This window comes from Lentzea sp. NPDC060358 (genome assembly GCF_042725365.1).
In the GTDB taxonomy this organism is placed as follows: domain Bacteria; phylum Actinomycetota; class Actinomycetes; order Mycobacteriales; family Pseudonocardiaceae; genus Lentzea.
The window spans coordinates 54923-109177 of sequence record NZ_JBHXCW010000003.1 but is presented as its reverse complement, the minus strand read 5'-3'; the positions used below and the strand labels follow the sequence as shown (position 1 = coordinate 109177).

The following is a 54255-nucleotide window of genomic DNA, read 5'->3' as shown; positions in this document are numbered from 1 at the left end:
CGTCCCGCACGTGCGGGACGGGGCCGATCGCGTTCGCTCAGGCGGTGCGGAAGTACTCCACGGTCCGCTCCGCGCCGGTCTTGATGTCGACCTCGGGCACCCAGCCGAGGTCGCGGGCGGCCTTCGACGCGTCGAGCGCGGAGGCCCGCAGGTCGCCGAGGCGCGCCGGGGCGTACTCCGGGGCGTCGGGAGCGCCGGCCGCCGCGGCGACCAGGCTGTGCAGGTCCTTGTCCGACACCTGCTGACCGGTGCCGATGTTGTAGCGCTCGCCGCCGCCGTTCTCACCCGACGCCGCCACGAACGCCGCCACGACGTCCTCGACGAAGACGTAGTCGCGCGTGTTGCCGCCGTCGCCGAAGAGCTTCGTCGGCTTCCCGGCCAGCAGGGCGTTCGCGAAGATCGCCACCACGCCGGCCTCGCCGTGCGGGTCCTGCCGCGGGCCGTAGACGTTGGCCAGCGCGAGGTGCGTGCACTCCAGGCCGTAGAGCTGGCGGTAGGTGTTGAGGTACACCTCGCCGGAGACCTTGCTCGCCGCGTACGGCGACTTCGGGTTGATCGGCACGGCCTCGGAGACCGGCAGCTGCTCCGGCGTGCCGTAGATCGAACCGCCGGAGGAGGCGAAGCAGACCTTGCGGGCGCCGGCCTTGCGGGCGGCCTCGGCGACGTTGATCGTGCCGATGACGTTCTGCTGCGCGTCGAGGATCGGGTCCGCCACGCTGACCCGCACGTCGATCTGCGCGGCGAGGTGGAAGAGGACCTCGGGGCCGAACCCGGCGACGACGTCGGCGAGCTCCGGGCTCGCGATGTCGAGCTGCGTGAAGGAGTACCGGTCGGCGCAGGCCGGGTCCGCGGGCGCCGTGCGCGTGCCGCGGCGCAGGTCGTCGACGACGTGGACCTCGTGCCCGTCGCGCAGCAGGCGGTCGACCAGGGTGGAGCCGATGAAACCGGCGCCGCCGGTCACGAGTGCACGCACGGGAACCTCTTCGAGTCGGGATCTGCCGGAAGTGCGCACAGGGTATCCAGCGCTCAGAACCACCGTTCCAGCACCATGGCGACGCCGTCCTCGGAGTTCGGGCCGGTGACCTCGTCCGCCGCGGCCTTCGCGGCCTCGTGGCCGTTGGCCATCGCCACGCCGTGCCCGGCCCACCGCAGCATCTCGACGTCGTTCGGCATGTCCCCGAACGCGATCACGTGCTCGGGCTCGACGCCGAACCGCTCCGCCACGTCGGCGAGCCCCGACGCCTTCGTGACGCCGTGCACCGCGATCTCGACCAGGCCGTGGTCGGTGGAGTAGGTGAGGTCGACCTCGCCGTGCAGCACCTCGTTGATCGCCCCGGCCATCTCGCCGCTGGTCATGGCGCTGTTGCGGACCAGCAGCTTGACCGCGGGGCGGCCGAGCGTCTCGGCGCGGGACAGTCCGCTGTGCGGCCCCTCCGGCCACGGGTGGGTGTAGCTGAGCTCGGCGACGAAGGTCAGTTCGTCGTCGGGCCCGCCGACCAGCTCGACGGCGTAGGTGCAGTCGTCGAGCACGCTGTCGACCGCAGCCGCGACGTCGTGCAGTTGCACGGGGCTGAGCGTGCGCGCCCAGACGATCTCGTCCTTGCCGATGTCGTAGAGCACCGCGCCGTTCGCGCACACGGCGAACCCGTCGAGCCCGGCCTCGGCGGCGATGCGCGGGACCCAGCGCGGCGGCCGCCCGGTGGCCAGGACGAAGGGCACGCCTGCCGCGAGCACGCGGGCGACGACCGCGGTCGTGCGCGGGCTCACCGACTCCAGCGTGCTGAGGAGGGTTCCATCGACATCGGAGGCGACCAGGCGCGGTTGTTCCACGCAGAACATCTTGCCCTGTCGATTGCATGAGCCAAGTTCGTCCGCCGCTGAACAGCTGGTTACCGTACGACCCGTGCGCGCTGGAATCGTGATTCTCCCGGAACACCGTTGGTGGATCGCCGAACCCAAGTGGCGCGCGGCCGAGGAGTACGGGTTCCACCACGCGTGGACCTACGACCACCTCGGCTGGCGCACGCTGGTGGACGGCCCGTGGTTCGGCGCGGTCCCGACCCTGACAGCCGCGGCGCTGGTCACGTCGCGGATCAGGCTGGGGACGTTCGTGGCGAGCCCGAACTTCCGCCACCCCGTGCCGTTCGCGCGGGAGCTGATGGCGGTCGACGACGTGTCCGACGGCCGGTTCACGCTCGGCGTCGGCGCAGGTGGGCCCGGGTACGACACGATCGTGACCGGCGCCAAGCCGTTGCTGCCGGGCGACCGGACGGCCCGATTCGGCGAGTTCGTCGAGCTGCTCGACCGGCTGCTGGTGCAGGACCGCACGACGTGGAGCGGCCGGTTCTACTCGGCGGAGGAGGCCCGCAGCGCACCCGGCTGCGTGCAGCGGCCGCGGCTGCCGTTCGTGATCGCCGCCAACGGCCCGAAGGCCATGGCCGTCGCCGCGCGGCACGGCCAGGGCTGGGTCACCACCGGCCCGGAGACCGAGGACCACGAGACGTGGTGGCGCGGCGTGGCCGAGATGTCCGAGCGCTTCACTGAGACGTTGGCCACGCAGGGCCGCACGTCGCGGGTGACCCGCTACCTCAACCTCGACTCGGCGCCGGTGTACTCGCTGTCGAGCGTCGAGTGCTTCGTCGACGCCGTGGGCAGGGCCGCTGAGCTGGGCTTCACCGACGTGGTGGCGCACTGGCCGCGGCACGACGGCGTCTACGCGGGCAGCGAGCAGGTGCTGGAGAACGTGGCGGCGGACGTCCTGCCGACGCTGGCGCGGCACCTGTAACGGCACGACGCCGATTCAGATTCCGTCATCGTGCGCTCTGTTGTGGTGATCGGTGGCGGGATCGTCGGACTGGCGGTGGCCGCCGAGCTGGCCGCGCGCGGTGACCGCGTGACGGTGCTGGAGAAGGAGGGGCGCTGGGGCGCCCACCAGACCGGCCACAACTCGAACGTCGTGCACGCGGGCCTCTACTACCGGCCGGGGTCGCTCAAGGCGCGGATGTCGGTGGCCGGCAACGCGTCGATGATCGCCTTCGCCCGTGAGCACGGCGTGCCGGTCGAGGTGTGCGGCAAGCTCGTCGTGGCGACCTCCGACGACGAGCTGCCGCGGCTGCACGACCTGGCCGCCCGCGCGGAGGCGAACGGCGTGCCCGCGAAGCTGATCTCCGCAGCGGAGGCGCTGGAGCACGAGCCCGAGGTCGCCTGCGTGGCCGCGTTGCGCGTGGAGAGCACCGGGATCATCGACTACCCGGCGGTGTGCGCGGCCCTGGTGCGCTCGCTCGACGGCCACGACCTGCGGTTGCACTCACCCGCGCTGGCGATCAGGACGACCGGTGCCGCGGTGGAGGTGGCGACGCCGCAGGGGGTCGTCCGCGCCGACGTGCTGGTGAACTGCGCGGGCCTGCACAGCGACCGGATCGCGCGGCTCGCGGGCCTGTCCCCCGCGGCGAGGATCGTCCCGTTCCGCGGGGAGTACTACGAGCTGCGGCGCACCGATCTCGTGCGCGGCCTGATCTACCCGGTGCCGGACCCGACGCTGCCGTTCCTCGGCGTGCACCTCACCCGGATGCTCGACGGCTCGGTGCACTGCGGCCCGAACGCCGTGCTCGCGCTGCGGCGCGAGGGCTACCGGTGGCGGGACGTGTCGCTGACCGACGTGGCCGACGTGGCCCGCTTCCCCGGCGCGTGGCGGCTGGCCCGCAGGTACGCGCGGACCGGCGTGGAGGAGGTGCTGCGGTCGGTGTCGCGCAAGCGCTTCGCCGCCTCGCTCGCCCGGCTCGTGCCCGCCGTGCGGGAGGACGACCTGGTGCGCGCGGAGAGCGGCGTGCGGGCGCAGGCGATGCTGCCGGACGGGTCGCTCGTCGACGACTTCCTCATCGAGACCGCGGACCGCCAGGTGCACGTGCTGAACGCGCCCTCACCGGCGGCGACGGGCTCGCTGGAGATCGCGAAGCACGTCGCCGACCGGCTGGGGTGACTACCGGGGCTTGAGGACGTCCGTGCCCATGAACGGCCGCAGGGCCTCGGGAACGGTGACCGAGCCGTCGGCGTTCTGGTGGTTCTCGAGGATCGCGACGATCCACCGCGTGGTGGCCAGCGTGCCGTTGAGCGTGGCCGCGATCTGCGACTTGCCGTTGTCGTCCCGGTAGCGCACGTTGAGGCGGCGCGCCTGGAACGTGGTGCAGTTCGACGTCGAGGTCAGCTCGCGGTACTTCTGCTGGGTCGGCACCCACGCCTCGCAGTCGAACTTGCGGTGCGCGGACGTGCCGAGGTCGCCCGTCGCCGTGTCGATGACGCGGTAGGGCACCTCGATCTTGGCGAGCATCTCCTCCTCGTACCCGAGCAGCCGGGCGTGCTCCGCCTCGGCGTCCTCGGGCTTGACGTAGGAGAACATCTCGACCTTGTTGAACTGGTGCACGCGGATGATGCCGCGGGTGTCCTTGCCGTACGACCCGGCCTCGCGGCGGTAGCACGACGACCAGCCCGCGTACCGGCGTTCCCCGTCGAGGATCTCGTCGGCGTGGTAGCCGGCGAGCGGCACCTCCGACGTGCCGACGAGGTACAGGTCGTCGTTGGGCAGGTGGTAGATCTCGCTCGAGTGGGCGCCCAGGAAGCCGGTGCCCGCCATGATCTCCGGCCGCACCAGCGTGGGCGTGATCATGAGCTCGAACCCGTTGGCCGTGGCCTGCGCCGCCGCCATGTTGAGCAGCGCCAGCTCGAGCTGCGCGCCCACGCCCTTGAGGAAGTAGAACCGCGAGCCGCTGACCTTGGCGCCGCGCTCCATGTCGAGCGCGCCGAGCCTGGTGCCCAGGTCGAGGTGGTCCTGGGGCTCGAAGTCGAACACGCGCGGCTCGCCGACGGTCTTGACGACGCGGAAGTCGTCCTCGCCGCCGACCGGGGCGTCCGGGTGCACCAGGTTCGGGATCTTCGCCAGCAGCTCGTCGACCTCGGCGGCCGTGGCGTTCTGCTCGGCCTCGGCGGCCTTGACCTCGCCGGCCAGGTCCTTCGCCTTGGTGAGCAGGGCGGCGCGCTCGTCGCCCTTGGCCCTGCCGACCTCCTTGCCGAGCACCTTCTGCTCGGCGCGCAGGGTGTCCGCGCGGGAGATGGCGCTGCGCCTGCGCTCGTCAGCGGACAGCAGGGAGTCGACGACGCCCTCGTCCTCGCCACGGGCGCGCTGCGAAGCGCGCACGATCTCCGGGTTCTCGCGCAACACCTTGAGGTCGATCACCTGCGAAAGGGTAGTCGCCACCCGATCCGCGCTTCATCCGGATATCCGGTTGCGGTGGTCGCGGACCCGGGTGGCGAGGGTGGTGGCGACGGCGCGGGCTTCTGCGACCAGGCTCACCCGACGGGCGGGTTCCGCCGGTTCACGGGCGTCTCCCCCGCCGCGGGGAGCTGCCCGCACCCACCCCGTGCGACGCGAAGGGACCCGGCGCCTGAGCACCGGGTCCCTTCGAAGTCGTGCGACCTAGTAGATCGCGAACGCGACCACGAGGCCGAGGGCGAAGTGCGCCGCGGCGACGACGACGGACGCCGGCGCGAACCGGTCCGACTCGATGATCGAGCCGATGTCCAGCCTGGTCACCCACTCCAGCAGGCGCACGGCCGCGACCTGCACGACGATGCCGACGATGCCGTAGATCAGCGAGGTGAGCAGGCCCTCGTCGAGCTTGCCGACGGCGCTGAGGATGGCGACGACCACGATGAACGCCATCGAGATGAGGCCTGAGGCCGTCACGATCACGGCGTTCGGGGCACCGTTGCGGACGAGGATCGACAGCTTGCCCGGCGTCGTCCAGTCGATCGCGTAGAAGCCGAACACCATGAGGACCAGACCGACGACGGCGTACAGCGCGATGGCGCCGATGCCCCGGCCGATCGCCGAGCCGAAGCCGGGGTCCAACGCGAGCTCGTACATGTGCTGTTCCCTTTCGGAGTCTTACTCAACAATTCGATGCGGCACGAACGCCGCGCCATCGTCGGTCACGAGACCGACCGTTTCCCGGATGCCGAGGCCTGCCGACGTGTCGCCGACGACCCAGGCTCCCAACGCGGGGCGGTAGCCGTCGAAGTCCGGAAGCGGATCGAACAGCTGGTAAACGAAACCCTCTTTGCCGTACACGCCGCCGGTCTGCGTCTCGTAACCGGGGGCGACGATCTGGATGTTCGACCCCTCGCGGCCGAGCAGCGGCTTGCGCACGTACTCGGTGAGCATTCCGGGGTCGTTCAGGTAGGCCGGGAGCAGGTTGGGGTGGCCCGGGTACATCTCCCACAGGATCGCGAGCAGCGCCTTGTTGGAGAGCAGCATCTTCCACAGCGGCTCGAGCCACAGCGTGCCGGGCAGCGACTCGACGGCGTGGCGGCCGAACTGGTCCTCGACCACCCACTCCCACGGGTAGAGCTTGAACACCGTGCCCATCGGGGCCTCTTCGAGGTCGACGAACCGGTTGAGCAGCGAGTCCCAGCCGATGTCCTCCATCGCGATGCCGACCGTGTTCAGGCCGGCCTCGGCGGCCGTCTCCTGCAGCCCGGCGATCGTGAGGTGGTCCTCACCGGACGGGTCGGCGCTCGACCAGCTGAAGTGCAGCTCGCCGGAGGGGAGCTTGGCACCGATCTCGCCCCAGCGCTCGACCAGGCGCTCGTGCAGCGAGTTCCACTGGTCGTCGTCCGGGAAGACGTCGGTCTTCCAGTACCACTGGATGTAGGCGGCCTCCAGCAGCGACGTGGGGGTGTCCGCGTTGTACTCGAGCATCTTGGCCGGGCCGGACCCGTCGTAGCGCAGGTCGAAGCGCCCGTAGACGTGCGGGTCGCGCCGCCGCCACGACTCGGCGATGTGCGGCCACACCCACTCCGGGATGCCGAAGTCCCGGTAGCGCTCGGTGAGCACCACGTTGTCCACCGCGTCGAGGCACATGGAGTGGAGCAGCTCGACGTCGGCTTCGAGCGACAGGATCTCGCTCATGTCGAACACGTAGTGCACGGACTCGTCCCAGTACGGGCGCTCGGAGCCGTTCGCGTACCGCGCGGGCAGGCCGAACACGAGCCCCTGGTCGGAGACCGTCCGCTGCCAGTTCGGCCGCGGCTGTGAACTTTCACGACGCAACTGTGCTCAGCCTCCGCTGCTCTTCGAGCCGCTGCTGATGCCGAAGCCGCCGCGCTGCACCGACGTGCCCGACTTGGTCGAGACGTTCGCACCCTTGGGGATCGTGTAACTGCCGCCGACGGCCTTCTGGCCGATCGAGCCGGACCCTCCGTAGTTGTAGCGGTACGAAGAGCCACCGATGTAGATGAAACCACCGCTCGAGTACCCGCCGTGGCTGCGGTAGTAGCTGTCCGAGCAGTAGTCGTCGTCGACGATGACGTTGTTCTGGTCGGTGCACTGCGCGGTCACGTTCTTCGGGCTCGCAGCCGCGTACCAGATCGCGACCAGCGCGACCACGCCGACGGTGACACCACCACCGATGAGCAGGCGTTTCCGCGTCTTCCGCTTCTTCTCGAAGGCGGCGGACTCGGCGGCGAACCGCTCCTGCTGCGCCTTCTGCGCGGCGGCACGAGCGCGCTGCTCGGCCACCGTCGGCTGGCGCGGTTTGGTCACGCCGGCCTGCTGCTGCCGCACCTGGCCCTTGGTGGGCTTCTGCGACGCAGGCTCGTTCGGCGCCGGCTGGTAAGGCGGCGGTTGCTGCGGTTGTCCGGGCGGTCCCGACTGCGGCGTCGGCTGGCCAGGCTCTGGCAAGTTGTTGTCAGTCATCACCACTCCCGCGGGCAAGGTACCTAGCGAGACGGAAAAAACACGGCCGATTCAGTGACGAGTGTCCTAAAAGCAACACTCGACCCAACCCCGGCGCACAGCCGCCTCACACGGCACGGGCATCATGGATGAGATGTCTCCGAGCGCCGGTTGGTTGAGTCGATCTGGTCACATCCGCGACACGCGGGTCGTGATGGTCGGTGCTTTCGTGGGCGCGTTCGCCCTCCTGATGGTGTCGGCGTTCACGTCGATGCTGTCCGGCGGACCGCTCGGAACGAAGCGCGAACTGGTCAACGCCGCCTACCAGGCCGCCGCCGGCGAGTGCCTGAACTGGGAAAAGGCCGACCTGTCCGACGCGCAGAAGGTTGACTGCTCGGCCGCGCACAAGTTCGAGGTGACCGGCACGGCGGACATCACCGCCGCCTACCCGAAGGAAGCGCCGTTCCCGAACGCGGAGGCCTGGGAGAAGATCGCGCAGGACAACTGCACCCAGGCCGCGGCCACCTACATGGCCGGCAAGCTCGACCCGAAGGGCAAGTACGGCATCAGCACGCTGAACCCGGACGAGCACCGGTGGTCGGGCGGTTACCGGCAGTTGCGGTGCGGCCTCCAGGTCGCCGCGCCGTCCGGCGCCGCCCTGCCGTCGTACGGCAGCGCGAAGACGCAGGACCAGTCGAACGTGTACGACCCCGGCGTGTGCCTCGCGCTCGGTGAGAACAACACGGTCGGTGACCCGATCGAGTGCGCGAAGCCGCACGCGTTCGAGATCGTCGGCGTCGTGCAGCACCCGGAGGGCCCGTTCCTGCCGCTGGAGCAGCAGACCGCCGTGATGTCGGAGAAGTGCGCCGCGATCGCCACCGAGTACACCGGCGGCGCCGACCTGAAGGCCAAGGGCCTGCTCTACACGTGGGACACCCGCGCGGAGGAGAGCTGGGCCGTCGGCTCCCGCAAGGCCAACTGCAAGATCGGCGCCTTCCCCCAGGGCGACACCCTGGTCGCGTGGAAGGACAGCGTCCGCAACCCCAACGGCGCCCCGCTGACCACGGCGAACCCGCCGCAGACCACCTCGGTGCGGCCGCAGGACGAGCCGACCGGCGCCCCGCTGCACTCGGAGTCGGGCCAGCCGTCCTCGGAGTCGAACAAGCCCTCGGACTCGAACAAGCCGGACAAGCCGTCCTCGAGCGGCGCCCCCACGACGACCTCCGAGAACCGATGACCGTCGAGATGACCAGGGCCCGCTTCGAGGAACTGGTCGAAGAGGCCCTCGACCTGGTCCCGCCGGAGTTCACGCACGCGATGAACAACGTCGTGGTGCTGGTGGAGGACCGCAACCCCGACGAGCCGTCGCTGCTGGGCCTCTACCAGGGCATCGCGCTGACCGAGCGCTCCACGGACTACGGCGGCGCGCTGCCGGACCACATCTTCATCTACCGCGAGGCGATCCTCGACGTGTGCCACACGGAGGACGACGTGGTGGAGGAGGTCACCATCACCGTCGTGCACGAGATCGCGCACCACTTCGGGGTGGACGACGCGCGGCTGCACGAGCTGGGCTGGGGTTAGGTCGGGGCTCTGGGGTTAGGTCGGGGCTGGGGTTAGGTCAGGGCTGCGGTCAGTCGGCGCTGGGGTTCGGCCTGGGGGCTGGGGTTCGGCCTGGGGGCTGGGGTTCGGCCTGGGGTCGGGGCGGGGGCTGAGGTTCGGCCTGGGGCTGGGAGCGCCGGGGGTTGAGTCGCGCCTGGTCAGGGGCCTGGCTTTCGGTGTGGCGGCGGCCCGTGTGGCGGCGACTCGTGTGGCGAGGGCAAGCGTGGTGCCCAGCGGCGGCGGATGAGTGAACGACAGCTGCGCCCGCACGTGGCGAGGAGTGGTGGTGGCCGCACCGATAACCCCCTCGGCCCGCACGGCCAACCGCCTCACGCCACCGAGAGTGGTGGTGGCCGCACCGATAACCCCCTCCGGCACGCACCGCCAACCACCCCACACCACCGAGAGTGGTGGTGGCCGCGCCGATAACCCCCTCCGGCCCGCACCACCAACCACCCCACACCACCGAGAGTGGTGGTGGCCGGGCCGATAGCCACATGCCCCACCCCGCTCACGCCACAAGACCCGCCCGCACCCGCGGCTAGCCCTGCTCCAGCGCCCGTTCGACCGCCCGCCGGGCCCGTCCCACCGCCGCCGGGTCGTGCTGCAGCTGCATTGCCGCGTTCAGCGCCAACCCGGCCGCCACGATCTCGAACAGCGCCTGCTCCACGTCGAACGACCCCGGCAGCTCCCCGCCCTCCACCGCCGTGACCAGGTCCGACCGCAGCTGTCCCTGCCACCGCGACCACACCTCGGCCACCGCGTCGCGCACCGCGCCGGGCCGCCCGTCGAACTCCGACAGGGCGGCGGTCATCAGGCACCCGCCGGGCAGCAGGGGCTCGGCCAGGTACGAGACCGAGTTCGCGCACACCACGCGCAGCCGGCGCAGGCCGGGCGGTGACGGCAGGGCCGGTTCGACCACGCGGTGCCAGAAGTCGACGAACGCCTTGTCCAGCGTCGAGATCTGCAGGGTCTCCTTCGTGCCGAAGTGCTTGTGCACCCCGGACTTGCTCATCTCCAGCTCCTCGGCGAGCCGGCCGATGGTGATGCCTTCCAGGCCTTCCGCCGAGGCGATCTCGGCGGCCCGGCTCAGGATGCGGCCCCGAGTCTGCTGCGCCTCGGCCGCGGAACGTCGCGGTGACATGCGACCAAAGATAGCGTACGCGCGTTCGCTATTGATTAGAGGACGGTCGTACGCTAATTTCCGGGACCATGCGAGTGAGACGACTGGGATGGGCCGGGGTCGAGGTCGAGGCGGGCGGCGAGCGGCTGGTGATCGACTACGTGCAGGACCTGACGCCGCTGTTCACCGGCTGGCAGCCGGGCACGGGGCTGACCAGCGCGACCGGGCAGGCCTCCGGGGCGCTGGTCACGCACCTGCACCGCGATCACACCGACGCGAAGGCGCTCGCCTCCGTCCTCGCCGGGAACGCGCCGGTGCTGCGGCCGGCACGCGGGTACGGCGACGACGTGGACAACGTGGCGACGTTGCTGGGCGAGAGCGAGCTACGGCAGTACGGCCTCAACGCGCGCGTTGTGGACACGTGGAGCGTGAGCGAGATCGGGCCGTTCACGGTCACGGCCGTGCCGTCGATCGACGGGCTGGGCGACCCGCAGGTCAACTGGGTCGTCGAGGCCGACGGGCAGCGGGTCTTCCACGGCGGCGACACGATGTTCCACGGCTGGTGGTGGCTGGTCGCGCGGCGGTTCGGGCCGGTCGACGCGGCGTTCCTGCCCGCCAACGGGGCCGTGGTCGACGCGCCGCACCTGCAACCGCCCAGTCCGGTCACCGCGGCGATGGACCCGTTCCAGGCCGCGGCGGCGGCGGAGATCCTCGGGGCGCGGTACGCGGTGCCGGTGCACTACGAGACCGGGCAGCCGGTGAAGCTGCCCGGTTACGTCGAGGTCGAGGACCCGGAGACCGAGTTCGAGAAGCACGCCGGAGCACGCGCGCACGTGCTGCGGCTCGGCGAGTGGCTGGACCTCAGCGCCTAGACCTCGGCACCTGAAACCCCAGCGCCTGGGTCCCAGCGCCTAGATCTCGACGCCGGCCCACGACCGGCAGACCCAGCCGTCGCCGTCGGACTCCAGCACGACGACGCCGGTGTTCGGCAGCAGGTTCTCCGCCAGTTCGACCGGGATGTTCGACGCCAGCGCCAGCGCGCCCATGCGGCCCGCGCCGCCGTGGGTCACGATCACGACCGTGCCCTCGTCGCGGCGGATCGACTCGACGGCGCCGAGGAACCGGTCGAGGACCTGCTGCCCGCTCTCGCCGTCGCCGGGGAACGACACGTCCAGCGCGCCTTCGGCCCACTTGATCACGGTCTCGAGGTAGGTGCGGTACGCCTCGGTGTCGTTGCGGCCCTCCAGGTCACCGACCTGGATCTCGTGGACGCCCTCCAGGACCTGCACCGGCAGGCCGAAGCGCTCGGCGGTCGGCGCGGCGGTCTGCTGGGCGCGCAGGCCGATGCTCGCGTAGACCGCGGTCACCGACTCCGCCGCGAGCAGGTCGGCGAGCTCGCGCGCCTGCTTCTGCCCCAGGTCCGTCAGCGGGGGGCCGGGCATCAGCGTGTCCAGCTTCCGCTCGATGTTCGACGCCGTCTCACCGTGCCTGACCAGCAGCAACCTCACCCGCGCTCGCCCTTTCTGACAGCATCGACCCAGGAGGCGGCTGCGGCGAACTCGTCGGTGCGAGCCTCGGAGGGCTCGTGATCGGCCTTCGGGAAGGACCCGAGGAACCGGATCTCGTGCGAGTGACGGTGCAGCGCGGCCAGCGCGTCACCGATCCTCGGCTCTGCGATGTGCCCCTCGACGTCGATGTAGAAGCGGTACGTCCCCAGTTTGCCCTTCGTGGGTCTCGATTCGAGACCGGTGAGATTGATGCCACGCAGCGCGAGCTCGGTGAGCAGTTCCGACAGCACACCGACGCGGTTCGGGGTGGTCACGACGACGCTCGTGCGGTCGGCCCCGGTCGGCTCCGGCAGCGACCCCGGCCGGCGCAGCAGCAGGAACCGCGTCCGCGCGTCCGGCACGTCGAGGACGTCGGTCGCGTACTCGTCGAGCCGGTAGTGCTGCACGGCCACGGGCGCGGTCACGGCGGCGTCGAACTCGCCCTGTTCCACGGCGGCGGCGGCCGCGGCGGTCGACGAGGTGGCGATCGAGGTCACGCCCGGCAGCGACGCCGCGATCCACTCCCGGACCTGGGCCAACGCGTGCGGGTGCGAGGCGATGGTGCGGATCTCGGAGGTGCCGGGGCGGACCAGGACGCTGAACCGGACGTCGAGCACGGTCTCGGCCACGGCGACGACCGGTTCGTCGCGCACGAGGGCGTCGAGGGTGGCCGGCACGGCGCCCTCGACGGAGTTCTCGATGGGCACGCACGCGAACTCCGTCTCCCCGGCGCGCAGCGCGGCGATGGCGAGCGGGATGGTCTCGACCGGCACCAGCTCACCGTCGAACCGCAGCGCGGCCTGCTCGGTGAAGGTCCCCTGTGGTCCGAAGTACGCAATGCGAGGCACGCCGTGAAGAGTAGAGGCGGGAATCACGCCCGTGTCGGCGGCCGAACCTGGGTTCCGCCGGGACCGTTCGAACTGGAATGCTTGGGGCGTGCCCGCTCTAGCGCCTGAACTCGTGTTGTGCGCGGTCGACGAACCGATGGCGAACGCCTGGCTCGCCGTCGCCGACGGCCGGACAGGGGTGCGGGTGCACCGGGGCTCCGTGCTGGACATCCACGCGCAGGCGATAGTCAGCCCCGCGAACTCGCAGGGCTGGATGCGCGGCGGCATCGACGCCGTCTACGCCACGGCGTTCCCCGAGGTCGAGAACAACGTCCGCAGCGCGGTCCTCACGCTGCACGGCGGCGAGCTGCCGGTGGGCGAGGCGCAGATCGTGGCGACGGGCGAGACCGAGCCCGCGTGGCTGATCAGCGCGCCGACCATGCGCCTGCCCGGCGAACGGCTGCCGGTCGACACCGTCCACCCGTACCTGGCCGCCCGCGCCGTCCTGCGGCTCTGGCTCGACGGGCGCCTGGAGGACGGCACGCCGGTGCGCGACGCCGTCCGCACCATCGCGATGCCGGGGCTCGGCACCGGGGTGGGCGGCGTCGCGCCGTCCACGTGCGCCCACCAGGTCGCCGCCGCGTGGGACGAGTCGTTCAACCCGCTCCACGTCTAGCCACAGGGTTGTGCACAACCCTGTGGACAGAGCTGTGGACAGCTGTGGACTACTGCCTCGGCGCGACCCATCGTTCGAGGTCGAGCTCATCTGTGATGGGGATGCCGAAATCCCCCACGGCGGGGATCTCGGGCTTGAGCTTGCGCGCCTCCCGCACGGCGTCGGGTCTGAGCGCGGCCAGCTTGAACCCGCGGCGCTGGTAGAAGCGGATCGCGTCCAGGTTGTCGTTCGTGGTCGTCAGGCGCACTCGGGAGCAGCCGAGCGTGCGCGCCTGGCGGACCGCGGCGTCGACCAGCGCGGTGCCGACACCGCGGCCCCGGCGCAACGCGTCGATCGTGACGATTTCGAGCTGGTGGTTCGCCACGGCGTAGGTGAGCAGACCCAGCACGTGACCCTGCTTTTCCACGAGGAAGCCGGGCAGGCTCGCGGGGAAGAACACCTCGCCGTGCGCGACGGACGTGTGTGCGCCCCACAGCTCGAGGACCAAACGAGCGACAACTATGCGATCTGCTTCCTCGATCGGCCTTACCGAGCCTTCTGCCATGCCAAGAACTGTCTCAATCCGAGTCTCACTCAGGAACAGCCATTCGACGTACGGTGGATTCGTGCCAGTGCGCGTTTTGTTGGTTGACGATCACGAAGTGGTGCGCAGAGGACTGCGTGAGATGCTCGACGACGAGGAGGACATCTCGGTCATCGCCGAAGCCGGTTCTGTGGACGAGGCGATTGCCCGGGCCGGGAAGACGACGCCGGACGTGGCCGTCGTGGACGTCCAGCTGCCCGACGGCAGCGGCGTCGACCTGTGCCGCACCCTGCGCGACCTGGGCATCCGCTGCCTGGTCCTGACCGCCTTCGACGACGAGGAGGCATTGGTCGGGGCCATCATGGCCGGTGCTTCGGGCTATCTGCTCAAACAGGTCCGCGGCCAGGACGTCGTCACGGCGGTGCGCGAAGTCGCGGCGGGACGGTCCCTTCTGGACCCCGCCACCACAAGCCGGGTACTCGAACGGATGCGCAATCCGGCCCCGGTTGGCCTCACCGACCAGGAACAGCGCGTGCTGGAACTCATCGGCGAAGGCCTGACAAACCGCCAAATCGGTGAACGGTTGTTCCTCGCGGAGAAGACCGTGAAGAACTACGTGACGTCCGTGCTCTCCAAACTCGGCATGGAACGGCGAACGCAAGCCGCCGCATGGGTGGCTAAACGGGGACGGACCAGGTGAGCGTCGTCCCGTTCGGCGAACTCGCGACGCGGAAATCGCCACTCGCCGCCTTCGCCCGTTCCGCGAGGTGCCGCAATCCGCGTTGAGTCACGCCGGACGGGATGCCGCAGCCGTTGTCCGCGACTCGCAGCAGCAGGTGCTTCTCGTCGCGCCGCACGTCGATCTGGACGTTCGTGGCGCCCGAGTGCCGCACGACGTTCGACAGCGCCTCGCGCAACGCCGCGCGGGCGTCGTCGGCGTGCTTGCGCGGCACGTTCGCCAGGTCGCCCGCCACGTGCAGGCGCGGCGCGAACCCGAGCAGCTCGCCGGCGGTGCGGACCTCGGCCTTGATGGAGTCGTGCAGGTCGGCCGAGTCGGCGGGGTCGGTGTTGCGCAGCTTGCGGACGGTCCCGCGGACCTCGGCGATCGTCTCGTCGACCAGGTCGACGGCCTCGTTGATCCGGGTGCGGTCGGTGTGGTCGAGCTTCTTGCCCAGGCGCCGTTCCAGCAGGCTGAGCTGCACGCCGGCGCCGTAGAGGCGTTGGATGATCACGTCGTGCAGGTCGCGGGCGATGCGTTCGCGCTCCTCGTAGACCGCGACGCGCTGCCGTGCGGTGAAGCCCTCCGCGAGCACCACGGCGAGCCCTGCCTGGGCCGCGAACGACGACAGCACGTCCACCGTCTCCTGCGTGAACGCCGGCTTGTCCCGACGCCGGTAGACCGCGAGCGCGCCGATCTTGCGGTCGGAGGTGCCGAACGGGGCCACGGCGAACGGCCCGTAGGTCCGCAGCGCGTGCGGCACGTACGGGGCCGTGCGCGGGTCGTTCGTCACGTCGTCGGCCATCACCGGCACGCCGGTCCGGGCGGCCTTGGCGGCGGCGCTGCGCGGGCTCAGCGTGGCGACGACCGGCTCGCCGCTGGACGCCTCGACGGTGAGCGTGCCGTCGTCCTCGTCCGTGGCGAGCATGGCGAGGCCCAGGTCGGCGTCCGCGATCTCCGCGGCCGCCTCGACCACGAGCCGCAGCACGTTCTCCGGGTCTTCCAGCGCCGCCGACGTGATCTCGGTCGACGCGACGAGCACGCGCCGCGCCAGGGAGGGGTCCATGGTCCTCAACGGTAGGCGGGCGTGCCGAGGTCCAGCACGAGGTCTGCCCGTGCCGCCTCATCGGGGCGGTGGGTGATGTGCAAGATCGTCCGGCCGTCGCGGCGGAGCTCGTCCAGGAGCGTGCGCGCGGTCGGTTCGTCGAGGTGCGCGGTGGGCTCGTCGAGCAGCACCACGTCGGCGTCGTGCAGCAACGCCCGCGCGAGGGCCAGCCGTTGCGCCTCGCCGCCCGAGACCTGGTCGGGCCGGATCACCGTGTCGAGCCGGTCCACCCATTCGGGCAGGCAGGCCCTGCGCAACGCCTCCTCCAGCTGCTCGTCGTCGTGCTGGCCCGACATCCGCAGGTTCTCCCGCACGGTCGTGCTGACCAGCATCGGCTCCTGCGGGCACCAGGTGGCGCGCGGCAGCTCGACGATCCCCCGCTCCGGCGGCAGGAAGCCCAGGAGCAGCGCGAACAGCGTCGACTTGCCGCTGCCCGACGGCCCGACGATCGCGACGTGCGTGCCGGGTTCGACGTGGAGGTGCAGGTCGCGCAACGTCGGCTCGGTCGCTCCGGGCCAGCGCACGTCGACGTTCTCCAGCCGGATGCGCTTGCCGCGGGTGGGCTCGGGCCGTTCCGGGGCGTCGAACTGGAGCCGGGCGCTCGCCTCCCGCAACGCCCGGCGCTGCTGGGCGGCCAGCGGCAGCGCGGCCAGCGGTTCGGCGAGCGCCAGCGGGACCAGGCCGAGCACCGGGTTGCCGGTCGTGGCGCAGACCAGCGCGGCCGCACCGGTCGCGAGCAACACGATCGCCGTGGCGGCGCCCGTGCCAAACGCTTGCCTTCGGGTCTGGGCGGCGAGTTCGACGTCCTGGGCGTGCAGCTCGGCCAGCACGCGGTGGTGGGCGTCGTGCGCGATGAGGTCCGGTGCCGCGGCGAGCGCGTTGATCGTGTCCCGCGCGACGGCGCGGCGGCCCCTGGCGAGCTTCGTGCTGGCCCGGCGCTCGGTCCAGACGGCCACGGCCGGGGCACCGAGGCCGGCCGCGAGCAGCAGACCGCCCAACACCAGCGCGGCCGCCGGGTCGATGAACGCGAACAGGATCGTGGTCGCGACACCCGCACCGATGGCGATGACCGGCGGCACGAGCACGCGTGGCACGAGATCGCGCACGGTGTCCGTGTCCTCGACGAGCCGTTGGAGGCCGTCACGCCGTTGGGTGCGCACGAGCCGCAGCCACAACTCGGCACGGAGGTCGGTCGCGAGCTTGAACGCCTCGTGGTGCGTGACCAGCCGTTCGACGTACCGGAGCACGCCCTTGCTGAGCGCGAACGTCCGCACGCCCACGACCAGCACCGACAGCGTCAGGATTGGCGGCATCTCGGCGGCACGGGCGATCAGGTGGGCCGCCAAAGCGGTCAGCGCGATCCCGGCGACGGCCGCCAGCACGCCCAGCCCGGCGCCCTTCCACGGCACCGGCAGGCGCTTCGGCCGCTCGGCCTGCGTCTCCTCGGTGACGACCCGCGCGACCGTCTCGTCCTCGGTCGCCTCCTTCTCGCGGTGCGAGGCGAGGACGACGGCCGCCGTGTCGCTTGCTCTCTTGATCGCTTTGTCGACTTTTCGACTTGTCACCGGGTCGAGGTGCGCGGTCGGTTCGTCGAGCAGCAGCACCGTCGCGCCGTGGCGGACCTTCAGCAGGGCGCGCGCGACTGCGACGCGCTGGCGTTCACCGGTCGAGAGGTCCGTGATGCGCCGGTCGAGGAGGTGCTCCGCCGCGACCTCGCGGGCGACCTGCTCGACGTCCTCGGCGTCCGGGACCGTCAGCTCCAGCTCGGCCCGCGGGGTCAGGGCGGCGAACGCGGGCTTCTGCGGCACGTACGCGATGTCGCCGGCGACGAACGCGGTGCCGTCGGTCGGCTCCAGGAAGCCGAGCAGCACCTGGAACGTCGTCGACTTCCCCTCGCCGCTCGCGCCTTCGAGCCGGTGGATCTCCCCCGGCCGCACGTCGAAGCTGACGCCGTCGGGCGCGAACTTGCCGCGGCGCAGCACGCGCAGGTTGTCGACGTGGACCGAGCCACCGGGCAGTCGCGGCCGCCGCGTGTCCTCGTGCTCGACGACCTCGGCGACCCGCCGGACCGCCTCCAGCCCGTCCTCGCTGGCGTGGTGGGCGGCGCCGGCCGCGCGCAGCGGCAGGTAGCACTCGGGCGCCAGGATCAGCACGACCAGCGCGGTCATCAGCGTCATGTCGCCGTGCACGAGCCGGATGCCGATGCCGACCGCGATCAGCGCGACGCTCAGCGACGCCGCGATCTCCAGCACCAGCGCGCTCAGGAACGCGATCTTGAGCGTGCCCATCGTCGCTTTGCGGTGCTGGTCGCCGATCTGGCGCACGGCCGCGGCCTGCTGCTTCGCGCGCCCGAACACGGTGAGCACCGGCAGCGCCCGCAGCAGCTCCAGCAGCTGCGCCGACAGCAGTTCGGTGACGTCGGCGGCCTTCTGCACGCGCTTCTCGGTGTACCAGCCGATCAACGCGGCGAAGACCGGGATCAGCGGCACGGTCACCGCGATCAGGACCGCCGACGGCCAGTCCGTGAAGAGGATCCACGCGCCCACGAGCGGCGGCACGACCACGGCGGTGACCAGTGCGGGCAGGTAGCGGGTGAAGTAGGCGTCGAGCGCGTCGAGGCCCTTGGTCGCGAGCACCGACAGCTCGGCCGTGCCGCGGTCGGCGATCCAGCCGGGACCGCGGTCGAACGACTTCGCGAGCAGCTGGGTCCGCAGCTCCTCCTTCGCGCCGGCGGCGGCACGGGCGGCGGCGCTCTCCGTCGCCCACGACAGTCCGGCGCGCGCGAGGATCGCCACGGCGAGCAGCGGCAGGCCTTCGCGGGTCGTGATCACCGACGCCAGCGCGACGGCCTGGGCCACGAGCGCCAAGGCGTTGAGGAACGCCAGCACGCCCACCCCGGCGAGGGCGCGCCGGGCGTTCTTCGAGAGCTGGGGCAGAGCACCCAGCGGGCCGCGCTTCATCAATGGCCCGCTGGGATGTGCTGGACACCGATCCGCTTGCGGAACACCCAGTACGTCCAGGCCTGGTAGACGAGCACGGCGGGGGTGCCGAACCCGGCGACCCAGGTCATGACCGTCAGCGTGTACGGGCTCGAAGCCGTGTTCGCGACCGTGAGCGACCACGCGTCGTTGAGCGTCGACGGCAGGACGTTCGGGTAGAGCGAGCCGAACAGGACCACGACGGTCGCCGCGATCGCGAGCCCCATGAGCGCGAACGACTGGCCGTCGCGGTTCGCGAGCAGCCGCCACATCGCGGCGGCGAGCACCACCACGACCACACCGGCCCAGAGCCCGGCGACGATCGCGAGCAGCGCGATGAGCGGCAGCAACGCCACCGGTGCCAGCGTCAGCGCGACGCGGCGGGCCCGGTCGCGGATCTCGCCGTCGGTCTTCAGCGCGGTGAACACCGCGCCGTGCACGAGCGCGTAGCCCGCGAAGGCCAGTGCGCCGACGACCGTGTCGAGGCGGATCGCCGCGAAGGCCGAGCCCACCCGGTCGCCGTTCGCGTCGATCGGCAGGCCCAGCACCGTCGTCGAGATCAGCAGGCCGACGCACAGCGTCGCGACCCACGAGCCGGCGATGATCGCGAAGTCCCACGCCTTGCGCCAGCGCGGGTTGTCGACCTTGCCGCGGTAGTCGAAGGCGACGCCGCGGGCGATCAGCGCGACCAGGAACAGCGTCAGCGGGAGGTACGCGGCGCTGAGCAGCGCCGCGTACCACCCCGGGAAGGCCGCGAACGTGGCACCGATCGCGACGATGAGCCACACCTCGTTGCCGTCCCAGACCGGCCCGATGGTGTTGATCATGACCCGGCGTTCCTCGTTGCTGCGCCCGAGGACCGGCAGCAGCATGCCGACGCCGAAGTCGAACCCTTCGAGGAACAGGTAGCCGAGCCACAGCACGGCGATGAGCACGAACCAGAGCGTTTCCACGTCGTCTCTCCCCTAGTACGCGAACGCCAGGGCGCCGTCGTCGGACTTCTGGGGCAGTACGCCGGGAATCCCGTCTCGGACGTACTTGCGGATCAGGTAGAACTCCACGACCGCGAGCACCGTGTAGACCGCGGTGAGCAGGACCAGCGAGGTGAGGATCTCGCCGGGGGTGGTGTTCGAGACCGCCTGCGCGGTGAACATCCACACACCGTCCACACCGGACGGGTTCGGCACCACCACGAACGGTTGCCGACCCATCTCGGTGAAGATCCAGCCGAAGCTGTTGGCCAGGAACGGGGTTGCGATGCCGGCGAGGCCGAGAGCCGGGAACCACCATCCGGTGGGCGTCCGGTTCTTCCGCGTCAACCAGAGCATGAACACACCCAGGCCGGCCGAGATCGCCCCGAACCCGATCATCAACCGGAAACCCCAGTAGGTGACGGGAAGCGCGGGCACGTAGTCGATCGGCTTGCCGCTGAGCTCGCCCAGCCGGTCGTCGACGGGGTAGAACTCACCGTATTTCTCCTGGTACAACGGCACCAGGTCCTGGATGCCCTTGACCTCGCTGCTGAAGTCGTTGTGCGCCAAGAAGCTCAGCAGTGCGGGGACCGTGATGCTCTTGACGTTCTCGCAGTCGGGCCTGGTGACGTCACCGTACGCGAAAACGCTGAACGCCGCGGGCTGTTCGGTGTGGCACAAGGCTTCCGCGGCGGCCATCTTCATCGGCTGCTGCTCGAACATGAGCTTGCCCTGCAGGTCACCGCTGATGCTCAGCGCCGCGAACGCGACGACGCCGACCCACGTGCCGAGCTTGAGCGAACCGCGCCAGACGCTCTCGTCCTGCGACCTGCGGTGCAGGTGCCAGGCGGCGATGCCGACGAGGAACGCGCCGGCGACCGCGAACGCGCCCGCGATGGTGTGCGGGAAGGCGGCGAGCACGGTGTTGTTGGTCAGCACGGCCCAGATCGAGGTGAGGCGCGGGCGGCCGTCGTCCATCACGATGCCGACGGGGTGCTGCATCCACGAGTTGGCGGCGAGGATGAAGTACGCGCTCGCGATGGTGGCGAGGCTGAACGCCCAGGCGCAGGCGAGGTGGACCTTCTTCGGCAGCTTGTCCCAGCCGAAGATCCACAGGCCGAGGAACGTCGACTCGACGAAGAAGGCGACGATCCCCTCCATCGCGAGCGGAGCGCCGAAAACGTCACCGACGAACCGCGAGTAGGCGCTCCAGGCCATGCCGAACTGGAACTCCTGCACGATGCCCGTCACGACGCCGGCGGCGAAGTTGATCAGGAGGAGCTTCCCCCAGAACTTCGTCATCTTGTAGTAGCGCTCGTCGCCCGTGCGCACCCACGCGGTCTGCATCCCCGCGACCAGCAGGGACAGGCCGATCGTCAACGGCACCATCAGAAAGTGGTAGACGGTGGTGATGCCGAACTGCCACCGCGCGAGTTCGAGTACTTCCACGTCTTCGAGCGTAGGTCTGGACCAAGGCCGTCATCAGGTACGACGGTCCCGTCCCCGGTCGGGACCAAGGTCCCGTGCGCGACGTCACCCGGGACCCGTGACCTGCGTCGGTTACGATGGGTGCGCCAGAGGGGAGTAGTTCCCACCGGAGCAGTCGGCCGGTGGCGTGGTGGTCGACATGCTGATCCGCCTTCGAGCGGATCCGGCGCCACACCCGTCTTGTACGGGCGAACGAGACCTCCGGCCGGGCTTTGCACCATGCCCGGTCGGGGTCTGTTGCGCCTCCGTCCGGGTTCGTACTCGGACGTGGAGGACCTCGTGGCCACATCGCTGCTCGCGTTCATCACCGCTTTCGCGGTGGTGTTCCTCGTCGAGCTCCCCGACAAGACCATGGTCGCGACCCTGGTCCTGACCACGCGCTACCGCGCCTGGCCGGTGTTCGTCGGCGTCGTCGCGGCCTTCGCCGTGCAGACCGTCGTCGGCGCGGCGTTCGGCACCGCCATCACCCTGCTCCCCGACCGCCTGGTCGCCGGCGTGGTCGCGGCGCTGTTCCTGATCGGCGCCTTCCTGCTGCTCAAGGAGGGGTTCTCGAAGGAGGAGGACTCCTCCGACGAGGCGGGCGTGCGCACCGCCGTGCCGTTCTGGCGGGCGGCGCTGACGTCGTTCGGCGTGCTGTTCGCGGCCGAGTGGGGCGACGCCTCGCAGCTCGCGACCGCCGGCATCACCGCCCGCTACGGGGAGCCGTTGGCGGTCGGGCTCGGCGCCTGGCTGGCGCTGGTCGCCGTGGCCGGACTCGCGGTGCTGGTGGGGCGCAAGCTCGCCGGGCGGCTGCCGACGCACTGGATCCAGCGGGTCGCCGGCGTCGTGTTCGCGGTGTTCGGCGTGATCGCGCTGACGCAGGTGTTCTAGCGCCCGGTCACCAGACCGGCCGGAGCCCCGGCTGGTCCTCGCCGTGGACGTGCCGCAGGTACCCGGCGAGGCCGTGCCGGATGGCGTCGAGCGTGTCCTCCCCGACCGCGTCGGCCATCTCGGTCTCGAGGTCCGCCCACAGGCTGTCGGCGAGCCGCAGGTAGTCGCGGCCCTTCGTCGTCAGCGCGACGTACTGGGCGCGCTTGTCGGTGGGGTGCGGCTCGCGCAGGACGTACCCCCACTCGTCGAGCTCGGTGACGATCTTCGCCGCCGCCTGCTTGGTAACGCCGAGGTGCTGTCCGATGTCGACGGTGGTGGCGCGCCTGTCCTTGAGGAACCGGAAGACGTAGCCGTGGGCGGGCCGCAGCGGCTCGAGCCCGATCTGCCGCAGGCGGTCGTGGAACTGGTCGCCCAGGGCGCGATAGGTCATCGCGAGCAGCACGGCCACCGGTTCCATGCTCACCCCTTCCGATGTAGACAACTCAGTTGACTTTATTCTAAGGTTAGACAACTTGGTTGACTACTTTGGAGGTCGTCTTGCTGATCACCGGGGATTCCGCTGCCGTGCACTCGTTCGGCGGGTTCGAGTTCAGGTCGCTGGCCGTGCCGTCGCGCGGCAGTTCCGAGATCGCGCTGTGGACGGTCGACGTGCCGGAGGGAGGCGACGGGACGCCGCACCGCGCCTCGAAGGAGGAGGTGTTCTACGTGCTGTCCGGGTCGGTGACGATCCAGGGGCAGACCGCCGGCGTCGGCGACGCGATCATCGTGCCGCCGCACACCGAGCTGTCGCTGACCGGCGGGCCCGCGCGGGTGCTGGTCGCGACGTCGGTCGGGATCGAGGGCACGCTGGCGGACGGGACGACGGTCAGGGGCCCCTGGTCGCTCTGAGTTCCGGCTCGGCACCGGCTGGTCGGGCGCCGAGCCGGTTGGGCGCCGAACCGGTCGGGCGCCGGCCGATGTGGGGCGCCGGCTAGTTCGCCGGGGAGTCCTCCGGCGGTTCCGGCGTGGTGTCCGGGACCTCTTCGCGCAGGTCGTGGGCGATCTTCTTGGCCTCGTCGATGAGCTTCTGGGACTCGTCGAGGCGGCTCTCGTCCGGCGGGGTGAGGTGGACCTCGTCGGACGTGGTGCGGCGGGGCTCGTCCGCGGCGGGCAGGCCGTCGGCTTCCGGCGTGGCGGAGCGGGGCTCGTCCGCGGCGGGGAGACTGCCGACTTCCGGCGTGGCGGAGAGGCCGTCGGCTTCGGGCGTGGCGAGGCGGTCTTCTTCCGGTGCGGTCACGGCGGGAGGATCACCGGATCCGCCCGTCGCCAAACTCAGGCCAGCAGGCTCCGGACGTGGGCGGCGAGCCTGGTCGCGATCTCCAGGTCCCACTCGTCGTCCTGGGCCGGCGCCGGGGTCTGGCCGGCCACCACGCGTTCGCCGAGCAGGCGCCGCTCGGCGGGGGTGAAGTCGGTGACGGCACGGCGCAGCAGCGGCAACGCGTCGTCGAACGCCTCGCCGCGCAGGCCCGTCAGCCACTCGTCGATGAGGCCGAACAGGCGCGGGTCGGCCGCGAGCAGCGTGGCCGAGCCGCGCAGGAAGCCCGCGACGAACGCCGTCGCCACCGAGCGGTGCAGGCTCGCGGCCACGTCGTCGCTGGTCAGCTCCCCTGCTTCCCACAGCAGGCGGGTGGCCCTGCCCGTCGGGAGGCCGTGGGCCTCGGCCTTCACCAGCGCGTGCAGGGCTCGCCACCAGGTCTTCTGGTGGTCGTCGTCGGCGGCCAGGCGGGTGGCCTCGTGGGCGCCGTCGAGCGTGACCAGCGCGTTCTCGGCCGTCTCGTCGTCGATGCCCCGGCACGCGATCGGGAGGCCGACCGCGCCGCGGGTGAGCAGGCCGTGCAGGGCGACGCGCAGCAGTTCCGGGTCGGTGCCGCGGACCGAGCCGTAGCGGACGGTGCGGGCCAGGTCCGGGAGGGCGGCGAGCAGTTCGAGGGCGTCGGTCGCCATGGCGGCGCAGCGGTCGAGGGCGTTGCGGGCCTCGGTGACGGCCTTGGGCAGTTCGCAGCCGACGGACCTCGTGAGCGTCGAGGCGGCGTCGGCCACCCGTGTCGCGTCCTTCGCGGCCTGGGTCAGGACGTTCTCGGCGGCCGTGTGGACCGTCGTGCCGTGGCGCGCGGCGACCGCGACGGACACCGCGAAGACCGGGTCCCAGCGCAGCTGCCAGGTCTCGGCGAACGTGCCGAGCGAGTTCGAGCGGTCCTGCTTGCCCCACGGGACGCCGAGCACCTCCAGGCGCTGCAGGAGTTTCGAGCGTTCGCGGTCGGTGTCCTTGCGCAGGTCGAGCTTGAGCTGCTTGGGCTGGACGTCCGCCGGCAACCGCAGACGTCGTTGCAGGCGTTGGAGATCGGCCGCCAGCGGCGAACGCGGGACGGCCTCGCCGACCTCGCCGAGGCGTTCGCCGACGACGAGCTTGCGGTGCACCAGCCGGAGGTGGATCTCCTCGCCGCCGCAGAGCACGGCGAGCGCGGCCTCGTTGACCTCGCTCAGCCCCGCGCTCGGCCGTTCCCTCAGCGCCGCAAGGGTTTCCGCGAGCCGGACGGCCTCCACGGCGCTCGCGGTCGAGGCCGGCAGGTCCTCCTCGCGCAGCACGGCGGCGGCCTTGGCGAACCAGCGCGGCACCACGTCGTCCCGGTGCTGCCACAGGTGCGCGTACCAGCCGGGCGAGTCGACGCCCGCGCCGTAACCGGACTCCGCGGCGAGCTGGCCGTGGCTCCACGGGACCCAGGTGCCCGAGATCCTGCGGCGCCGCAAGCCCTTCAGCAGCGCCGTGTCTGCGGCGACCGTCGGTTTCGTCATCAGCGCGGGCACGTGCCAGGCGCCGCACACGACCGCGATCGGGCCGTCTGTCTCCTTGCGCGCCTTGCGGATCGTCTGCCGCATGAACGCTTCCCGCTTGAGCGTGCGTTCGCCGACCTCGTGCTCGAACTCGGTGCGCACCGCCACCATCGCCTCCGCGATGGCGTCCGCGAGGTCGAGCGGGTCGGACGCGCTGTGCTCGACCACGTCCTCCCACCAGCGCTCCGGGTCGTCGAACCCGGCCGCCTCGGCGAGCAGGCCGATGGGGTCGACGTTCCCGCTCGGGCCGTCGTCGCCGATCGACGCCGCCGCGGGCAGGTCGAAGAACCGGGCGGTGACGCCGTGCTCGTCGGCGTGGCGCAACGCCTGCCACTCCGGCGAGAACTCCGCGAACGGCCAGAAGGCGGCGTTCTCCGGATCGGTCTCGTCGTGCAGCAGGATCGCGACCGGCGGCGTGAGGGCGTGGACGTGCTCCAGCAGCCCGTCGGCCTCCGGCGGGCCCTCGATCAGCACCAGCGCGGGCCTCACCTGCTCCAGCGCGCGGCGCACCATCCTGGCCGAGCCCGGCCCGTGGTGCCGGATGCCGAGCAGGACCAGGTCGGGCGCTGGCCCGGCACCCGCCTCAGTCACCGCTGACGTCCAGGCAGGCCCGGTAGAGGTCGCGCCACTCCGCGCGCTCCTTCAGCACCGTCTCCACGTACTCCTGCCACACCGTCGCGTCCGACACCCGGTCCTTGATCACCGACCCGATGAGCCCGCTCGCGAGCTCGTCCGCGCCGAGCGTGCCGTCGCCGAAGTGCCCGGCGAGCGCCATGCCGTTGGCGACGACCGAGATGGCCTCGGCCGTGGACAGGCTGCCGCTGGGCTTCTTCAGCTGGGTGCGACCGTCCACGGTGGATCCGCCGCGCAGCTCCCGGAAGATCCGCACGACCCGGCGCACCTCGTCGAGGGCGGGCGGTTCGGCGGGCAGCTGCAGCGCCTTGCCGAGCTGCTGCGCGCGCGTGACGACGATCTCGACCTCGGCGTCCTCGGTCGCGGGCGGCGGCAGCACGACGGTGTTGAAGCGCCGGGCGAGCGCCGACGACATCTGGTTGACGCCGCGGTCGCGGTCGTTGGCCGTGGCGATGACCGTGAAGCCCGGCACGGCCTGGACCTGCGAGTTGAGCTCCGGCACCGGCAGCGACTTCTCGCTCAGCACCGTGATGAACGAGTCCTGCACCTCCGACGGCATGCGGGTCAGCTCCTCGACCCTGACCACGGCCCCCTGCTGCATGCCCTTCATGACCGGGCTCGGCACCAGCGCGTTCTCGCTGGGCCCCTCGGCGATGAGGCGGGCGTAGTTCCAGCCGTAGCGAACCTGGTCCTCGCTCGTGCCGGCGGTGCCCTGCACCACCAGCGTCGAGTCGCCGCTGATCGCCGCGGCGAGGTGCTCGGACAGCCACGACTTGGCCGTGCCGGGGACGCCCACGAGCAGCAGCGCCCTGTCCGTGACGAGCGTGCCGACCGCGACCTCGACGAGCCGGCGCGAGCCGACGTACTTCGGCGTGATCACCGTGCCGTCCGCCAGCGTGCCGCCGAGCACGTAGGTGACCACGGCCTGTGGCGACAGGCGCCAGCTGGGCGGCCGCTGCCGGTCGTCCTGCGCCGCGACGGCCTCCAGCTCGGCGGCGTACTGCTGTTCGGCCGTCGGCCTGAGCACGGCGGTCACGAGACCTCCTGGGTCGGTGGTGCGAACGATTCGCGCAGGCGGATCCGGAGCCGGAGGACCTCCAGCTCCAACGAGTTCTCCGGCCAGCGCCGGGTCAGAGCCTCCCAGCCGGCGCCGAGCAGGTCGGCGTCGCCCCGCGCCAGCAGCACGTTGGGAGGCCGGCCGGTCCGCCAGCGCGGATCGGGCAGCGCGGCGTAGCGGTGCATCAACGCGCGCGTGGTCTCCGGCGACCACGGCGCGGGCAGCTGGGAGCAGGCGTGGTCGAGCAGGTCGTAGTGCCAGTTCTTGGACACGGCCACGACCGCCTGCTCGGCGACCGCCGACGGCAGTGCGCCCAGCATCTCGAGCTGCTCCATGCCGGTCAGCGTCTCGGCGGCCGCGACGGCCCACGGCCGCGGGTCCTGAGCGGCGGCGAGCTGGTCGGCGGCACCCCGCAGCAGCGCGGCGGCCCACGGCCCCCGCCGGAGGATGCCGGCGGCCTTGGCGTCGTCGGCCTTGAGCGTCGAGGTCCAGTACGACGGCGGCACACTCGCCGCTGCGGCCCGGATCCGCCCGGCCACCCCCTTCTCGGACCCGTCGCGCATGAGGTCGCGCAGCTCCTTGGCGTCGGGCGGCCCGGTCCACAGCTCGCCGGGCCGCACGTCGAGCCCGTCCGCGGTGAGCCGCAACCCGTGGCGCAACCGGTGGGCGGCCCGCGCGGCGAGACGCGTGCGCCGCAGCTTGCGCAGGAGCCGCAACGCCTCGTCGTGGACGGCCGCCGCCCGGTCGTCGAGCGCGGCTTCGAGCAACCGCTCGTCCTGCTCGTTGAGCCCGGTCTCCAGAGCGCTGACCAGCACCTGCCGGTCGGCCGACCGCCGGGAGGCCTCGAACTCGCGCGCGATGAACTCGCCGACGCCGGCCGGGTCGCCCTTGCGCTTGCGGCGCAGCGCCCGGACCCGCTGGGCACTCGGCAGGTCGAGCACCTCCTCCAGCGGGACCTCGTCGATGAGCGGCGCCTGCCCGCTGGCCCACGACCAGCCGGGCCGCGTGCCCGCGAGCCAGCGGCCTCGGACGCCCAGCACCTCGACGACGGCGGCCCGCAGCCCCGGCCGCGCGGTGCCGAGGGCGAGCAACGACGGCAGCATCCGGTGCTCGGCCACGACGCCGCCGGCCTTGGCGAGGGCGCACCACTCGGTGAGCAGGACCTCGTCGTCGAGGCTCATGATCGCCTCGAGGACGGCCTTGGCCGCCGGGCGCGGGAAAGCCGCGGTCTCGCGCGGCGCCGGTGGGAGCGGGTCGGTGGCGGCCTCGGGCGGGAGGGTGGCGCCGAACGCCGCGACGCCGAGGGCGGCGCAGTCGGCGAGGAGCGCGGTGGGGTCGCCGCCACCTCTCGCCGTGCCGATGAGGAGGGTTTGGACGGTGGCGGACCAGTCGGCCTTCACCGCGTCACCTCCGGGGTGGGGTGGGGCGCTGGGGCGGGCTTGGGGAGGGGGCTGCGGCTGAGGAGGGAGTGGCGGCCGGACCGGGCGGGGTGGCCGGGGTGGCTTGGTCGGGCGGGGTGGCCGGAGCAGGCGGCGCAGGTGGGGCAGCTTGGGTGAGCGCGGCCACCCGCGCCGACGGCATGACCGGACCGCGCGAAGCGGCCCGAGTCGGCCGCACGGCCAGGGTGGCCGAAGCAGGCGGGGCGGCTTGGGTGGGCGCGGCGACCCACGCGGACGGCATGACCGGACCGCGCGGGGCGGCCCAGGTGGGCCGCACAGCTGGAGTCGCCGGAGCAGGCGGCACGGCCGGGGCCGCTTGGGTGAGCGCCGCCACCCGCGCCGGTGGCACGGGCGGAGCGGCCGGGGCAGGCGAGGCGACCGGAGCAGGCGGAGTGGCCGAGGGGCGTGATGCATCCAGGTCCGGCGGCACGGCCAAGGTGGCCGAGGGGCGCGATGCATCCGGATCCGGCGGCACGGCCGAGGTGGGCGGGGTGCGCGATGCATCCGGGTCCGGCGGCACCACCGAGGCGAGCGAGGTGGCCGAACCCGGCGGAGCCTTCGAGCCCCGCGGCCCAGCCGGAGTCGGCGGTGGGTGCCGCCGCGCCGACACCGCAAGCCTGCCCGGTGTGCCCGGCCCCAAAGCCCCAGCCGCGCTGCCCGGCTGATTCGGACCCAGCGGCCCGCCCCGGCCCGGCGGCGCGGGTGCTGAGGGCCGTGTGGAGCGGTGTGGCCGTCACGCCACCACCTCCAGCTCGCCGTCCAGCGTGATCGCGCCCAGCCGCAGCGCGTGGCCGTCCCACAGGCCCCACGCGTCGAAGGGCACGCCGCCGGTCAGTGCCAGGGCCATGTCGAGGCCGCCGTCGTCGCGCACGGGCAGGGCGTGGCCCGCGGTGTCGACCAGGGAGCTGCCGCACAGGCGGACCGCGGTGCAGCCGAGCGGGAACAGGCGTTGCCACGGGTCGGCGACCAGCATCGGTTCCAGGGACGCGAGGGAGGTGCGCCACGACGGCGGGGCCGGCAGCGGGGACGGTGGCTGCGAGCTCTCCAGGTCGCCCAGGGCCACTCGGTCGGACGCCGGGTAGAAGTGCACCAGGGCGGTGGACTCCTGGCCGTGCGGGAGCAGCGGGACGGGGGCGCCCACGGCCGAGTGGCGGACGGCCACGACCCAGCGGGCCGACTCGCGGCCCCAGCACCACTGGCGGACGGTGCGGACGCGGCCGTCGTCGGTCTCCAGGCGCAGCAGGGCCACCCAGCGGTCGAAGACGCCGGGGGTGGCCCGGACGGTCTCCTCCGGGATCGTGACGCCCAGGCGGGAGCGGGGCTGGACGGCGCAGAGCAGGTGCAGGCCGCCCAGCCGGTCGGCCACGTCGGAGGTCCAGCGCGGGCCCGAGCGGGCCACGATCTCCTGGATCTCCGCCACGGCCGCGGCGACGCCGGGGACCTGGGCGTCGATCATGCGGGCGGTGAAGGCCTGCCACCACGAGGCCGGGCGGCCCGGCAGCGACGCGATGCCCGCGGAGGCCACGTCGAGCAGCCAGTCGCGCAGGCCGTCGATGCCCGACGACATCGCCGCCGCCCGGCGGTCGGCCGTCTTCTCGCGGGAGCGCTGGCGCCTCGCCACCGCTTCGGGCGAGGGGTCGAGCTCACGGGCGGCCCGCCTGGAGGTCCATTCCTGCACCCAGTCGGGCGGCAGCGCGTCGGGGAGGTCGAGCTCCTGCAGCGAGATGGCGTGCTTGCAGGGGAACTTGCGGGACGGGCAGCTGCACTTGGCCGAGCCCGCGGCCAGGTCGACGCACACGCGGTACGGCGTGGAGCCGGAGCCCGTGTAGAGGCCCCACAGCACCGGCAGGGCCCTGCCCAGGCCCTGCCAGCGCGTCGGTACGGCTCGTGTCCTCACGAGACCAAAGTAGCGAGGACCCCCGACAGAAAATCAGGCCGGACCGCGTCGGGCCCACGTCCACGCGTACGCCGGGTCCTCGCAGGCCTCCGCCGCCTCGCCCAGCTCCAGCGGGCGGAAGGTGTCGACCATGACCGCGGTCTCGTCGAAGTAGTCCACTCCCAGCGACGCCTCGACCGCTCCCGGCTGCGGGCCGTGCGTGCAGCCGGACGGGTGCAGCGACAGCGAGCCGACGCCGATGCCGGAGCCCTTGCGCGCCTCGTAGTTGCCGCCCACGTAGAACATCAGCTCGTCCGAGTCGACGTTCGCGTGGTTGTACGGCACCGGCACGGACAGCGGGTGGTAGTCCACCTTGCGCGGCACGAACGAGCACACGACGAAGTTGGGGCCCTCGAACGTCTGGTGCACGGGCGGCGGCTGGTGCACGCGGCCGGTGATCGGCTCGAAGTCGCGGATGTTGAACGCCCACGGGTACAGGTGCCCGTCCCAGCCGACCACGTCGAACGGGTGGTTCGCGTAGGTGAACCTCGTCAGCCCCGCCCGGTGCCGCACGAGCACGTCGACGTCGGTCCCGTCGACGAGCAACGGCTCGGACGGACCGCGAACGTCCCGCTCGCAGTACGGCGAGTGCTCCAGGAACTGGCCGGCCTTCGACAGGTACCGCTTGGGCGGCCCGATGTGCCCGGTCGCCTCCAGCACCAGCAACGACATCGGCGCCGACGGCACCACCCGGTACGTGCACGAGGTCGGGATCACGACGTAGTCGCCGTCCGCGACCTCCAGCGCGCCGTAGATCGTCTCGATGACGCCCGACCCGTTCTGCACGTACAGCAGCTCGTCGCCGAAGGCGTTGCGGTACAACGGCGACGGCACGGTGGCCACCACGAACCCGATGGTCACGTCGGGGTTCCCGAACAGCTTCCGGCGCCCGGTCACCGCGTCGACCTCGTCGGAGGCCCAGGTCAGGTCCTGCGTCTTGAACGCCCGCGGCTTGAGCGGCAGGTTCGGCGAGACGGTCCCCCGCTCGTCCTTCACGGTCTCCGCGTTCACGATCGCGGTGGGCAGGTGCCGGTGGTACAGCAGGGCCGAATCGGCCGAGAAGCCCTCGACTCCCATGAGCTCTTCCGCGTAGAGCCCACCGTCCGGTTTGCGGAACTGGGTGTGGCGCTTTCGGGGGATCTCCCCGACCTGGCGGTAGTAGGCCATGACGTCTCCGAAACCATCTCTAGAGCGTTCGACTATCGGACATCTTTGTTCACTTACCGATACCCGGCTAGCGTGTCAGCCGTGTCAAGCGCTGTCGAACTCCGTGCGCCCGGTCCGCGCGGTACTCCGCCCCTGCTCGCGAGGCTTGTGGACGATGCCGCGCTGTTCCCTCCGGGGAACGCGTCGATGCCCGACGCGGTGCGCGGTCACCTCGACGGACGAGTCGGCGAGTGGTCCGGCGTCATGGGTCTTTTCCTGTGCCCCGCCTCGCGTCTCGCCGAACTGATCACCGAACTCATCAAGGTCAAGCCCCCGAAGCCGATCGCGCTCTCCCTGGTGATCGACACGGGCCTCGGCGGTGTGCCGAAGGCCGTGTCGATCGTCGAGAGCCGCAGCGAGCTGCTGGCGCTGCGCATGGTCGAGATGCCCGCACCGTCCGATGTGGACGAGGTGTGGCTCGAGCGCGTGTCGGAGTTCGTCCCCGAGGACGTCATCCGCGTCGTCGAACCCCGCCGCGGCGGTGCCGAGTGGCTCGACGGCGTCCGCCGGGTCATCGAGCACGGCAGCTGGCCCAAGCTGCGCTGCGGAGGCCTCTCCCAGGAGAACTTCCCGAGCGTCGAGGAGGTCGGCGACTTCCTGTCCGTCGTCAGCGGGGGCGGGGTCGCGTTCAAGGCGACCGCGGGCCTGCACAAGGCCGTCCGCCACACCGACGAGCAGGGCTTCACCCACCACGGCTTCCTGAACCTGCTCGTCGCCACGGCGCGCAGCCTGAGCGGCCGCGACGTCCGCGAGGCCCTCGCGAGCACCGACGCCGAGGCGCTCACCGCCGAGGCCAAGGCGCTCAGCGACCAGGCCGCGCACGCCGTGCGCGGGGTGTTCGCGAGCTACGGCTCGTGCTCGCTCGCCGAACCGGTCGCCGACCTCGAGGAGCTTGGACTGCTGTGAGCTGGATCAGCGACCCGGCCTTCACCGAGGACCAGCCGTTCGGACCGCAGACCCTGCCCTACGGCGTCGTCGACGGGGGCGTGGCCGTCCGCGTCGGCGACCGGGCACTGCTCCTGAAGAGCCTCGCCCTGGGCAAGTGCAGCGAGTACGTCCAGGGCGACTCGCTCGACCCGCTGCTGCGGGCGGGCCGGCCGATCTGGAGCGTGCTGCGGGCCAAGCTGCGGGAGGTCGTCCAGGCGAGCTCCGCCCCCAGGGGCGCCGAGCTCGTCGGCATCGAGACCGCGAAGCTGCCGTTCACCGTCGGCGACTACGTGGACTTCTACTCGAGCAGGCACCACGCCGAGAACGTCGGGCGGATGTTCCGCCCCGACGGCGACGCGCTCACGCCGAACTGGACGCACCTGCCGATCGGCTACCACGGCCGCGCGGGCACGGTGTACGTCTCGGGCACCGACATCCTGCGCCCGAACGGCCAGAAGCGCGGCAGCGAGGGCCCGAAGTTCGGCCCGTCCGAGCGCCTCGACATCGAGGCCGAGGTCGGGTTCGTCTGCGGCGGGCCCGAGGCGGCCGGCGTCTCCACCAGCAGGGCGGCCGAGCACGTCTTCGGCGTCGCGCTGGTCAACGACTGGTCGGCGCGCGACATCCAGGCCTGGGAGTACCAGCCGCTGGGCCCGTTCCTCGCCAAGTCGTTCGCGACCTCGATCGGTGCGTGGATCACGCCGCTGGAGGCCTTCTCGGTCGCCCGCGTGCCCACGCCGCCGCTGCCGAACAAGCTGTTCGACTACCTGGCCACGGACCAGCCGTGGGGCCTCGACATCACCATCACGGTCGAGCTGAACGACACGATCGTCTCGCGGCCTCCTTTCCGGGAAATGTCGTGGTCGTTTGTGCAACAGCTCGCCCACATGACGGTGAACGGGGCTACGGTGCGCCCTGGTGACCTGTTCGCCTCCGGCACGGTCTCCGGGCCGGAGAAGGACGAGCGCGGCTCGTTCCTCGAGCTCAGCTGGGGTGGCAAGGAACCGTTCAAGCTCGACGACGGCTCCACGAGGTCCTTCCTGGAGGACGGCGACACGGTCAGGCTGACCGCGACCGCCCCCGGTGAAGGCGGTTCCGTGGTGGGTCTCGCCGAGGTGGTGGGCACAGTTCGGAGTGCGTGATGGTCGGAGCGACGAAGGAGAGCTCGCTGACCCTGGAACGGGGTCTGGCGCTCCTCCAGGCTGTCGCGGAGGCGGAGTCCGAGGCGCCGTCGATCTCGGAGCTCGCCACGGCCATCGGCGCGTCCAGGGCCGCGGTGTACCGGTTGCTCGTGCCGTTGCAGGCGCGCGGGCTGGTGCGCCGCGAGGGCTCGAAGGTCCGGCTGGGCCTCGGCGTGCTGCGGCTCGCCTCGAACGTCCTGCCGCAGCTGCGGATGGCGGCCAACCCGGCGTTGCGCGAGCTCGCGGAGAAGGTCGGTGCCACCGCGCACCTGACGGTCGCGGACGGCAGCGAGGCGCAGGCCGTCGCCGTCGTCGAACCGTCGTGGACGGCGTTCCACGTGGCGTACCGGGTCGGTTCGCGCCACCCGGTGCACCGCGGGGCGGCCGGCAAGGCCATCTCGCAGCCCACGGACACGTGGGTCGCGTCCGCCGGTGAGCTGCAGCCGAACGCGTTCGGCGTCGCGGCACCCGTGCGCGGCGTTCCCGGCCTGCGGGCGTCCGTGGGTGTCGTGGCGCTGGAAAAGCTCGACGCGGACATCGTCGGCCCTCACGTCGTGCGTGCGGCCGAAGAAGTGGCGGCAGCGCTCAAATGACAGATGAACGGCTCAGGCGCTGGCGGCTGCTCCTCGGTCCCAGCGCGGAGGACGTGTCCGAGCTGGGCGAGGACGACCAACGGCGCGATGGCGCGCTCACGGGCCTCTACGGCGGCGGTGGCGACCGGGGTGCCGGTCTCGGTGCCAGCTCACCCCAGCTGCACAGGTGGCTGGGCGACGTCCGCAAGTACTTCCCCACGTCCGTCGTGCAGGTGATGCAACGGGACGCGGTCGAGAAGCTCGGTCTCAAGCAGCTGCTGCTGGAGCCCGAGCTGCTGCAGGCCGTCGAGCCGGACATCAACCTCGTCAGCACGCTGCTGCAGCTCTCCCGCGCCATCCCCGCCCGCACCCGCGACACCGCGCGGACCGTGGTGCGCAAGGTGGTCGAGGACATCGAGCGGCGGCTGGCCGACCGGCTCGTCGAGGCCGTGCGCGGCGCCGTCGACCGGTCGAAGCGCACGCACCGGCCGCAGCTGCCCGACGTCGACTGGGCGACCACGATCAAGGCGAACCTCAAGAACTACCAGCCGCAGCACCGCACGGTGATCGTCGAGGACCTGATCGGCCACCGCCGGCGCAGCCGGACCGCGGCGATGCGGGACGTCGTCCTGCTCGTCGACCAGTCCGGCTCGATGGCGGACTCGCTGGTGCACGCGGCGGTCCTCGGCTCGGCGCTCGCGTCCATCCGCTCGATCTCGACGAAGCTCGTCGTGTTCGACACCGAGGTCGCCGACCTGACCGACCAGCTCAGCGACCCGGTCGACCTGCTCTTCAGCGCCCAGCTCGGCGGCGGCACGGACATCAACCGCGCGGTCGCCTACGCCCAGACGCTCGTCCGCAGGCCCACCGACACGGTCGTCGTGATCATCAGCGACCTGTACGAGGGCGGCTCGGAGTCGGAGCTGCGGCGCCGGGTCCGCGAACTCGTCGCGAGCGGCGTGACGGTCGTGAACCTGCTGGCGCTCAGCGACTCCGGCACCCCCGCCTACGACCACGAGCTGGCCGCGAAGCTGCACGCGCTGGGCGCGCCCGCGTTCGCCTGCACGCCGGACAAGTTCCCGGAGCTGCTGGCGGCGGCGCTGCGCAAGGACGACCTCACGCAGTGGGCCGAGGCGGAGGGCATCGCCACCGGCCGTTAAGCCAGCGCGTCGGCCAGCTCCGCGACGGTCCTGGCCAGCTCCGGCAGCAGTTCCGGCGGGATCTTGTCGAGCACCCGCCTGCGCGCGCTGGCCAGGTGGGCCGGCTGGGCCGCGTGCATCGCCGTCAGCCCCGCGTCGGTCAGGACGGCGTCGTTGCCCCGCGCGTCCTCGCCGTGGCGCTCCTTCCGCACGAGACCGTGCTTGCCCAGGCCGTCGACGACCCTGGTGATGCGGGACGCGGTGAGGCCCGCCCTGGCGGCGAGCGCGGACATCCGCAGCCGGTGATCGGGTGCCTCGCTCAACAGCAGCAGCACGGCGAACTCGGTCATGGTCACGCCGGTGCGGGACATGTCGTCCTCCAGCGCGCGGGGCAGCGAGTGCACCAACCGGCCGAGGCTCTGCCAGAGCACGGTCTCGTCGGACGACAGCGGAGCGAGTGCGGTCACGCTCACAGAGTACTTGCCCAACCAAGCAATCACCTGTACTCCTGGAAGCAGAGTTTCTCCTTGCTTAGGCAAGCAAGCTAAGAGGGTGATCGCATGACGGCTCCAGCACCGGCGCCGGAGGGTTTCGAACACGCGTACGTCGAGGTCAACGGCGTGGAACTGCACCACGTCATCGGCGGGGAGGGGCCGCTGGTCGTGCTCGTGCACGGCTGGCCGTTCAGCTGGATCGAGTTCCGGGAGCTGCTGCCGCTGCTGGCGGCGCGGGGCTTCCGGGTCGTCGCGCCGGACCTGCGCGGCTCCGGCGACTCGTCGATCCCCGACGGGCACTGGACCAAGCAGGACGAGGCCGACGACCTGCACGCGCTGCTGCGCCACCTCGGCGAGGAAAGCGCGTTCGTGCTCGGCACCGACGTCGGCACGATGACCGTGCACGCCTGGGCGCAGAAGTACCCCGAGGACATCGCACGGCTCGTGCTCAGCGAGTGCTTCCTGCCCGGCTTCGGGCTGGAGGAGCACCTGGCCGGCCTGTGGCACTTCGGTTTCCACGCCGAGAGCGAGTTCGCGGCGAAGCTCGTCGAGGGCCGCGAGGAGCAGTACCTGTCGTGGTTCTACCCGCAGATGGTCCGCGGCGGCATCACCGCGGACGACCACGCCGACCTGCTGCGCACCCTCACCCGGCCCGGCGGGATGCGCGGCGGGTTCGAGCACTACGCGACGGTCCTGGAGGACGGCCGCAACGCGCGCGCCGGCATCAAGGTCGAGGTCCCGGTGCTCGTGCTGCACGGCGAGCACGGCCTGCCGTCGGACGTGCTGCTCGACGGCGCCCGCGCGGCCGCGACCGACGTCCGCGCCGAGATCGTCCCCGACGCCGCCCACACCTACGCCGCCGACAACCCGCACGCCACCGCCGAAGCGCTGACCCGCTTCTTCGCGGCCTGACCCACGGAGCCAGAACCATGCAGATCCTCGTCACCGGCGCCACCGGGTACGCCGGCCGCCGCGTCTCCGCCGCCCTCGCCCGCGCCGGGCACACCGTCCTCGGCCTGACCCGCACGACGGCGGACGACCTCGTCGCCGACGAGGTCACACCCGTGCAGGGCGACCTCGCGCGGCCGGACACCTGGCGCCACCACCTCGACGGCACCGACGCCGTGGTGCACCTGGTCATGGACCTGAACGACCCGGCGGGCACCGACCGCGCGCTGTTCGCCGAGATCGCCGACGCCGAGAAGCGCGACGGCCGACGCCGCCACCTCGTCTACACGACCGGCATCTCCTCCTACGGGCGCACCGGGGTGGCGCTCATGGACGAGAACACGCCGGGCAACCCGGAGAGCCCGATCGGCTTCCGCTTCGCGCTGGAGGGCGAGCTCGCGGCGAGCGGTCTGGCACACACGGTCGTGCGGCCCGGCTTCCTCTACGGCGGCCCGGCCACCACGTCCCTGACCGCGCAGTGGTTCGCCGCGGCCGAGAAGGGCACGCCCGTGTTCTACGGCGACCCGGCCAAGCGCTGGAGCTGGGTGCACGTGGACGACCTGGCCGAGGCCTACGTCCGCGTCCTCGACCGCGAACCGGCCGGCGAGGTGTTCGTGATCGCCGACGACCAGCGGATGACCGCGCTGGACGTGCAGCGGGTCGCCGTCCGGGCGGCGGGCTTCACCGGTGAGATCCGGCTGGAACCCGCGGAGGCGGGCGGGATCATGCAGGTGGCGGCGGACCAGGACGAGCTCGTGTCGAGCGCCAAGGCCCACCGGCTGCTCGGCTGGCGGCCGCGGCACGTCTCGTTCACCGACGCGCCGCAGCGGCACCACCGGGCCTGGGTCAGCGGTCGATCACGCGCCCGCGCGTGAGGAACGCGAGTCCCCGCGTCATCGCCACCACGCGTCCGCGCTCGTCCGGCCCGGCGATCCAGATCCGCCTGGTGTGCCGGACGAGCACGCGGGCCCGTTCCGGCAGCTCGGGCAGCCGCAGGTTGTTCTCGGAGTCGGCGACCTTCAGGTAGGCCTGGCGTCCGATCCGCCGGCCGGCCACGAAGCTCACCGTCACCGGGCGCCACGGGAACCGCTCGATCAACGCCACCGTGCCGCGGCGCGTGAAGAAGTGGCGCAACCCCGGCGCGGCCAGTTCGAGCACCACCGGCACGGACAGCACGGTGAGCCAGATCCAGCCGATCAGCAGCACGCAGCAGAGCACGGCGAGGGCGAAGAGAACGTGTCCGACGGCGCGCCGATCCGCCCGCGCGAGGCAGGTGTCGCTCCACGCCGTGGTCACATGCACGTCCACTGGCATTTCCCGCTACTTGATCATCGAAACACGCGGGCGGGGATGAGCTGCGGAACACCTCGGAACGTCACGACGGTGTTGCCCGCGGTGTCCGGCCGGACGAACCAGACCCGGCGGTGCCGCGCGACCCTCCCGCGCAGCAGCGGACCGATGCGCAGGGTCAGCAACAGCGGCGGCTGGCTCATGACCACGAGCCGGCCGCCCTCCCACTCCGCCCGCGCGAAAATCCACGGCTCTCCTTCCGGCAGACGCACCGGTCGTCGCCGCGTCACCGACCAGAGGACGGCCGCGGCGAAGAACAACAGGACCAACGCCACCGGTGACGACCAGGACCACGCCAGCACCAGCACGAACTGGAGCAGGAAGGCCGCGCCGGCGACCACCGTCCAGATCAGGGCACGCCGACTCGCCCGGTCGGCACAGTGCCGGGTCCACCGATCGTCGAGCGCCGTCACCTCGGTGGACGGCTTGTTGGGCACGACCACCTGTCCGTCTTACACCTCTTCGTGTGAAGCGGGTAGTGAGATCGTGGTAGCTGATGCTTCCCCAGACGATCAGGCTAAGTTAGCCTTGCCTAACCTTCCGAGGAGGTGGAGCGGTGACCGACACCCAGACCAAGCGCCCGCCGGCGCCGCACGCCGCCGAGCGCGCCCGCACCATCGCGGCGCGCGGCGGTCAGGCCGCACTGCTCCCCCAGGCGGGCAACCGCACGAGTCCGCTGCTGCACCACGTGCGCCCGTGCGGCACCACGATCCTGCTGCTGCCCGACGAGCACCCGCTGGTCGGGCAGCTCTGGCAGGCGCCGCGCACCGAGGTGACGGCGATGCTGGAGATCGCCGACCAGGCGCCGGTGCCGTTGCGCGAACCGGTCCGCGGCCTGCTCTGGCTGACCGGCTGGGTCTCCGCGCTGGAGGGCCGGGAGGCGCGCGACGAGGTGCTGGCCGTCGCCGAGGAGCGGCCGGACCACCGGCTGCTCGACGCCGGGCACGGCGCGTCGGTGCTGCGGCTCACGCCCGCGTCGCTGGTGATCGCGGACGCCGAGGGCACCTCGTCGATCCGGCCGGAGCAGTTCGCGAGCGCGACGCCGGACCCGTTCTGCCGCAACGAGGACCACTGGCTGCGGCACCTGGAGGTGGCGCACCGCGACGTCGTCGGCCAGCTCGCCCGGCACCTGCCGGAGGAGCTGCGCGCGGGCACCGTGCGGCCGCTCGGGCTCGACCGGTTCGGGCTGCGGCTGCGGGTCGAGGCGGAGTGCGACGACCACGACGTGCGGATCGCGTTCTCCCGGCCGGTCAGCACCCCGCAGGAACTCGCGGCGGAACTCCGCCGCCTGATGGGCTGCCCGTTCCTGGCGCAGAGGTAGCGTCAGGCGGGTGATCGAACCTGCGCCGAGTCCGACACCGATCCCCGACGCCGAGAAGCGCGGGTACCAGCTCGAACTGCTGATCGTCTTCAGCATGACGCTCGGGCTGTCCGGCCTGCGCAGCCTCGTGCGGCTGGTCGACAGCCTGCTGCAGCCGACCCCGCTGAACCAGCAGTCGGTCGCGATCAACGTCCCGCAGGCGCGCGCCGACCTGCTGGACCTGGTGGCGCAGCTGCTGGGCGTGCTGCAGCTCGCGGCGTGGGGCGGCATCGGCCTGTACCTGTTGTGGCGCACGGGGATCAAGCTGCGCATCATCGGGCTCGACGGCACCCGCAAGCTCGCGGACTCGGTCGGCGCGCTGGGACTGGCCGCGGTCATCGGCATCCCCGGCCTGGGCCTGTACTTCGCCGCCTGGGCGCTCGGCCTCAACCTGGCCGTGCAGCCGTCGACGCTCGACGACCAGTGGTGGATGAGCGTGGCGCTGATCCTCGCGGCCGCCGGCAACGCGTGGGCCGAGGAGGTGCTCGTCGTCGGGTACCTGATCACCCGCCTGCGGCAGCTCGGCTGGCGGCAGTACACGGCGCTGGTCGCGGCCGCCGTGCTGCGCGGCTCGTACCACCTCTACCAGGGCTTCGGCGGTTTCGTCGGCAACGTCGTGATGGGCTTGGTCTTCGGCTTCTACTGGCAGCGCACGAAGCGGTTGTGGCCGCTCGTCATCGCGCACACGATCCTCGACGTGGTCGCGTTCGTGGGCTACACAATGTTGCGCGGCAAAGTGAGCTGGTTGCCCTAACGATTCAACTGCCCAGCCGAGATCGAGCCGCGATTCGTTGCCAATCAAGGCTCGCGAGCGGTGATTTGTGCTGTTCGGAGTTACGCTCGGCTGGTGACTGCGCACACGATCGCCGAGACCGAAGCACTCCCGGACGCCGCACCCCGCGTCGACAGCGAGGTCGGCCCGTTGCGCACGGTGCTGCTGCACCGGCCGGGCAACGAGCTCAAGAGGCTCACCCCGCGCAACAACGACCAGCTCCTGTTCGACGGAGTGCCGTGGGTGGGCCGCGCGCAGGAGGAGCACGACGCGTTCGCCGCGACGCTGACCTCCCGCGGCGTCGAGGTCCTGCTGCTGGCGGACGTGCTGGTGCAGGCGCTGGAGGACAACCGCGCGCGCATCGCGGGCGTCCACAGCGCCGTCGACGAGCGCCGGCTCGGCATCGACCTGGCCGACGCGCTGCGCAGCCACCTCACGTCGCTGCCGGCGCCGCTGCTCGCGCAGGCGCTGATGACCGGCATGACGTTCGAGGAGCTGCCCGCCGCCGAGGGCGCGTCGCTGGTGCGCAAGATGCACCTGCCGATCGACTTCGCGGTCGACCCGCTGCCGAACCTGCTCTTCACCCGCGACTCGTCGGTCTGGGTCGGCGACCGCGTGGCCATCACCTCGCTCGCGCTGCCGGCCCGCGACCGCGAGACGACGCTGACCGACCTGATCTACGCCTACCACCCGAGGTTCCGCCGCACGGGCCGCGCGTACGGCGCGCACTCGGCGCCGTTGGAGGGCGGCGACGTGCTGCTGCTCGCGCCGGGCGTCATCGCCATCGGCGTCGGCGAGCGCACCACCCCGGCCGGCGCGGAGTCGTTCGCGCGTTCCGCCCTCGCGGACGGTCTCGCCCACACGGTGCTGGCGGTGCCGATCAAGCAGGAACGCGCCACCATGCACCTCGACACCGTCTGCACGATGGTCGACCGCGACGCCGTGGTGATGTACCCGGCGATCAGCGACTCGCTCACCGCCTACCCGTTGCGCGCCGACGGCGAGGGCGGCGTGCGCGTCGACGGCCCCGTGCCGTTCCTGGAGGCGGCCGCCGAGGCGATGGGCATCGAGCGGCTGCGCGTGATCGACACCGGCCTCGACGTCGTCACCGCCGAGCGCGAGCAGTGGGACGACGGCAACAACACGCTGGCGGTCGGCCCCGGTCTCGTCGTCGCCTACGAGCGCAACGTCGAGACGAACGCGCGGCTGGAGGACGCCGGCGTCGAGGTGCTGCGGATCGCCGGTTCGGAGCTCGGTTCCGGCCGCGGCGGCCCCCGGTGCATGTCGTGCCCGATCGACCGCGCGCCATTGGTGTGATTCTTAGGAGCACCTAACCTTTGTTTGGTACACCTTTCCAAACAAAGGTTAGCTTTTCCTGGAATGCAAAAGCCGTTGACGTGGGCTAATGTACTCCGCATGGCCTCGAACGTGAAGAAGATCCTGTCCGGCAACAAGACGAAGTTTCACGAGCTCCTGCAGGCCCAGATCGGCCACGAGTTCTCGGCTTCGCAGCAGTACATCGCACTCGCCGTGTGGTTCGACAACGAGGACCTGCCGCGACTCGCCTCGCACTTCTACAAGCAGTCGCTCGAAGAGCGCAACCACGCGATGATGATCGTGAAGTTCCTGATGGACAACGACATCGCGGTCACCATTCCCGGCACCGAGACGCCGATCAACGAGTTCAGGTCGCCCCGCGACCTCGTCGACCTCGCGCTGCGCCAGGAGCAGCAGGTCACCGACCAGATCGTGGCGCTCGCGAAGGCCGCCCGCGAGGAGGGCGACTACATCGGCGAGCAGTTCCTGCAGTGGTTCCTCAAGGAGCAGGTCGAGGAGGTCTCCTCAATGAAGACGCTGCTCACCGTGATGGACCGCGCGGACGGCAACATGTTCTACGTGGAGACGTTCCTCACCCGCGAAACCGTGGGCGACGAGGGTGCCGACCCCCACGCCCCGGCCGCCGCGGGTGGCGCTCTCTGACGTTTTTCTTCGCACGGCCGAGTGCCTGATCACAAGGCCCGCCTCCTTCCGGGGAGGCGGGCCTTTTCAGTTGTTGAGACGTGCGGCCTGACGCGTCAGGTATTCCCGCTCAGCGAGGTTCGACGATTTCTTCGCCGCCTCCGAGTAGAGCCGCGCCGCGGTGGTCCGGTCACCGTCGCGCTCGTGGAGGTAAGCCGCCACGGCCGAATAGCGGGGCAGTGCCGGGTCCAGTTCGGCCAATGCCCGCAATCCCGCCCGCGGCCCGTCCGCCTCCCCCACGGCCACCGCGCGGTTGAGCCGCACGACGGGGCTGCCGGTGAGCGCGAGCAGTTCGTCGTACCACTCGACGATCTGCACCCAGTCGGTCTCCTCCGCCCGGGGCGCGTCCGCGTGCAGCGCCGCGATGGCCGCCTGGGCCTGGAACTCGCCCAGCCGGTCCCGGGCCAGCGCCGCCTGCAGCACCTCGACGCCCTCGGCGATCAGCGCCGTGTCCCACCGGCCGCGGTCCTGCTCGGCCAGCGGCACGAGCTCGCCGCCGGCCGTGGTCCTGGACGCGCGGCGGGCGTGGTGCAGCAGCATGAGCGCGAGCAGGCCGGCCACCTCGGGGTGGTCGATCGCCGCCGCGAGCTGCCGGGTGAGCCGGACGGCCTCGGCGGCGAGGTCGACGTCGCCGGAGTAGCCCTCGTTGAAGACCAGGTAGAGCACCCGCAGCACGGTCGCCACGTCGCCGGGCTGGTCGAACCGCACGTCGCCGACGGTCTTCTTGGCCCGGCTGATGCGCTGGGCCATCGTCGCCTCGGGCACGAGGTAGGCCTGCGCGATCTGCCGGGTGGTCAGCCCGCCGACGGCCCGCAGCGTGAGCGCGACGGCCGACGACGGCGTCAGCGACGGGTGCGCGCACAGGAAGTAGAGCCGCAACGTGTCGTCGCCGTCCTGCGCGGGCCCCGGCTCCGGTTCGGCGTCGACCGCGTCCTCCCGCCGCCGGCGCGCGGTGTCGGCCCTGGTCGCGTCGAGGAACTTGCGCCACGCCGCGGTGACCAGCCAGCCCTTCGGGTCCCGCGGCGGGTCGTCCGGCCACACGCGGAGGGCCTCGACCAGCGCGTCCTGCACGGCGTCCTCGGCCGCCGCGAAGTCGGCCCCGCGGCGGACGAGCACGCCGATCACCCGCGGCGTGAGGCTCCTGAGCAGCGCCTCGTCGATCATGCCGCGCCGGTCACTCGGTGATCGTCGGTGCGTGACCGTAGAACGGGCGCAGCTCGAGCCACTCGTGGATCGGCCTGCCGTCCTTGCCCGGCGCCGCCGACAGCTCCCCCGCGAGCTCGAGCGCCCGCTCGTAGCTGTCGACGTCGATGATCATCCACCCGGCGATGAGGTCCTTGGTCTCCGCGAACGGCCCGTCGGTGACCGGCGGCCTGCCCTCGCCGTCGTACCGGACCCAGGTGCCCTCCTGCGCGAGCGCCTGCTCGCCCACGAACTCCCCGCTCTCCCGCAGCCGGTCGGCGAAGTCGTTCATGTACTTGACGTGCGCGGTGATCTCGTCCTGGGACCACTGGTCCATCGGCACGTCGTTCACCGCCGCCGGGGCGCCGCGGTAGTGCTTGAGCAGCAGGTACTTGGCCATCTCGGGTGACTCCCTCTGTGCGGTGGCGACCCCAATTATGGTCGCCTTTCACCGCGGGGACGGAGCCGCGACGCCGTTCTCGACACGACTGCCCGGGATTTCTCGCGCCGGGGGGCGGGACTGCTCGTCCCCGCCCCCGGACCTGTCCGGAAACGCTGGTCTAGTTGTGGCACTCCTGCGCCTTGAGCGTCAGGAACGCCTCGGTGACCGTGCCGTTGCTCGACCGGAAGACGAAGCTCGCGGCCTGGTGGCCGTCCGCGTCGGCCTTCCAGGTGTAGTTCGGCCCGCCCGGCGTGAGGTTGGTGTACTCGGCCCTGAGCGTCGCCTCGGTGGCGCCCTTGCCGACACCGTCGGAGCTCATGTCCGGGGTGAAGCGGATGGTCGACACCCCCAGCTTCGTCGACACCCAGGCGGTCTGCGTGGTGCCGATGATGTGGTGGACCGTGCACGCGTCGCTCGGCTTGCCACCGTGGAGGATCGGGCCGAGCAGGTTCGCGTCCATCGCCTTCTTCCGGGTCATCCCGAGCTTGAGGTCCCCATAGCCGAACGACCCGATCACCGGCCTCGCCTGGCTCGATGGCACGCTGCCACCCGCCGCGCTCTTGGTCTCGGTCACCTCCGTCGCCCCCGCGGCCACGTCGACCGGGGACGGGGCCGTGGTCGGCGTGGGCGCGGCGCTCTGCTGCGCGGCGGGCGTCGGCGAGCAGGCGGCAACTCCGGCGACGGACGCGGCGACGACGACAGCGAGCTTGACCGAGTTCTTCATATCTGTTTCTCCGATTTCAGATTTGCGGTTCGAGAGGTTCACGAATTCATGCCGGGCAGTCTTTTCACCCAGCACGAGTCACGCGCGGAGAGGTCTCCGTCACGAAGTTCACGTGTGAAATGCGTTCTCGGCGTCACGGTCGCCGAGAGCGGGACGACCTGCGGGTCAGTTCGCGCTCAGCGCCCCGGCCGCACCGGGGCCGGACGGGTGGAGGACCGGCTCCGCGTGCGGGTTCCCGGTCTGATGCGCGAGCGCATGCGTGCCGTCCTCCGCGTCGCACCGGCCCGCCGCGGCGCCGGGACGAGCACAGAAGCAGCCGGAACGGTCGGCCGGACCGGAGTGGACACGGCGGCGCAGGCCGTCGTGTCCAGTGCCACCACGTCCGCGACAATTGCAATTGCTTTCTGCATCTCGGTTCTCCCCGCTTTATTTTCGATACACCCACAAGACGCCACGGGCACATCCCGGTTGCCAGAATCCAGATAACAGGAAGATAACGGGAGATGTCTCAACAGATGCAGGGGTCCCGCCGCACCCCCAGGAACGGCGGGACCTCGACGAGATCAGGTGGTTACGCGCCGGCGCAGTCGTGGTCGGCCAGGCGCATGTGCACCCCGGTCACCACCGCGCCGTCGTTCTGGAACACGTACGCCCACCGCGGGGTCGCCGTCATCTGCACGACGAGGTCGGACCCGTTCTGCTCGGCGGCCGGGTAGGCGGTCTTCAGGTCGGAGACCGTCGACCCGATGCCGATGTTCTTCGACGTCTTCGCGGTGCTCGGCAGCTTGATCCGCGCGATCCCCTTGGCCTGCGAGATGAGCACGGCCTCGGGGTCGACGTTCGACTGCATCGCGTACGGCTTGCACGAGCCGACGGCCCCGCCCGGCGCGGTGAGCGACCCGGTCTTCAGCGCGTCCTCCTCGGACATGCCGAGCGCGAGCTTGCCCCAGACACCGGGCGCGCCCTCCTTGCTCGGCGACGTGGACGTGCTGCCCGTCCTGCCCGAGCTCGACGGGGTGGCGCCGTCCTGGTTGCCGTTCTGAGTGCCGGGCGGCGGGTCGACCGTCACGGTCACCGTCTGCGTGTACGTGCTGATCGACGGTGGCGGCGGGGTCGTCGTCGCCGTCGACGTGGACGTCGGGAGGACCTCCTCCGCGGAGTCGAGGGACAGCGGCCGCAGCTGCGACAGCCCCACGCCGGCGCCGATGAGGGCCACCAGGGCGAACGCGCCGGTGGCGGCCGCGCGGCGGCGGCGCCTGCGCGACGCGCCCGCGACCACGGAGTCGGTGGCGTCCGGCGTGACGTGGACGTCCAGCCGATCGTCGGAGAAGAGCCTGCGCAGCTCGTCGTCGATGTCGTCCACCGGTCAGTCCTTTCCGAGGCGTGTTCGGAGACTCGCCATCGCCTTGCTGCTCTGGCTCTTGACGGTGCCGCACGAGATCCCGAGCGCGTGCGCGATCTCGGCCTCGGAGAGGTTCTCGTAGTAGCGCAGCACGATCACCGCGCGCTGCCGCGGCGGCAACGCGCGCAGGGCCTGCCAGAGCGGCTCGTTCTCGAGCCTGCTGAACTCGGGCGCCACGGCACCGCTGTCCGGCAGGTCGGCCACGAGGCTCTCGCGGCGGCGACGGCGCCAGATGCTGATGTGCGTGTTGGCCATGGCCCTGCGGACGTACGCGAGCGGGTCGTCACCCTTGCGCTGCACCGCTGCCCAGCGCGACCCGACCTTCTCCAGCACGGACTGGACGAGATCGGCCGCGTCGTGCGGATTTCCGGTCAACGCGTGCCCATAACGCAGGAGTCCGGGCATCGAGATGCGCACGAACTCAGCGAAATCCCCCACGGCTTCCGCTCTTCCCCCGCCGCGTTCGGCGGCCCACTCCACCTGCAGCACCGCCGTCACGGCACGCCCCCTCCCCGGGAGCCCCCTCCGGCTCCGAGGACTTCACGCCCGAGCGCGCGTAGCGGTTGCCCTGTCAGATCACAGAACGGCAACGGCTTCCGGCAGGACGAACGACCCGTCCGGCAGGCACGGGAAGTCGTGCACCTCGACGACCGCACCGGCCGGGATCGGCCCGTAGACGTGCGGGAACCACAGCGGCGAGTCCGCCACCGCCTCCCACCGCACGGGCACGCCGAGCCGCGCCGGGTCGACCACGAGCAGCAGCAGCCCGCTCTGCCCGTGGAAGAACTTCCCCGCGGTCACGTGCACGACGCCCCGGTCGGAGCAGTGCACGAACTCCTCGCCCGTCGCGGGCGGGATGGAACCGGCCGACCGGGCAGCAGCCCAGCCGGCCGTCGAGATGATGTGCAGCAGCACTTGTCCACAGCTCCTTGTGGACAACCCTGTGGACAACTTCGTCCCGGGGTCGTCCGGGCACTCAGCGCAGCGTGATCTGCCGACCGCGCAGGCCCTCGCGGGCGCGGCGCTCGGCGTCGGTGAGCTGCTCGTCCGAGGCCAGGGCCTCCAGCAGGCGCTTGCCCAGCGCCTCGGCCGGGTCGGCCCACTCGCGGGCGTGCATCTCCCGGTCGAGGTCCCACACCGGCACCAGCAGGCCGTGCGCGCGGAACGACCCGGCGTAGCGCGAGCCCTCGCCCAGGTCCAGCTCGCCGCGGGCGGCCAGGCGGGCCATCGCCGACAGCAGCTTCTCCTCGGGCTCCGGGCGCACCCAGCGCAGGTGTGCCTTGTCGCCCGCGTCGACCCAGTAGGCGGCCTTCACGCCGGGCGCGTCGAGGCGCTCGGTCGGCAGGATCGCGGCGTTCGCGCGCTCGAGCGACAGGGCCACGTCACCGGTGGGCTCGGTGCCCTCCGGCATCCACCAGATGAAGTCGGTGTGCAGCGTCGGCACGATCTCGGCCTCGGGGTCGAGCAGGTCCTGCAGGCGGCCGGGGTTCTCGCCGTTGTCGGGACCGACGACCGCGAGCACCTCACCGGTGCCTGCCCGCTGCGCCCACTGCAGCGCCCGCGCCAGGTCGCGGCTGATGTCACCGGAGCGCGTCTGCACCTGCAGGCCGACGAACGGGACGTCGTCGCCGCGGATCAGACCGGCGGCGGCCATCGGCAGCACGGTGGCGAGCGTGACCTCGCGGCCGTCCTTGACCGGCAGCTTCGCGACGGCGGACGGCACGAACTCGCGCAGTGCGATCAGCTCGCACTCGGCGGCCAGGCCCTCGAACGGCCGGGACACGATCACGTCGGTCGCGCCGCCGGGAGCGCCGTGGCAGGCCTTGTAGCGCTTGCCGGAGCCGCACGGGCAGGGCTGCTTCGGGTTGATCCCGTCCTTCGGTGCGTCCTTGACCGCGGTCCGCTTGGCCACCTTGGCCCTCCTCGTGCTCAGGCGTGTCAGGTGGCCAAGTTAGCCGTCAGCAGGCGGCGGGTGTTCGCCGGGGCGTTCGTCGCGAGGTAGCGGACACCCAGGTCACGGCACAAGGCGACGTCCTCGGCCCGGTCCACCGTCCACACGTACGTTTCGTGGCCCGCGCGCCTCGCCCGATCGACGTAACCGGGGTCGGCGCGCAGCGCGTGCACACCGGGCCCGGTGTAGTCGGCGAACGACGGCAGCGCGCCGCCGCGGTACCGGCCGAGGCGGTCGAGCAGCAGCACCGTGCGGATGTCCGGCGCCTGGTCCCGGAACGCCTTCACGGCCGTCGGCGAGAACGACATCATGACGATCTGGCTGTCGAGCCGGTGCCTCTCCAGCGCCTCGACGAGCTTGCGTTCGACCTCGTTGCGGTACCGGACGGGGTGCTTGGTCTCGACGAAGAGCTGCACGTTCGTGCCCTTGACCAGGTCCAGCAGGTCGTCGAGCACCAGCAGGCCGGCCTTCTGGCCGTGGCGGTGCCAGCTGCCGTAATCGTGCTTGCGGAGTTCTTCGAGCGAGAGCGCGCTGACCGTGCCACGGCCGTTGGACGTGCGCGTGAGCGTGCGGTCGTGCACACACACGATCTCGCCGTCACGTGATAGGCGGATGTCGCACTCCAGTCCGTCCGCTCCCTCTTTCAGGGCGAGTTCGTATGCCCCGATCGTGTGTTCGGGCCGGTCGATGGAGGCGCCGCGGTGCGCGACGATCGAAGGCAGCTGCACGACTCCGAACGATAGTTGCCGCGCAACAATTTGAGTCATCAATCAAATTGACGTGGACGAAACGCGGATCGCGACTTACCGTCCCGCCTTGTGACGTTCGACCAGCGCGATCCCGCGTTCATCGCCGACCCGTACCCGGCCTTCGCGGCCCTGCGCGAAGCCGGTGAGGTGCACCACCACGAGCAGATGGGCGTCGCCGTCGCCGTCTCGCACGCCGCGTGCTCCGCGGTCCTGCGCCACCGCTCGCTCGGCCGGATCTGGTCGGACGTGAAGCCGGTCGAGCAGTTCATGGCGTTCAACCTCCTGCACCGCAACTCGCTGCTGGAGAACGAACCGCCCACGCACACCCGCCTGCGCCGCCTGGTCGCCGCCGCGTTCGGCCGCGGCCACGTCGAACGCCTGCGCCCGTGGGTGGCCGACCTCGCCGACCGCCTGGTCGACGACCTGGTCGCGGACATCAAGGACGGGGGCAGCGCGGACCTGCTCGCCCACGTCGCCGCGCCGCTGCCGGTCGAGGTGATCGCGGAGCTGCTGGGCGTGCCCGGCCCCGACCGCCACCTGCTGCAACCGTGGTCGAACGCCATCGTGAAGATGTACGAGTACGGCCTGCCCGCCGAGCAGCAGGCCAAGGCCGAGCAGGCCGCCGCGGAGTTCGTCGCCTACCTGCGCGAACTGGTCGCGCTGCGCCGCGTCTCGCCCGGCACGGACCTGGTCTCCGACCTCGTCGCCGTGACCGACACGGACGGCGCCAGACTCACCGAGGACGAACTCGTCGCCACAGCCGTGCTGCTGCTGATGGCAGGCCACGAGGCCACGGTCAACGTCATCGGCAACGGCGTCTACGCGCTCATGCAGCACCGCTCGCAGTGGGAGCGCCTCTCCCCCGAACTGATGCCGACGGCCGTCGAGGAACTGATCCGCTACGACTCGCCGTTGCAGCTCTTCGAACGCACCGCCACCGAACGCGTCGAGATCGCGGGCCACGTCGTCGAGCCGGGCGAGAAGATCGCCGCCCTGCTCGGCGCCGCCGCCCGCGACCCGCTGGTCTTCGAGAACCCGGACGTCCTCGACATCGGCCGCGAGAAGAACCAGCACCTCGGCTTCGGCATGGGCATCCACTACTGCCTCGGCGCCCCGCTGGCCCGCATCGAGGTGGAGGCCGCGCTGTCGTCGCTGCACCGCAAGCTCCCCGGCGCCGTGCTGGCCGAGGAACCCGGCCGCCGCGCGGAGTTCGTGATCCGCGGCCTGCACTCGCTGCCGCTGGGCAGCGACTAGGGGTAGCGCTTCGGGAGCGCGAACCCGCGTTCCCGCAGGACGGTGCGCAGCCGGTCCGGGTAGTCGGTGATCAGGCCGTCGACCCCGGTGTCGATCACCTCGTGCATCCGCGGCACCTCGTCCACGGTCCACGGCACGACGGCGAGCCCCTGCCGGTGGGCGTCGGCGACCAGGTCCTTCGTGGTCATCGTGTGCACCGGCGACAACGCCCTGGCGCCGAACGACTTCACGGCCTTCGCCACGCTGCCGCCGAAGTCGGCGAGCTCGAGCCCGCCGGTCCACGGCGACCCGGGCTGGAGCATCTCCGGCTGGGTCAGCGCCACCAGCGGGATCCGCGGCTCGACCTGGCGCAGGCGCATCAGCGTGCCCCAGTCGAACGACTGGATCGTCACGTTGCGCAGGAACCCGGACCGCCGGATCTCCCCGACCGCCCGCTGCACGAACTGCTCGCGCGGCGCGGTCTCGTGCGGCGCGGCGGCCTCGACCTTGGTCTCGACGTTGAACCGGACACCCCACGCCCTCCGCTGGCGCACCAGGTCGAACAGCTCGGCCAGCGTGGGCATGCGGGCTCCCGGCGACAGCTCCTGGTCCGGGTACTGCGACCACCGCGTGCTGCCGCAGTCGAGCGTGCGGACCTGCGCGAACGTCAGGTCCTTCACGTACTTGCCGGCGTAGGGGAACTCCGGGTCGCCTTCGAACGCCGGCGTCGTGTCGAGGCACTTCGCCGGGTTGGTCTTGCGGTCGTGGGTGATGACCTCACGGCCGTCCCTGGTGATCTGGAGGTCGAGCTCCAGCGTGGTGACGCCGAGCGCGAGCGCCTTGCCGAACGCCTTGAGCGTGCTCTCGACCGTCAGCCCGATGCCGCCGCGGTGGGCCTGGAGGTCGAACGTCCTGGGGTGCGCTTGGGCGGCACCTGGTGCGAGCAACGCGATCACCAGGGCCCCGACGAGTGTCCGCATCCCCCCAACCTGGCAGCCGCGGGTCAGGCCTGGAAGCCCCTCCGGAAGAACGCCCACTGAACAGCCGAGAACACGAGCGTCGCGCCGTCCGGGTTCTTGGAGTCGCGCACGCCGACGGAGGAGCCCGCGAACGCGACCTCGACGCAGGCGGAGTTGTTGCCACCGCTGCTCCGGCTGCTCTTGCGCCACTCCACCCCAGAGAAGTCCACAGTGGACACCGCTTTCACTCGGCGAGGATCCGCTCGATCAGTGCGACCGACTCCTCGGGGCTGAGCGCCTCCGCGGCCAGTCGCTCGAAGACCAGGTTAGCTCCATGCACCTGCTCGGAGTCCTCGATGTGGATCGACCCCCCGGTGCCGTACTCGACGTAGAACACCTCGGGATCCTCCGGATCGGGGAAGTCCAGGATGATGAACGAGCCGGCCATCGCGATGTGCAGCGTCGAGGTGAGGACCTGGATCTTCACCGTCGACAGGGCGGCTGCCTCCACGAGGTGGCGGAGCTGTCCCCGCATGATCTCGGGTTCCCCCACCAGCCTGTGCAGCGCGTGCTCATCGATGATCACGTGGAGGAAGAGCGGGGTGTCCTCGCTCGTCAGCCGCCGCTGCCGGATGCGCCGGACCTCGATCTGGTTCTCGACCGCGTTCCCGTGCGTGGCGAACAGTGCGCGCATGTAGTCCGGCGTCTGCAGCAGGCCCGGGATCAGTGCCAGCGCGAACTCCCGGACCGTCGCTGCCTCGGTCTCGACGTCGAGATAGCCGTGGTCCTTGATGCCGAAGGGTGTCCACCAGCCACGTCTGGCCGCATCGCGGATCTCGTCCAGCAGGTCGGGGTCGTACGCGTCGTAGACGTCCATCACCGAACGCCCGAAGTGCACGTCGACCCGGGTCTCGCCCGCCTCGATGCGGTAGAGGGCCTGGACGTCCTTGTCGAGGGCCTGCGCGGCCTCCTGGATGTTCATCCGGGCGTGCAGGCGCAGTTTCCGGAGCTTCTTGGCCAGCTTGCGGCGTCGGAAGGGCGGGTGGCGCTTGCGCATGCCTCGATGATCACGATGGAAATCCTCGAAGTGAGAATCTCACGATCTTTCACGCGATCGAGCTACCGGACGAGCTACCGGGGCGACCCCGAAACCCGCACCGCGCGCAGCGGCGGCTCGGGGGCGTCCTTCACCTCGACCACCCGCAGCAGCCGCACCGAGGCGGCGTCGACGGGCAGCAGCAGGGTCGTGATGCGGCGGACCACCAGGGCCGTGACGACGGCGACCGCGGCCAGGACCAGGTCGCTGACCGCGTGCAGCAGCACCCCGTCGGCCTGGGCCTGGGTGCTGTCGCGGAACGACCACAGGACCTGCACCACGAACAGCAGCGCCGAGGTCACCCACAGGCCCCACCACCAGCGCAGGAGCTTGGACGGCCGGGGGCGTTCGGTGGCCGGGCGGCGGGCGACCGCGTGTTCCAGCTCGGCCAGCACCGAGCCGGGGACGACGAGGTTCATGCCGGGCACGACCAGGCCCACCAGGGCCTCGGTGTCGGAGCGGGACGGGCCGTAGCCCGCGAGGGTCGCGGCGACGTTGCGGGTGCGGCGCACCCACAGCAGCATCAGGACCAGCGACAGCGCGCAGCCCGTGATGGTGATCGCCGAGGACGACACGACCAGCGCGTCCGACGCGCTCACCACGCCGGCCGACAGCGCGCCGAAGCGGCTCAGGGCGACCAGCACGTAGCGCCAGATCTCCGAGAACGCGCCCCACACGGCCACGAAGCCGAGCAGCCACAGCGAGTTCTGCGCGGTGCGGCCCAGGCGGCGCACGCCGTCGACCGAGTCGGCCTGTTCGACGGTGCCGGGCACCGCGGTCGGCCAGCGCCACGCGAGCAGCGGGAAGCCCCAGCGCGGCGGGACCGGGTAGTTCGGCGGGCCGCCGTAGCGCAGCCGCTGCGTCCGGTTCCGCGGCTGCGGGTACGCACCGGGCGGCGGGGTCGCCACCCAGTCCACGCGCATCGGCTGCAGCGGCTGCACGGTCAGATGACCTCGGGGTCGGCGCCGCCGGTGCCGCCCTCGAGCGGCCGGCCCGCGGCGTCCCAGTGCTGCATGCCGCCCTCGACGTTGACGGCCTCCCAGCCGTTCTGGTTGAGGTACTGGGTCACGCGGGCGGAGCGGCCGCCGGCACGGCACACGACGTAGAGCTGCACGTCGTTCGGCACCTCGCCGAGCCGGCCCGCGATCTCGCTCATCGGGATGTGCAGCGCGCCGGGCGCATGGCCCGCGTCCCACTCGTCCTGCTCGCGCACGTCCAGCAGGACGGCGCCCTCGGGCAGCACGGCGGGGACGTCGGCGATCTCCACGCTTGGAACAGTCACCCCCGAATGGTCCCATGCCGGAGGTTGCACCGACGTGAACCTCCGGCACGGGTCACCTCAGCCCACCTCCGCGAAGACGGGACCGAGCCTCGAGAACTGCTCGTCGGACAGCGGCAGCGTCGGACGCCCCTGGCCGGTGCGGCGGGGCGCACCGGGGTTCTTCGGGTCGTCGGCCACGTAGTCGGGGCTGCCGAAGTTGCGCAGTTCGACCTGCAGCAGCGTGTTGTCGCTCCGGTACACCCGCAACGCCTGCACCAGCGACTGGAACGGTTCGAACGGCCGGACGCCGTGCAGCTGCACGACCGAGCCGGCGAGCTCGAGCCGCTGGGCCGGCCGGCAGTCACCGGTCTCCCACAGCGCCGCGTCGGCGGCCACCCGCGGGTCGCCGGCGAACCTGCCCGCGGTGATCCGGATGCTGCCGGTTCCGCGGGAGTCGGACACGTCGGCCTCGTAGGCGGTGTGGTACCTGTTCGGCGTCGCGGCGCCGATGGTGACCTCGGGCAGCGCCTTGCGCGCCTGGTCGAGCCAGGCGGCGACCGGTTCGGGCTCGAACACCACCGCGCCCAGGTCCAGGTTCTCCGGTCGCAGCGACGGCGTGATGTCGCACAGCGGGATGTCGACCACGGGCCGGCCCGCCGGTGGAGCCGCACTGGCCGCGGGCGACCACGTCCTGTACGGGACCCGCGGCGGCGTGTCGACCCGCGGCCACCCCAGCGCGTGCTCCACGGTGGCCGGTCCGTAGTCCGGTGCGTCCGCCGGGGTGGGCGGGGCGGCGTGGTTCAGCGTGGTGGCGCCGACGCCGATCCCGGCGACCACCGCGAACACGCCGAGCACCGCTCCCGCCCGCTGGGCGAGCACGCGGCGCCGTCCTCGTTTCAGGACCACGTCCAGCGTGGTCGTGGGTGGTGGCGCGGAGACGTCGAGAGCTCCGCGCAGCTCGTCTTCGATGTTCATCGGGCACTCTCCGAGTTGATCGGTTCGCCGTACGCCTCGCGGAGCGCCGCCAAACCCCTGGCTGTCTGACTTTTGACGTTGCCGACCGAACAGCCCAGCTCAGCGGCCGTCTGCTCGATGGACAGGTCGTGCACGAACCGCAGCACGAGCGTCGCCCGCTGCTTCGGCCCCACCTGCTGCAGTGCCGCGTTCAGCCGGGCGTCGGGGTCGGTGAAACCACCGG

At 71.5% G+C, this 54255-nt stretch carries 60 protein-coding genes (1 of these 60 running past the window's edge); 21 read left to right on the top strand and 39 right to left on the bottom strand.

Annotated elements, in window-relative coordinates:
* Window positions 1–37: 37 nt before the first annotated feature.
* Window positions 38–973 carry an NAD-dependent epimerase/dehydratase family protein gene (locus ACFWGZ_RS01520; RefSeq protein WP_382449475.1) on the bottom strand — a complete coding sequence of 312 codons (936 nt, stop codon included), beginning with the start codon at window positions 971–973 and terminating at the stop codon, window positions 38–40.
* 53 nt (window positions 974–1026) lie between these two features.
* The gene (locus ACFWGZ_RS01515; protein ID WP_382449474.1) at window positions 1027–1830 is read right to left on the bottom strand and encodes an HAD family hydrolase; all 804 of its coding nucleotides are present in this window, start codon (window positions 1828–1830) and stop codon (window positions 1027–1029) included.
* A 73-nt stretch (window positions 1831–1903) separates the two neighbouring features.
* Between ACFWGZ_RS01515 and ACFWGZ_RS01510 the strand changes: the two genes are divergently transcribed.
* Complete coding sequence (locus ACFWGZ_RS01510) at window positions 1904–2785, top strand: LLM class flavin-dependent oxidoreductase (protein WP_382449473.1); 882 nt, start codon at window positions 1904–1906, stop codon at window positions 2783–2785.
* A 30-nt stretch (window positions 2786–2815) separates the two neighbouring features.
* Window positions 2816–3979 carry an L-2-hydroxyglutarate oxidase gene (lhgO, locus tag ACFWGZ_RS01505; protein ID WP_382449472.1) on the top strand — a complete coding sequence of 388 codons (1164 nt, stop codon included), beginning with the start codon at window positions 2816–2818 and terminating at the stop codon, window positions 3977–3979.
* Here lhgO and serS read toward each other — a convergent pair whose 3' ends face one another.
* The 4 genes from serS to ACFWGZ_RS01485 form a co-directional block, all read right to left on the bottom strand.
* The gene (serS, locus tag ACFWGZ_RS01500) at window positions 3980–5230 is read right to left on the bottom strand and encodes a serine--tRNA ligase (protein ID WP_382449471.1); all 1251 of its coding nucleotides are present in this window, start codon (window positions 5228–5230) and stop codon (window positions 3980–3982) included. It abuts the gene before it with no gap.
* Window positions 5231–5470: 240 nt separating this feature from the next.
* Entirely contained in the window at window positions 5471–5920 is a 450-nt protein-coding gene (locus ACFWGZ_RS01495) for a DUF350 domain-containing protein (protein WP_382449470.1), read from the bottom strand.
* A 21-nt stretch (window positions 5921–5941) separates the two neighbouring features.
* Window positions 5942–7105, bottom strand: coding sequence for a glutathionylspermidine synthase family protein (locus ACFWGZ_RS01490; RefSeq protein WP_382449469.1), 1164 nt, complete (start codon window positions 7103–7105; stop codon window positions 5942–5944).
* 6 nt (window positions 7106–7111) lie between these two features.
* A complete protein-coding gene (locus ACFWGZ_RS01485; RefSeq protein ID WP_382449468.1) occupies window positions 7112–7750 on the bottom strand; it encodes a hypothetical protein in 639 nt (212 codons plus the stop codon).
* A gap of 154 nt (window positions 7751–7904) precedes the next feature.
* On the opposite strand from ACFWGZ_RS01485, the gene ACFWGZ_RS01480 reads away from it, so the two are divergent.
* Window positions 7905–8966: a septum formation family protein gene (locus ACFWGZ_RS01480; RefSeq protein ID WP_382449467.1), complete on the top strand. Its 1062-nt coding sequence runs from the start codon at window positions 7905–7907 to the stop codon at window positions 8964–8966.
* Entirely contained in the window at window positions 8963–9313 is a 351-nt protein-coding gene (locus ACFWGZ_RS01475; protein ID WP_382449466.1) for a metallopeptidase family protein, read from the top strand. Before ACFWGZ_RS01480 ends, ACFWGZ_RS01475 begins: the two co-directional genes overlap by 4 nt.
* Before the next feature lie 559 nt (window positions 9314–9872).
* Here the strand turns inward: ACFWGZ_RS01475 and ACFWGZ_RS01470 are convergent.
* The gene (locus tag ACFWGZ_RS01470) at window positions 9873–10475 is read right to left on the bottom strand and encodes a TetR/AcrR family transcriptional regulator (RefSeq protein ID WP_382449465.1); all 603 of its coding nucleotides are present in this window, start codon (window positions 10473–10475) and stop codon (window positions 9873–9875) included.
* Window positions 10476–10543: 68 nt separating this feature from the next.
* Between ACFWGZ_RS01470 and ACFWGZ_RS01465 the strand changes: the two genes are divergently transcribed.
* Entirely contained in the window at window positions 10544–11326 is a 783-nt protein-coding gene (locus ACFWGZ_RS01465) for an MBL fold metallo-hydrolase (protein ID WP_382449464.1), read from the top strand.
* A 39-nt stretch (window positions 11327–11365) separates the two neighbouring features.
* On the opposite strand, the gene ACFWGZ_RS01460 is transcribed toward ACFWGZ_RS01465, so the two are convergent.
* Both ACFWGZ_RS01460 and pheA read right to left on the bottom strand, forming a co-directional pair.
* Window positions 11366–11962: a histidine phosphatase family protein gene (locus ACFWGZ_RS01460; protein WP_382449463.1), complete on the bottom strand. Its 597-nt coding sequence runs from the start codon at window positions 11960–11962 to the stop codon at window positions 11366–11368.
* The gene (gene pheA / locus ACFWGZ_RS01455) at window positions 11959–12849 is read right to left on the bottom strand and encodes a prephenate dehydratase (RefSeq protein ID WP_382449462.1); all 891 of its coding nucleotides are present in this window, start codon (window positions 12847–12849) and stop codon (window positions 11959–11961) included. Before pheA ends, ACFWGZ_RS01460 begins: the two co-directional genes overlap by 4 nt.
* 136 nt (window positions 12850–12985) lie before the next feature.
* Here pheA and ACFWGZ_RS01450 point away from each other — a divergent pair, with 136 nt between their 5' ends.
* On the top strand, window positions 12986–13504 hold the full coding sequence (locus ACFWGZ_RS01450; protein WP_382449484.1) for a macro domain-containing protein: 519 nt from the start codon (window positions 12986–12988) through the stop codon (window positions 13502–13504).
* Between the two features lie 49 nt (window positions 13505–13553).
* Here ACFWGZ_RS01450 and ACFWGZ_RS01445 read toward each other — a convergent pair whose 3' ends face one another.
* Window positions 13554–13991 (bottom strand): GNAT family N-acetyltransferase, encoded by a 438-nt coding sequence (locus ACFWGZ_RS01445; protein WP_382449461.1) that lies wholly within the window; start codon window positions 13989–13991, stop codon window positions 13554–13556.
* Between the two features lie 118 nt (window positions 13992–14109).
* On the opposite strand from ACFWGZ_RS01445, the gene ACFWGZ_RS01440 reads away from it, so the two are divergent.
* Window positions 14110–14727 (top strand): response regulator, encoded by a 618-nt coding sequence (locus ACFWGZ_RS01440; protein ID WP_382449460.1) that lies wholly within the window; start codon window positions 14110–14112, stop codon window positions 14725–14727.
* Here ACFWGZ_RS01440 and ACFWGZ_RS01435 read toward each other — a convergent pair.
* Genes ACFWGZ_RS01435 through ACFWGZ_RS01420 form a run of 4 tightly spaced genes read right to left on the bottom strand, consistent with a single transcriptional unit; the run spans window position 14705 to window position 21248 of the window.
* Window positions 14705–15811: a GAF domain-containing sensor histidine kinase gene (locus ACFWGZ_RS01435; protein WP_382449459.1), complete on the bottom strand. Its 1107-nt coding sequence runs from the start codon at window positions 15809–15811 to the stop codon at window positions 14705–14707. The genes ACFWGZ_RS01440 and ACFWGZ_RS01435 overlap by 23 nt on opposite strands.
* A 5-nt stretch (window positions 15812–15816) precedes the next feature.
* Window positions 15817–18810, bottom strand: a complete 2994-nt coding sequence (gene cydD, locus ACFWGZ_RS01430) for a thiol reductant ABC exporter subunit CydD (RefSeq protein WP_382449458.1) — start codon at window positions 18808–18810, stop codon at window positions 15817–15819.
* On the bottom strand, window positions 18810–19781 hold the full coding sequence (gene cydB / locus ACFWGZ_RS01425; protein ID WP_382449457.1) for a cytochrome d ubiquinol oxidase subunit II: 972 nt from the start codon (window positions 19779–19781) through the stop codon (window positions 18810–18812). The genes cydD and cydB overlap by 1 nt, the downstream gene beginning before the upstream one ends.
* Before the next feature lie 12 nt (window positions 19782–19793).
* On the bottom strand, window positions 19794–21248 hold the full coding sequence (locus ACFWGZ_RS01420) for a cytochrome ubiquinol oxidase subunit I (RefSeq protein ID WP_382449456.1): 1455 nt from the start codon (window positions 21246–21248) through the stop codon (window positions 19794–19796).
* Window positions 21249–21578: 330 nt separating this feature from the next.
* Between ACFWGZ_RS01420 and ACFWGZ_RS01415 the strand changes: the two genes are divergently transcribed.
* Window positions 21579–22157, top strand: a complete 579-nt coding sequence (locus ACFWGZ_RS01415; protein WP_382449483.1) for a TMEM165/GDT1 family protein — start codon at window positions 21579–21581, stop codon at window positions 22155–22157.
* Window positions 22158–22164: 7 nt separating this feature from the next.
* On the opposite strand, the gene ACFWGZ_RS01410 is transcribed toward ACFWGZ_RS01415, so the two are convergent.
* Window positions 22165–22614, bottom strand: a complete 450-nt coding sequence (locus tag ACFWGZ_RS01410) for a MarR family winged helix-turn-helix transcriptional regulator (protein ID WP_382449455.1) — start codon at window positions 22612–22614, stop codon at window positions 22165–22167.
* A gap of 59 nt (window positions 22615–22673) precedes the next feature.
* Between ACFWGZ_RS01410 and ACFWGZ_RS01405 the strand changes: the two genes are divergently transcribed.
* A complete protein-coding gene (locus tag ACFWGZ_RS01405; protein ID WP_382449454.1) occupies window positions 22674–23045 on the top strand; it encodes a cupin domain-containing protein in 372 nt (123 codons plus the stop codon).
* A gap of 82 nt (window positions 23046–23127) precedes the next feature.
* Here ACFWGZ_RS01405 and ACFWGZ_RS01400 read toward each other — a convergent pair whose 3' ends face one another.
* Genes ACFWGZ_RS01400 through ACFWGZ_RS01385 form a run of 4 tightly spaced genes read right to left on the bottom strand, consistent with a single transcriptional unit; the run spans window position 23128 to window position 28118 of the window.
* A complete protein-coding gene (locus ACFWGZ_RS01400) occupies window positions 23128–23433 on the bottom strand; it encodes a hypothetical protein (RefSeq protein ID WP_382449453.1) in 306 nt (101 codons plus the stop codon).
* 35 nt (window positions 23434–23468) lie between these two features.
* Window positions 23469–25619 (bottom strand): DUF5682 family protein, encoded by a 2151-nt coding sequence (locus ACFWGZ_RS01395; RefSeq protein ID WP_382449452.1) that lies wholly within the window; start codon window positions 25617–25619, stop codon window positions 23469–23471.
* A complete protein-coding gene (locus ACFWGZ_RS01390; protein WP_382449451.1) occupies window positions 25612–26697 on the bottom strand; it encodes an AAA family ATPase in 1086 nt (361 codons plus the stop codon). The genes ACFWGZ_RS01395 and ACFWGZ_RS01390 overlap by 8 nt, the downstream gene beginning before the upstream one ends.
* Window positions 26694–28118, bottom strand: a complete 1425-nt coding sequence (locus tag ACFWGZ_RS01385; protein ID WP_382449450.1) for a DUF5691 domain-containing protein — start codon at window positions 28116–28118, stop codon at window positions 26694–26696. The genes ACFWGZ_RS01390 and ACFWGZ_RS01385 overlap by 4 nt, the downstream gene beginning before the upstream one ends.
* A gap of 530 nt (window positions 28119–28648) precedes the next feature.
* Here ACFWGZ_RS01385 and ACFWGZ_RS01380 point away from each other — a divergent pair.
* Window positions 28649–28822 (top strand): hypothetical protein, encoded by a 174-nt coding sequence (locus ACFWGZ_RS01380; protein WP_382449449.1) that lies wholly within the window; start codon window positions 28649–28651, stop codon window positions 28820–28822.
* Between the two features lie 68 nt (window positions 28823–28890).
* Here ACFWGZ_RS01380 and ACFWGZ_RS01375 read toward each other — a convergent pair whose 3' ends face one another.
* Together ACFWGZ_RS01375 and ACFWGZ_RS01370 are read right to left on the bottom strand one after the other, a co-directional pair.
* A complete protein-coding gene (locus tag ACFWGZ_RS01375) occupies window positions 28891–30054 on the bottom strand; it encodes an SWIM zinc finger family protein (protein WP_382449448.1) in 1164 nt (387 codons plus the stop codon).
* A 33-nt stretch (window positions 30055–30087) separates the two neighbouring features.
* Window positions 30088–31296, bottom strand: coding sequence for a homogentisate 1,2-dioxygenase (locus ACFWGZ_RS01370; protein WP_382449482.1), 1209 nt, complete (start codon window positions 31294–31296; stop codon window positions 30088–30090).
* Between the two features lie 45 nt (window positions 31297–31341).
* On the opposite strand from ACFWGZ_RS01370, the gene ACFWGZ_RS01365 reads away from it, so the two are divergent.
* From ACFWGZ_RS01365 to ACFWGZ_RS01350, 4 genes are read left to right on the top strand one after another with little or no spacing between them, the layout of a single operon-like run.
* Complete coding sequence (locus ACFWGZ_RS01365) at window positions 31342–32205, top strand: hypothetical protein (RefSeq protein WP_382449447.1); 864 nt, start codon at window positions 31342–31344, stop codon at window positions 32203–32205.
* A complete protein-coding gene (locus ACFWGZ_RS01360; protein ID WP_382449446.1) occupies window positions 32202–33365 on the top strand; it encodes a fumarylacetoacetate hydrolase family protein in 1164 nt (387 codons plus the stop codon). Before ACFWGZ_RS01365 ends, ACFWGZ_RS01360 begins: the two co-directional genes overlap by 4 nt.
* Window positions 33365–33997 (top strand): IclR family transcriptional regulator, encoded by a 633-nt coding sequence (locus ACFWGZ_RS01355; protein ID WP_382419025.1) that lies wholly within the window; start codon window positions 33365–33367, stop codon window positions 33995–33997. The genes ACFWGZ_RS01360 and ACFWGZ_RS01355 overlap by 1 nt, the downstream gene beginning before the upstream one ends.
* Window positions 33994–35136, top strand: a complete 1143-nt coding sequence (locus ACFWGZ_RS01350) for a VWA domain-containing protein (protein ID WP_382449445.1) — start codon at window positions 33994–33996, stop codon at window positions 35134–35136. Before ACFWGZ_RS01355 ends, ACFWGZ_RS01350 begins: the two co-directional genes overlap by 4 nt.
* Here the strand turns inward: ACFWGZ_RS01350 and ACFWGZ_RS01345 are convergent.
* Window positions 35133–35582, bottom strand: coding sequence for a MarR family winged helix-turn-helix transcriptional regulator (locus tag ACFWGZ_RS01345; RefSeq protein WP_382449444.1), 450 nt, complete (start codon window positions 35580–35582; stop codon window positions 35133–35135). The genes ACFWGZ_RS01350 and ACFWGZ_RS01345 overlap by 4 nt on opposite strands.
* Window positions 35583–35675: 93 nt before the next feature.
* Between ACFWGZ_RS01345 and ACFWGZ_RS01340 the strand changes: the two genes are divergently transcribed.
* Complete coding sequence (locus ACFWGZ_RS01340; protein WP_382449443.1) at window positions 35676–36521, top strand: alpha/beta fold hydrolase; 846 nt, start codon at window positions 35676–35678, stop codon at window positions 36519–36521.
* A gap of 17 nt (window positions 36522–36538) precedes the next feature.
* Window positions 36539–37432, top strand: coding sequence for an NAD-dependent epimerase/dehydratase family protein (locus ACFWGZ_RS01335; RefSeq protein ID WP_382449442.1), 894 nt, complete (start codon window positions 36539–36541; stop codon window positions 37430–37432).
* On the opposite strand, the gene ACFWGZ_RS01330 is transcribed toward ACFWGZ_RS01335, so the two are convergent.
* Window positions 37404–37871: a hypothetical protein gene (locus ACFWGZ_RS01330; protein ID WP_382449441.1), complete on the bottom strand. Its 468-nt coding sequence runs from the start codon at window positions 37869–37871 to the stop codon at window positions 37404–37406. The two genes, ACFWGZ_RS01335 and ACFWGZ_RS01330, sit on opposite strands and share 29 nt — an antisense overlap.
* A 14-nt stretch (window positions 37872–37885) precedes the next feature.
* Entirely contained in the window at window positions 37886–38350 is a 465-nt protein-coding gene (locus tag ACFWGZ_RS01325; protein WP_382449440.1) for a hypothetical protein, read from the bottom strand.
* Window positions 38351–38463: 113 nt separating this feature from the next.
* Here ACFWGZ_RS01325 and ACFWGZ_RS01320 point away from each other — a divergent pair, with 113 nt between their 5' ends.
* From ACFWGZ_RS01320 to ACFWGZ_RS01305, 4 genes are all read left to right on the top strand, one after another.
* Entirely contained in the window at window positions 38464–39228 is a 765-nt protein-coding gene (locus ACFWGZ_RS01320; RefSeq protein WP_382449439.1) for a DUF2470 domain-containing protein, read from the top strand.
* Between the two features lie 94 nt (window positions 39229–39322).
* Window positions 39323–40021: a CPBP family intramembrane glutamic endopeptidase gene (locus tag ACFWGZ_RS01315; protein WP_382449481.1), complete on the top strand. Its 699-nt coding sequence runs from the start codon at window positions 39323–39325 to the stop codon at window positions 40019–40021.
* Between the two features lie 93 nt (window positions 40022–40114).
* Complete coding sequence (locus ACFWGZ_RS01310; protein ID WP_382449438.1) at window positions 40115–41356, top strand: arginine deiminase; 1242 nt, start codon at window positions 40115–40117, stop codon at window positions 41354–41356.
* A gap of 99 nt (window positions 41357–41455) precedes the next feature.
* A complete protein-coding gene (locus ACFWGZ_RS01305; RefSeq protein ID WP_382449437.1) occupies window positions 41456–42019 on the top strand; it encodes a ferritin in 564 nt (187 codons plus the stop codon).
* A 66-nt stretch (window positions 42020–42085) separates the two neighbouring features.
* Here the strand turns inward: ACFWGZ_RS01305 and ACFWGZ_RS01300 are convergent, their stop codons facing one another.
* From ACFWGZ_RS01300 to ACFWGZ_RS01265, 8 genes are all read right to left on the bottom strand, one after another.
* A complete protein-coding gene (locus tag ACFWGZ_RS01300) occupies window positions 42086–43219 on the bottom strand; it encodes an RNA polymerase sigma factor (protein ID WP_382449480.1) in 1134 nt (377 codons plus the stop codon).
* 13 nt (window positions 43220–43232) lie between these two features.
* Window positions 43233–43640 carry a YciI family protein gene (locus ACFWGZ_RS01295; RefSeq protein WP_382449436.1) on the bottom strand — a complete coding sequence of 136 codons (408 nt, stop codon included), beginning with the start codon at window positions 43638–43640 and terminating at the stop codon, window positions 43233–43235.
* A 160-nt stretch (window positions 43641–43800) separates the two neighbouring features.
* Window positions 43801–44406: a hypothetical protein gene (locus tag ACFWGZ_RS01290; RefSeq protein WP_382449435.1), complete on the bottom strand. Its 606-nt coding sequence runs from the start codon at window positions 44404–44406 to the stop codon at window positions 43801–43803.
* A 571-nt stretch (window positions 44407–44977) separates the two neighbouring features.
* Window positions 44978–45769, bottom strand: a complete 792-nt coding sequence (locus tag ACFWGZ_RS01285; RefSeq protein ID WP_382449434.1) for a hypothetical protein — start codon at window positions 45767–45769, stop codon at window positions 44978–44980.
* Window positions 45770–45772: 3 nt separating this feature from the next.
* Window positions 45773–46213, bottom strand: coding sequence for a SigE family RNA polymerase sigma factor (locus tag ACFWGZ_RS01280; protein WP_382449479.1), 441 nt, complete (start codon window positions 46211–46213; stop codon window positions 45773–45775).
* 171 nt (window positions 46214–46384) lie between these two features.
* The gene (locus ACFWGZ_RS01275) at window positions 46385–46723 is read right to left on the bottom strand and encodes a DUF952 domain-containing protein (RefSeq protein WP_382449433.1); all 339 of its coding nucleotides are present in this window, start codon (window positions 46721–46723) and stop codon (window positions 46385–46387) included.
* A gap of 61 nt (window positions 46724–46784) precedes the next feature.
* Window positions 46785–47720 carry a DUF5926 family protein gene (locus ACFWGZ_RS01270; RefSeq protein WP_382449432.1) on the bottom strand — a complete coding sequence of 312 codons (936 nt, stop codon included), beginning with the start codon at window positions 47718–47720 and terminating at the stop codon, window positions 46785–46787.
* Between the two features lie 26 nt (window positions 47721–47746).
* The gene (locus ACFWGZ_RS01265; protein ID WP_382449431.1) at window positions 47747–48487 is read right to left on the bottom strand and encodes a glycerophosphodiester phosphodiesterase family protein; all 741 of its coding nucleotides are present in this window, start codon (window positions 48485–48487) and stop codon (window positions 47747–47749) included.
* A gap of 90 nt (window positions 48488–48577) precedes the next feature.
* Between ACFWGZ_RS01265 and ACFWGZ_RS01260 the strand changes: the two genes are divergently transcribed.
* Window positions 48578–49762: a cytochrome P450 gene (locus tag ACFWGZ_RS01260; protein ID WP_382449430.1), complete on the top strand. Its 1185-nt coding sequence runs from the start codon at window positions 48578–48580 to the stop codon at window positions 49760–49762.
* Here ACFWGZ_RS01260 and ACFWGZ_RS01255 read toward each other — a convergent pair.
* From ACFWGZ_RS01255 to ACFWGZ_RS01225, 7 genes are all read right to left on the bottom strand, one after another.
* Window positions 49759–50721, bottom strand: coding sequence for a glycerophosphodiester phosphodiesterase (locus ACFWGZ_RS01255; protein ID WP_382449429.1), 963 nt, complete (start codon window positions 50719–50721; stop codon window positions 49759–49761). The genes ACFWGZ_RS01260 and ACFWGZ_RS01255 overlap by 4 nt on opposite strands.
* Window positions 50722–50744: 23 nt before the next feature.
* On the bottom strand, window positions 50745–50930 hold the full coding sequence (locus tag ACFWGZ_RS01250) for a DUF397 domain-containing protein (protein ID WP_382449428.1): 186 nt from the start codon (window positions 50928–50930) through the stop codon (window positions 50745–50747).
* Window positions 50931–50944: 14 nt separating this feature from the next.
* A complete protein-coding gene (locus ACFWGZ_RS01245; protein ID WP_382449427.1) occupies window positions 50945–51757 on the bottom strand; it encodes a Scr1 family TA system antitoxin-like transcriptional regulator in 813 nt (270 codons plus the stop codon).
* A gap of 74 nt (window positions 51758–51831) precedes the next feature.
* A complete protein-coding gene (locus tag ACFWGZ_RS01240; RefSeq protein WP_382449426.1) occupies window positions 51832–52737 on the bottom strand; it encodes a DUF4328 domain-containing protein in 906 nt (301 codons plus the stop codon).
* Between the two features lie 2 nt (window positions 52738–52739).
* On the bottom strand, window positions 52740–53078 hold the full coding sequence (locus tag ACFWGZ_RS01235) for a rhodanese-like domain-containing protein (RefSeq protein WP_382449425.1): 339 nt from the start codon (window positions 53076–53078) through the stop codon (window positions 52740–52742).
* Between the two features lie 57 nt (window positions 53079–53135).
* The gene (locus tag ACFWGZ_RS01230; RefSeq protein WP_382449424.1) at window positions 53136–54032 is read right to left on the bottom strand and encodes a hypothetical protein; all 897 of its coding nucleotides are present in this window, start codon (window positions 54030–54032) and stop codon (window positions 53136–53138) included.
* On the bottom strand, window positions 54029–54255 hold the 3' end of the coding sequence (locus ACFWGZ_RS01225) for a SigE family RNA polymerase sigma factor (RefSeq protein ID WP_382449423.1). 268 nt of this gene lie beyond the right edge of the window; only the last 227 of its 495 coding nucleotides appear in the window; its start codon lies off the right edge, out of view; it ends in the stop codon at window positions 54029–54031. The genes ACFWGZ_RS01230 and ACFWGZ_RS01225 overlap by 4 nt, the downstream gene beginning before the upstream one ends.

Excerpts from the sequence above, each read along its gene's own strand:
- ACFWGZ_RS01495 (WP_382449470.1), bottom strand. The coding sequence starts at position 5,920 with ATGTACGAGCTCGCGTTGGACCCCGGCTTCGGCTCGGCGATCGGCCGG.
- ACFWGZ_RS01485 (WP_382449468.1), bottom strand. The coding sequence starts at position 7,750 with ATGACTGACAACAACTTGCCAGAGCCTGGCCAGCCGACGCCGCAGTCG.
- ACFWGZ_RS01475 (WP_382449466.1), top strand. The coding sequence starts at position 8,963 with ATGACCGTCGAGATGACCAGGGCCCGCTTCGAGGAACTGGTCGAAGAG.
- ACFWGZ_RS01470 (WP_382449465.1), bottom strand. The coding sequence starts at position 10,475 with ATGTCACCGCGACGTTCCGCGGCCGAGGCGCAGCAGACTCGGGGCCGC.
- ACFWGZ_RS01465 (WP_382449464.1), top strand. The coding sequence starts at position 10,544 with ATGCGAGTGAGACGACTGGGATGGGCCGGGGTCGAGGTCGAGGCGGGC.
- ACFWGZ_RS01450 (WP_382449484.1), top strand. The coding sequence starts at position 12,986 with ATGGCGAACGCCTGGCTCGCCGTCGCCGACGGCCGGACAGGGGTGCGG.
- ACFWGZ_RS01435 (WP_382449459.1), bottom strand. The coding sequence starts at position 15,811 with ATGGACCCCTCCCTGGCGCGGCGCGTGCTCGTCGCGTCGACCGAGATC.
- cydD (WP_382449458.1), bottom strand. The coding sequence starts at position 18,810 with ATGAAGCGCGGCCCGCTGGGTGCTCTGCCCCAGCTCTCGAAGAACGCC.
- ACFWGZ_RS01410 (WP_382449455.1), bottom strand. The coding sequence starts at position 22,614 with ATGGAACCGGTGGCCGTGCTGCTCGCGATGACCTATCGCGCCCTGGGC.
- ACFWGZ_RS01355 (WP_382419025.1), top strand. The coding sequence starts at position 33,365 with ATGGTCGGAGCGACGAAGGAGAGCTCGCTGACCCTGGAACGGGGTCTG.
- ACFWGZ_RS01350 (WP_382449445.1), top strand. The coding sequence starts at position 33,994 with ATGACAGATGAACGGCTCAGGCGCTGGCGGCTGCTCCTCGGTCCCAGC.
- ACFWGZ_RS01340 (WP_382449443.1), top strand. The coding sequence starts at position 35,676 with ATGACGGCTCCAGCACCGGCGCCGGAGGGTTTCGAACACGCGTACGTC.
- ACFWGZ_RS01335 (WP_382449442.1), top strand. The coding sequence starts at position 36,539 with ATGCAGATCCTCGTCACCGGCGCCACCGGGTACGCCGGCCGCCGCGTC.
- ACFWGZ_RS01330 (WP_382449441.1), bottom strand. The coding sequence starts at position 37,871 with ATGCCAGTGGACGTGCATGTGACCACGGCGTGGAGCGACACCTGCCTC.
- ACFWGZ_RS01315 (WP_382449481.1), top strand. The coding sequence starts at position 39,323 with ATGACGCTCGGGCTGTCCGGCCTGCGCAGCCTCGTGCGGCTGGTCGAC.
- ACFWGZ_RS01305 (WP_382449437.1), top strand. The coding sequence starts at position 41,456 with ATGGCCTCGAACGTGAAGAAGATCCTGTCCGGCAACAAGACGAAGTTT.
- ACFWGZ_RS01295 (WP_382449436.1), bottom strand. The coding sequence starts at position 43,640 with ATGGCCAAGTACCTGCTGCTCAAGCACTACCGCGGCGCCCCGGCGGCG.
- ACFWGZ_RS01290 (WP_382449435.1), bottom strand. The coding sequence starts at position 44,406 with ATGAAGAACTCGGTCAAGCTCGCTGTCGTCGTCGCCGCGTCCGTCGCC.
- ACFWGZ_RS01280 (WP_382449479.1), bottom strand. The coding sequence starts at position 46,213 with ATGCCCGGACTCCTGCGTTATGGGCACGCGTTGACCGGAAATCCGCAC.
- ACFWGZ_RS01255 (WP_382449429.1), bottom strand. The coding sequence starts at position 50,721 with ATGCGGACACTCGTCGGGGCCCTGGTGATCGCGTTGCTCGCACCAGGT.
- ACFWGZ_RS01245 (WP_382449427.1), bottom strand. The coding sequence starts at position 51,757 with ATGCGCAAGCGCCACCCGCCCTTCCGACGCCGCAAGCTGGCCAAGAAG.
- ACFWGZ_RS01230 (WP_382449424.1), bottom strand. The coding sequence starts at position 54,032 with ATGAACATCGAAGACGAGCTGCGCGGAGCTCTCGACGTCTCCGCGCCA.